Here is a 56,644-nt window from a genome sequence, read left to right as displayed (position 1 = left end):
CAAGAGCATCGAAGGGGTCGGCGAGCCGGCCCGAGGCGACCAGCCGGGCCGCGGCGGTCATCTCGGCCGATAGCGGCCGGTCGTGGTCGAGCACCGGCGCGATGGCGCGGATCGCGGCATGGGCCTCGGCGAGCAAGGGGCTGGTCTTCAGGGGTTGGCGCATGTCGACGCCCTGGGCTGCCATCAGCGCCTCGATGCCGATGATATGGCTAAGGTTCTCCGCCATCGGCGTCAGCCGGCGCGCGCCATGGGTCGCCATCGAGACATGGTCTTCCTGATTGGCCGAGGTCGGGATGGTGTCGGTGACCGCCGGCGTCGAGCGCTGGCGGTTTTCGGAAGCGAGTGCGGCGCTCGCCACTTCGGCGATCATGAAGCCGGAATTGAGCCCGGGCGCGGCGACCAGGAAGGCCGGCAGGCCCGACAGCACGGGATCGACCAGCATGGCGCAGCGGCGCTGCACCAGATTGCCGATCTCGCAGGCCGCCAGCGCCAGCATGTCGGCGGCGAAGGCCACCGGCTCGGCGTGGAAATTGCCGCCGGAAATCACCTCGCCGGTATCGTGCATGACCAGCGGGTTGTCGGTGACGCCGCTCGCCTCGTGGCGCAGCATGGCGGCGGCCGAGCGGATCACGTCGAGCGCCGCGCCCATCACCTGCGGCTGGCAGCGGATCGAATAGGGGTCCTGGACGCGCGGGTCATCGGCGAGATGTGAACGGCGAATCGCGCTGTCGGCCATCAGCGCGCGCAAGACATCGGCCACCGCGATTTGCCCGGGCTGGCCGCGCAGCGTCTGGATACGCGCATCAAACGGTGTGTCGGAGCCGGCAATGGCGTCGGTCGACAAGGCGCCGGTGACCAGGGCGGCGGCAAAACAACGCTCGATCGCGAACAGGCCGTGCAGCGCCAGCGCGGTCGAGACCTGGGTGCCATTGAGTAGCGCCAGGCCTTCCTTGGGGCCAAGGGTGACCGGCGTCAGCCCGGCCTTGGCCAGTGCCACGCCGCCGGACATGCGAATGCCGTCGAGGTTTGCTTCGCCTTCGCCGATCAGCACGGCGGCGAGATGGGCAAGTGGTGCGAGATCGCCGGACGCGCCAACCGAGCCCTGCGCCGGAATGACCGGCAGGACGCCCTTGGCCAGCATGGCGGCGAGCAGTGCGATGGTCGCCGGCTGCACGCCGGAGGCGCCATGGGCAAGGCTTGCGATCTTGAGCGCGATGGTCAGGCGCACCACCGGCTCGCCGAGCGGCTCGCCAATGCCGGCCTGGTGGGAGCGGACGATATTGACCTGCAATTCGGCGAGCTTGTCGGTCGGAATGCGCACGCTGGCGAGCTTGCCGAAGCCGGTATTGACGCCATAGACCGCGTCATTGCCGCGGGCTGCCGCCATCAGCAGCCGGTGGCCTTCGGCAATGGCCGGGCCGGTTGCCGGGTCAAGCGCCGGCGTCGCGCCGGCCGCGACCGCGCGCCACAGCGAAAGCGGGTTGTTCCCTGCACGAATATGGTCGGTCATCAGGCTCCTCGATGGCGGGCATGCAGCGGATTGAAGCCGATGCGATAGACGAGTTCGGCCGGTCTTTCGATCGACCAGATGGCAAGATCGGCGCGCTTTCCCGCTTCCAGCGTGCCGATGTCGGCCCGCCCGAGCGCCTTGGCGGCATTGCGGGTGAAGCCGGCCAGGCATTCCTCGACGGTCAGGCGGAACAGCGTCGCGCCCATGTTCATGGTGATCAGCGGCGAGGTCAGCGGCGAACTGCCGGGGTTCGAATCGGTGGCGAGCGCGATCGCCGTGCCGGATTTGCGGAACAGATCGACGGGCGGAACCTTGGTCTCGCGGATGAAATAGAAGGCGCCCGGCAGCAGCACTGCAACCGTGCCGGCGGCGGCCATGCGGGCCGCGCCATCCTCGTCGGTATATTCCAGATGGTCGGCGGAGAGCGCGCCATGCTCGGCGGCGAGCCGGGCGCCATGCAGATTGGACAGCTGGTCGGCGTGCAGCTTCACCGGCAGGCCATGTCGTTTCGCCGCGGCGAAAACCCTTGCCGTCTGTTCCGTCGAGAAAGCGATGCCTTCGCAGAAGGCGTCGACCGCGTCGGCCAGCCCGGCCGCGGCAATCGCCGGCAACATTTCGTGGCAGACCAGGTCGATGTAGCGGTCCTTGTCACCCTCGGCTTCGGCCGGCAGGGCATGGGCGCCGAGGAAGGTGGTGACCACCCCGACATCACGCAGCTTGCCGAGGCCGCGGGCGGCCACCAGCTGGCGCGTTTCGGTTTCCGTGTTCAGGCCATAACCCGACTTGATCTCGACCGTGGTAACGCCTTCGGCGATCAGGGCGTCGAGGCGCGGCAAGGTCTCGCGGGTCAGGTCGGCCGTCGTTGCCGCACGGGTGGCCTTGACGGTCGAAACGATGCCGCCGCCGGCGCGCGCGATTTCTTCATAACTGGCGCCCTCGAGGCGCAGTTCGAATTCGCGCGCGCGGTCGCCGCCATAAACCAGGTGCGTATGGCAATCGATCAGGCCAGGGGTGATCCAGCGCCCCTCGCAATCGGTTTCCTGCGCCGGTTCGACCGCCGGCATCTCGGCGCGGGCGCCGGCAAAGACGATCTTGCCGTCGCCGGTCGCGATGACGCCGTCCTCGACCAGGCCGAGCCCTGGTCCGGCCATGGTGGCAAGCCGCGCGTTCCGAAACAGATGATCAACGCGCATGATGGCCTCGCGGCACGTGGTATTCCATGGTCAGGGGTGCTAGCCGGTGTGAGAAATGGAGGCTAGGGGGAAAAACCCTAAGCAGGGAGACAGCGATGGACAAGCTCCATCTGGACAAGGCCCTGACGCCGGCGGGTTGGCGTGACGACCTCACCCTGACGATCGCCAGCGACGGGCGGATCTCGGCCATCGCACAGGGGCCAGCGCCCTCCGGGGTGGCGCGCCTGAAAGGCGCGACACTGCCGGGCTTGCCCAATCTGCATTCGCACGCCTTCCAGCGCGGCATGGCGGGCCTCACCGAGGTGGCCGGCACGGGCGACGATTCGTTCTGGACCTGGCGCGATTGGATGTACCGTTTTGTCGGTGCGCTCGACCCTGATGATGTCGAAGCGATCGCGGCGCTCGCCTATGTCGAGATGGTCGAGGCTGGCTACACCACGGTTGGCGAATTCCATTATCTGCACAATGACAAGGACGGCCGGGCTTACGCCGATCCGGCCGAGCTCAGCCGCCGCCATGTCGCGGCCGCCGGCGAGACCGGCATCGCCATCACCCTGCTGCCGGTGTTTTATGCCCATGCAGGGTTCGGCGGCACGCCGCCAAGCGAAGGCCAGCGCCGCTTCATCACCGGTCTCGACGGTTTCGCGAGGCTGGCCGAAGGCGCATCGGTTGCGGCGAAGGCTTATGCCCGCGGCCATTTCGGCATCGCGCCGCATTCGCTGCGCGCGGTGACTGAGGACGAGCTGACCCGGCTCATCGGTCTGTTTCCCGAGGGACCGGTCCACATCCATGTCTCGGAACAGGTCAAGGAGGTCGAGGATTGCCTGGCCTTCCATGGCCGGCGGCCGATCGAATTGCTTGGCGAGACCGTGGCGCTCAGCGAGCGCTGGTGCCTGATCCACGCCACCCATGCCGATGCCGGCGAACGGGCGGCCATGGCCAAGGCCGGTGTCGTGGTCGGCCTCTGCCCGATCACCGAGGCCAATCTCGGCGACGGGCTGTTCGACGGCGTCGATTTTGTCGGTCAGGGCGGCCGGTTCGGCATCGGCACCGATTCGAACGTGGCGATTTCGGCATTGGCCGAACTTGCCATGCTCGAATATGCCCAGCGGTTCGGCTCACGCCGGCGCAATGCACTGGCGCCACGCGGCGCCTCGACCGGCCGGACCCTGTTCGATGCCTGCCTCGCCGGTGGTGGCCAGGCCTTGGGGCTCGGACCCCAGGGCATTTCGGTCGGCGCACCGGCCGATCTGGTGGTTCTCGACACCGGCGGCATCGCCTTTGCCGCCCGCACGGGTGACGCCATTCTGGACAGCTGGGTGTTCGGGCCGAGCCGCGACGCCATCAGCGAGGTCTATGTTTCGGGGCGGCGCGTGGTCGATGGCGGCCGTCACGTCAAGCGGCCGGCGATCGAGGCGAGGGCGCGCAAGGTGCTGGAGCGGGTGATCGGGGCCTGACCCAGGGGATCAGGGCAGCAGGGCCTGCAGCCGGATCAGCGCGATGCGCTCGATCTCGGCAAGCGCGGTGGCAAGCTCGGTCTTCAGGTCATTGCCGAGCCGGATCTCGAAAGCCCGGCGGATCTCGTCCTTGCTGCGCCCCTTCACCGCCATGATGAAAGGAAAGGCGAATTTCGCCTTGTAGGCGTCGTTCAGCGTGGTGAACGTGCTGCGTTCGGCATCGGTCAGCCGGTCGAGCCCGGCAGATGCCTGTTCGCCCGACGATTCGGCGGTGAGCTTGCCGGCCGCGGCGAGCTTTCCGGCCAGATCCGGATGGGCCCGGATGAGGTCGAGTTTCCTGCCGTCGTCGGCCGCCCGCATCACCCTGGTCATCAATGCGTGCAGGCCTTCGGCGGTATCGGCCCCGGCCGGAAGGCCGGCGTCGAAGGCGGCCTCGGCGATCCAGGGCGAATGTTCCCAGACCCCGCCGAAACGCGTGACGAACAGCGCCCGGGACAAGGTCGTCGGCAGATCGCGCGGGGCGGCAGTCGGCATCGGGATCTCGTCGGGCAGCGCGCCGGTCCGGCATCTGTCGCCCGCCGGCTGCGGCCTGGCAAGGGCTCCGGCAAGAGTTCCGACAACAGTTGCGGCAGCAGTTCCGGCTTTCGGCGTCAGTCCATCTGTTCGTTCGGATAAACGCCCCACAGACGGCTCTGCTCGATCCAGCCGTCGAAGCCGTCGCCAGTGAAGCGGCACCAGGTGCGGTTGCAGGATCTGACCTGCCCCTGCACGCGCGGCTCGAGACGGGCGACGATCCGGTTGCCACCGGCGCGGTCCATCAGCGACACCAATTCGTTTTCATGGCCGCGCTGCTGCTGCACCATGCCGGTGCGCCGTCCCGACAGCATGGAATGGAACACCCAGGTTTCGGTGCCGTCGCGGTCGCGGATGCGCCGCCAGTTCTCGAATTCGGCGGTGACTTCCACCGGCAGGCCGGAGCGCTGATAGATCCAGACGACCTCATGGTCGCGGGTCGGACCCATGCGGGCATTGACCCGCTCGGATTTCAGGCTGACGAAGCGCGGCACCGGCAATCGGGTCTGCGAACCGAGCGAGCCGGTAATTTCGGTGGCCTCGACATGCGAAGGGCCGGCGAGAACGATCGAGACGATAGCGGCCAGGGCCGCGCCGACGATACGATGACGCATACGCAACTCACACAAGAGAACCGCTGCCGGACCCGTCCGAAAGACAGGTTCAGTGGACGAGACCGACCGCTTTGTCTGGCGCGGGCCTTCTGATAGAGAGAGCCCGACAGACCGCAGTCTGACCGAACAGGGTTAAGACTGGTTTGACGAAGCGGTCGGGACAGTCGAATCGAGGGTTCAAAGGATGGCGAACCGCAAGAAGCCGCTCGTCGTCGTGACGCGCAAGTTGCCGGATACGGTCGAGACGCGCATGCGCGAACTGTTCGAGACCCGGCTGAATGTCGACGACAAGCCGATGAGCCAGGACGATCTGGCCGCGGCGATGAAGGTCGCCGACGTGATCGTACCGACCGTGACCGACAGGATCGACGCGGCCTTGCTGGCCCAAGCCGGCCCGCAATTGCGGCTGATCGCCCAGTTCGGCAATGGCGTCGACAATATCGACGTGGCGACAGCGGTGCAGCGGGGCATTACCGTGACCAACACGCCGGGTGTCCTGACCGAGGATACCGCCGACATGACCATGGCGCTGATCCTGGCCGTGCCGCGCCGGCTGGCCGAAGGCTTCGAGGTGCTGGAGCATGGCGACTGGAGCGGCTGGTCGCCGACCTGGATGCTCGGCAAGCGCATTCACGGCAAGCGGCTCGGCATTATCGGCATGGGCCGGATCGGCCAGGCGCTGGCCAGGCGCGCCGCCGCCTTCGGCATGCAGATCCATTACCACAACCGCCGCCGGTTGCCGGAGCGGGTCGAGCGGGAACTCGACGCCACCTATTGGGAGAGCCTCGACCAGATGCTCGCCCGCATGGATATCGTGTCGGTGAATTGCCCGCACACGCCGGCGACCTATCATCTGCTGTCGGCGCGCCGCTTGAAGCTGCTCAAGAAGGACGCCTTCATCGTCAACACCGCGCGTGGCGAGATCATCGACGAAGTGGCGTTGACCCGGATGATCGAGGCGGGCGATCTCGCCGGTGCCGGTCTCGACGTGTTCGAGCACGAGCCGGCGGTCAATCCGCGGCTGCTGAAGCTCGCCAAGGCCGGCAAGGTCGTGCTGCTGCCGCATATGGGCTCGGCCACCATCGAAGGCCGCGTCGACATGGGCGAGAAGGTCATCGTCAACATCAAGGCCTTCATGGACGGCCACAAGCCGCCGGACCGCGTGCTGCCCAGCATGCTGTAGGTGCCGGGCCGGGAGCTCAGGCTCCCGTCCCGCTCAGCGGATTGTCCGGATCCCAGCGATATCTGATCGTCTCGAAGCGCATGTCGCGCATGTCGATCATCATGAGGCGGCCGGTGAGACCCTCGCCGAAACCGACGATCTCCCTGATCACCTCGAGCGCCATCATCGAGCCGACAATGCCGGTGAGCGCGCCGAGCACGCCGACCTCCGAACAGGTCGGCACGGTGCCGGGTGGCGGTGCATCGGGAAACAGGCAGCGATAGGTCGGATTGGGCGTGCCGTCCGAGCCCTTCTCGTGCGCTCTTATGGTGGTCAGGGTGGCGTCGAAAGTGCCGACCGCGGCCGTGATCAGCGGCTTGCCTTCGTGGAAACAGGCATCCGAGACGGCGTAACGGGTGGCGAAATTGTCCGAGCCATCGGCGACCAGGTCATAACCGCGCACCAGCTCGCGCGCGTTTGTGGCGGTCAGCCTGGTGATATGGGCAACCACCTCGACATGCGGATTGAGCCGGCGGATGGCGCCGGCCGCGCTTTCGGTCTTCAGGACGCCGAGATCGGCGGTCGCGTGGATCACCTGGCGCTGCAGGTTGGACAGCGACACCGCATCGTCATCGACAATGCCGAGCGTGCCGATGCCGGAGGCGGCGAGATAGAGCAGCAGAGGCGCGCCCAGGCCGCCGGCGCCGATGACCAGGACCCGCGCGCGGCCGAGCTTCTGCTGGCCGGGCCCGCCGACCTCGCGCAGCACGATATGGCGCGCATAACGCTCGAGTTCTTCCGGGGAGAGCATCAGTCCACCGACAGGCCGAGGGCCTGGCGCACCCGGATGCGAACCGCGTGGCCGTCACGGGTCGGCAGCACCCGTTCCTGTTCGGCCCGGTCGATCTTGACGACCGCGACGCAGGGGCCCTGGCCCGATGCCCCGACCCGGGCGGCGAGGCCTTCGACCGCGTCCATGTCGGTCACCACCCGGGCATCGGCGATGCCCGAGGCCTTGGCGATGCCGGCGAGATCGGCGACCGCCGTATGGCTCGCCTGGCCGCCGGTCTCGCCGTAAAGGCCGTTGTCGAGGACGATGACGGTCAGGTTTTTCGGCTGCTGCACGGCAATGGTGGCGAACGACCCCATGCCCATCAGCATTTCGCCGTCGCCGGTCACCGCGACAACAGGCGTGTCGGGCCTGGCCAGCGCGATGCCGAGCGCACAGACCGCCGCGCCGCCCATCGCGCCCCAGAGATAGACATTGCGGTCATGGTCGCCGGCCGCGGCGACATCATAGGTTGGTGAACCCAAGCCGGTGACGACGATCAGGTCGCCGCGGTCAGCCAAGAGGCGCGCCACCACGGCGCGACGGTCGAGACCGGTGGAATCGCTGTTCTCGCTCATTTCACGAAGACCTTGGCGCCGATCAGTTGTTGGGACAGCAGGACGGCAACCGCGCTGCCGCCCTCATAGGCCATGCGGATGCCGGCCGCGGCAGCCGGGCCAACCTCATGCGGCTCGGAGGCGCGCAGCACATGAATGCCCATCAGACGGAAGGCGTCGGGTGTTGCCGTGCCCATCGGCACCTGCCACGGATTGAACTCGCCCCATTCGCCGCGCATGGTCACGAAGGTCAGGAACGGCCCGCCCATGTTCTTGATCAGCGAGAACATGTTGACGCAATTGCCGACGCCCGACGATTGCATCAGGAGGCAGGCGCGGTCGCCGCCGAGCCAGGCGCCGGAGACCAGTGCGACGCCCTCCTCTTCGGTCGTCAGGGGAATGCCGATCATCGCCGTGTCGGCGTGAACCGCGCGGATCAGCTCGGCATGGCCGCCATCCGGGACATAAGCGACCTGGCGCACCCGCGCGGCCTTGAGCGCGGCGAAGATGTCGCCCGGCCAGCCGGCGGGCGAGACATGCATCGGTTGGGGGTGCAAGGCGTTCATGCGCTGGATAGGCTCCGCTCGGCGTCGAGGCGGATCACGATGGCGTCCGCATCGATCAGAAACAAGAGTTCCCTTGGGAGGACAGGCATGACGGTCGGATTTATCGGGCTTGGACGGATGGGGCGAGGCATGGCCTCCAACCTGCAGACCAAGGGTTTTTCGCTTGTCGTTCATGACGTGACCGAGGCGCCGGTGGCGGTGCTTGAAGGGCTCGGCGCCAGGCGCGGCACGCCAGCCGAGATCGCCGCGGCTTCCGACATCGTCGTCACCATGCTGCCGACCGGCAAGGAGGTCGGCGAGGTCGTGCTGGCGCCCGGCGGCGTGCTCGACCATGCCAAGCCCGGTACCATGATCATCGACATGTCGACGATCGATCCGGAAACCACCGACAGGCTGCATGCCGAGACCCGCCGGCGCGGCATGACCGCGGTCGACGCGCCGGTCGGCCGGCTCGCCTGGCATGCCGATCGCGGCGAAAGCCTGTTCATGGTCGGCGCCGACGCCGCCGATTATGTCCGCGCCTTGCCGCTGCTCCAGGCCATGGGCACGACCATCCATCACAGCGGCGGCCCGGGTGCCGGCACGCGCATGAAACTCGTCAACAATTACCTGGCGATCATCCTGTGCCAGCTCAATGCCGAGGCCCTGTCGCTGTCGCAGCGCTTCGGCCTGGATCTGGGCAAGACGCTCGACGTGCTCTACGGCACCACCGCCACCAACGGCCAGCTCAAGGTCAATTGGCCGAACAAGGTGCTGGCCGGCGATACCGAGGCCGGTTTCACCATCGATCTCGCGCATAAGGATCTGTCGCTGATCATTCAGGCCGCCAATTCGGCGCGGGTGCCGCTGCCGGTCGCCGCCGCGGCGCGCGAGGCTTTCTCGACGGCACGTGCCCGTGGTTATGGCCAGAATGATTTCTCGGCGATGGTCGACGTGCTCTGCGACATGGCCCAGATCGAACGCGCCCGACTGCCCAAGGGTTATACGCCGCCGGCGTAAGGCCGGGCGAGTGGCGAGTGGGGGAGGGGGAAGGGGTTGGTACTTCCGAATTCGTGGTCGTTTTTTCCGCGGACTGAAGTGAACCCGCGCATCAACCCTCTCCCGCGCCTTCGCGGGAGAGGGTGGGTCCGGAGGACCCGGGTGAGGGTGGTTGCGTCGATGCTGCCAGTGCATTTCGGGTCGAATTGATGGGCCGGCCCTCTTCAGGCCCTCACCCGGGTCCTGACGGACCCACCTTCTCCCGCAAGCGGGCGAGGGTTTACGGACACCGCGCGTTTCGCTTCATCCCCATTCGCTATTCGCCCCTTACCCCAACGTCGTCAGATCCTGGAACCAGTGCTGGGCCTGGGTATAACCGCCGACCCTCGGGCCGGTGACATGCGGATTGGTGTCGTGCACCACCCAGACCAGCAGGGCGTCGTCGACGATCCTTTCATGGACCCTGGCCATCAGCGCGTCCTGTTCGGCCACATTGGTCGACAAAAGGGCCGCGTCGATCAGCTTGTCGACCTCCGGGTTCTTGTAGTGCCCCCAGTTCACGCCGGTCGGCGAGACCTGGTTGGAGTGGAAGAAGCGGATGAAGGCGTAGAGCGGGTCGGAGGTGACATAGGCGACATTGTTGGCGGTGATGCCCTTCAGCGAGTCATGGGCCGCGCCCTGGCGCCAGGCGGTGTAGAGCGGCTCGAGCTCGACCACCTTGAAATCGATGTCGATGAAAGCCTCCTTGAACATCTGCTGGACCAGCTCGTTCATCGGCAGCGACAACATCTGGCCGGAGCCGGAGCTTGCGATGATGAACTGGGTCTTCAGCGGGCTGGCGGCCGAATAGCCGGCTTCGGTCATCAGCTTGCGTGCGGCGTCGACGTCATATCTCAGCGCGAAGGCCGGCTTGCCGAACCAGGGACTGGTCCGGTCGACCTGGCCATAGGCCGGCTTGGCGAGGCCGCCGAGCAGTTCGACCACGGAGGCGCGGTCGATCGCCAGATTGGCGGCCTTGCGGGTGCGGATGTCGGTCCAGGGCGAGCCGGGCAAGGTCGAGAGATGATAGTTCCAGACATGCGGCGTGACATTGTCGACCAGCTTGAAGCCGGCCTGCTTCAACCGCGGCATGACGTCGGGGGCCGGCGCCTCGATCATGTCGATCGAGCCTGACAGCAGCGCATTGGTGCGGGTGATGGTTTCGGGCAGGCAGGACAGGATGATCCGGTCGGCCTTGGCCAGCCGGCTCTTGTCCCAATAATCGGCATTGCGGACGAGTTCGCAGAGCTCGCGAGGGACGAGACGGGCAAGCTTGAACGGCCCGGTGCCTGACGGCGCGCTGGCAAAACGCTGCCAGTCGCGGCCGACCTTTTCATATTGCGCCGGGCTCGACACCAGGAACCACAACATCTGATAGGGGAAGAACGAATCGATGGTCTTGGTGGTCACCTCGACCGTCATGGCGTCGAGCTTGCGCCAACTGGCGACCGAAGGCAGCCGGGCACGCACCTGGGACGACTGGCGCTGGTCGAAATGCGGCGCCTGGTTGCTCAGGACCTTGTCGAAATTCCAAACCACGGCATCGGCGTCGAAAGCCGAACCATCATGGAATTTCACGCCCGGCCTCAGCTTGAACAGCCATTTCCTGGCATCCGCCGGGTCGATCGCCCATTCGGTCGCGAGCCCCGGCACGAGCTTGCCCGGCCGGTCCGCGACATTCATTTCCCAGGCCACCAGGGGATCGTAGAGCGTATAGCCGGTGAACTGGTAACCGCCGGCGCCGCGGTCCGGCTGGCCGGTGGTCTGCGGGATGTCGGCCATCGAGATGCCGTAACGAATCACCCGTTCCTGGGCCTGCGCCGGAAAGACCACTCCGCCCGCCAGGGCCGCGGCGGCGCTGCTCTTCAGAAAATCACGACGGTCGAGACCGGAGAACGGCATGGTCCTATCCTCGATATCCTGGGGTTCGGACAAGGCTAGCCCGCATGTTCCGGCTGTCGAGACGAAGATAGTGGCGGGAAATGACCGTTGGTTGGGCACGATCACCCCGGAATCGCAGGCCGGGGAACGGACATGGCATGCCACATGCCTAGGCCGGAGGCATGGGACTTTGGTCGGTGCGGCGGCAGCGGTCACTCCAAGGCTTGCCCTTGGGCGTCCGAGGCTGCACGACTGAGCCATGCCGTCGAACCCGCATGTCCTGACGATTCCCGCCTCCAGGCCGCATCTGGCGACCTTGGCGCGGGCTGTCCTCGACGGCCGTGTCATCGCCGGCTGGCCGGACCGGTCCGACCCGCTGTCGCTTGCCGCCGGCACCATCCTCTTGCCCAACCGGCGCGCTTGCCGGGCCATGCACGACGCCTTCCTGGCGGTCGCCTCGGACCAGGCCATGCTGCTGCCGCGCATCGCACCGATCGGTGACATCGACGAAGACGAATGGGATTTCGCCGACCCGGATCCGCTCGATACGCTCGGCATCGACGCCATCGGGCCGGCCATGGCCTCGCTCGACCGGCGGCTGACGCTTGCCGGCCTGGTGCGCGCCTGGGCGGCCAGCGTCGACCGGGCGGTGATGAAGCTGTCGGCCGCCGATCCGCTGATCGTCTCGACTTCGACCGGAGATGCCCTGGCGCTCGCCGCCGATCTGATGCGGCTGATGGACCAGGTCGAGACCGAGCGCGTGCCCTGGTCCAATCTCGACCGGATCGTCGAGACCGGCCTCGACACGTTCTGGACCATGACGCGGAGCTTTCTCGGCATTGCGACGGAAGCCTGGCCGGCTCATCTCGCCGCCAACGGGTTGGAGGAGCCGGCGGTTCGCCGCGACCGGCTGATCGCCGCCGAGACGATCCGGCTGGCGGCCTCCCCCGGGCCGATCATTGCGGCCGGCTCGACCGGCTCGATCCTGGCGACCCGCGACCTCCTGAAAGCGATCGCCCACCATCCCAAGGGCGCGCTGATCCTGCCCGGGCTCGACCGGGGTCTCGATGCCGCCTCCTGGGAGGCCATTGGCGGGACCAATGGCCCGGCCTCGCAAGTCCCGACGTCCCACGGCCATCCGCAATTCGGCCTGAAGCGGCTGATCGAACATGTCGGCGTGACGCGCGACGCGGTCGGGGATCTCGCCGGAGCGGACGGCCATGGCCGCGAGACGCTGCTCTCCGAAGCAATGCGCCCGGCCGCGACCACCGAACTCTGGGGCGCCGGCATCCATGCACCGACCGAGGCCATGCTCGACGGACTGACCGTGGTCGAAGCGGCGAACGAGCGCGACGAGGCGCTCGGCGTGGCGCTGGTGCTGCGTGAGATCGCCGAAGATCCCAAGGCCACCGCCGCCCTGGTCACGCCGGACCGGGCGCTGGCGCGCCGGGTGCTCGCCGAACTGTCGCGCTGGAACGTCACCGTCGACGATTCCGGTGGCCGGCCGCTCGCCGGAACGCCGGTGGCGGCGGTCGCCCGCCTGGTCGCCGCGCTGGTCTTCGACGATCCGGCCCCGGCGACATTGCTGGCCTTGATCGCGCATCCCGCGCTGGACCACGGGCTCGATCCGGGTCGCCGCGACCAGGCCATCGCCGCGATCGAGCTGACCACGCTGCGCGGCTTGCGTCCGTCGGGCGGGCTCGACGGCTATCTCGCCAAGCTCGACAAGGTCATGCCGTCGGCTTCGCCGCGGCCCGCCGATGCAGCGAGCCGGGTGAGCGCCGAGGCGCTCGCCGACGGGCGCGCTCTGCTCGGCCGGATTGTCGCGGCTCTGGCGCCGCTGATGGCGCTGAACCAGGCCAGCGAGACGCCACTGGCCGCCTTTGCCGCCAGCCATGGGGCGGTTTTGGATGCGCTCCACCTCGACGCCGAGGCGCAAGGCGGCGAGGAGATCGCCTCGGTGCTGGCCAAGGCGAGCGGCGCGACGGCGGCGTCTTTCGCTTTGCCGCCGGGCGATTATTGCAGCGTCTTCGACGCCTTGATCGCCACCGAGACGGTTCGTGTTCCGGCGCGGCCCGGCGCGCGCATCCGCGTCCTCGGCCTGCCCGAAGCCCGTCTGCTCGATGCCGGCACTGTGGTGCTGGCCGGGCTGGTCGAGGGCTCCTGGCCGGGTGAGGCCAAGCTCGATCCCTGGCTGAACCGGGCCATGCGCACGGCCTTCGGCATCGATCCGCCGGAGCGGCGCATTGGCCTTGCCGCCCACGACTTCTGCCAGCTTCTGGGCAATCGCCGCGTCGTGCTGACGCGCGCGGCCAAGAGCGGCGGGGTGCCGACGGTCAGGTCGCGCTGGCTGCAGCGGCTCGCCGCGGTGCTTGGCGACGACGTCTGGCAGTCGCTCGTCGCCAAGGGCGAAACGGTGCTCGCCCTGGCGCAGCGGCTCGACCGGCCCGCCGTGATCCGGCCCGTCGCCCGGCCGGCGCCGGCGCCACCGCTGGAGCTCAGGCCGGCGCGCTTGCCGGTGACGGCAATCGAAACCTGGCTGCGTGATCCCTATGCCATCTATGCCCAGCACGTGCTGAAGCTCAGCGCGCTCGACAATCTCGACGAGGTTCCGGGCGCCGCCGAGCGCGGCACGGTGATCCATGGCGTGCTGGCGGCCTTTACCCAGGAGGTGCAGGCCAAGGGCTTCGCCGCCGATCCGGTCGGCCGCCTCGTGGCGCTCGGGCGCGACCATTTCGCACCCTATTGGGACGATCCCTCGGTCAGGGCCATCTGGTGGCCGCGCTTCCTCCGCATCGCGCAATGGTTCGCGGCCGAGGACCAGTCGCGCCGCGCCGACCTCATCGACGTCCATGCCGAGATCAAGGGCCGGCTGGAATGGGAAACGCCGGCCGGCCGGCGCTTCGTGCTCACCACGTCGGCCGATCGCATCGACATCCGCAAGGACGGCATGGCGGAGATCGTCGATTACAAGACCGGCCAGCCGCCGAGCGCCAACCAGGTTCAATCCGGGCTGGCACCACAATTGGCGCTGGAAGCCGCGGTGCTGAAAGCCGGCGGCTTTTTTGGCGTGCCGGCCGATACGCCGATCGGCGCGCTGGTCTATGCCAAGCTCGGCGGGCGCGATCCCGCCGGCGAATTCCTGCCCGTCCGCATGGCCGACAAGAGCGCCGACGAGCTGGTGGTCGAGACCATCACCCGCCTGCGCGAACTGGTCGCAGCCTTTGAAAATCCGGCCCAGGGCTATCTGTCCTGGGCGATCCCGCAATTCGTCGGCGGGCGTTCCAACGACTATGCCCATCTCGCCCGGGTCAAGGAATGGTCGGCCGCCGGCGGTGGGGGAGACGGCGAATGAGCCGCGCGATCGTCGCTCCGCCCGACGCTGCCATCGCACAGCGCAAGGCCTCCGATCCGCTGATCTCGGTCTGGGTCGCGGCCAATGCCGGCTCGGGCAAGACCTATGTGCTGGCGCGCCGCGTGGTGCGGCTGATGCTGGAAGGCACGCCGCCCGGCGCAATCCTCTGTCTGACCTTCACCAAGGCGGCGGCCGCGACCATGGCGAACCGGGTCTTCGCCATGCTTGGCGAATGGACCGGGCTCGACGACCAGAGGCTCGGCGCGGCGCTCCTGGATCTCGACGGTATCAGGCCGAGCGCCAGGCGGATCATCCGGGCGCGGCGGCTGTTCGCCGAAGCCCTGGAGACGCCCGGCGGCCTCAAGGTTCAGACCATTCACGCCTTTTGCGAGCGCGTGCTGCACCAGTTCCCGTTCGAGGCCAATGTCGCCTCGCAGTTCACCGTGATGGACGACCGCGGCAAGGCCGAAACGGTGGAGCGGGCCAAGCTCGCCGTGCTCCTGAAGGCAGCGGCCGATCCGCAGGGCCGCCTCGGCCGGGCGCTGGCGTCCTTGTCGGTGGCGGCCGCCGACCAGACGGTCACCGAGCTCCTGTCCGAAGCGGTCAATGCGCGTGACGCGGTGCTCGGCCAGATCAAGACCGAAGCGGATTTCGGTCGCGCCATGGCAGCGCTCGGCGAGACGCTCGGGGTGTCGCCGGCCGATAGCGAGGCGAGCCTTGCCGCCGAGGCGCTCGGTGCGGCGCTCGTGCCGCCGTCGGAATGGCTGTCGGTCGCGGCGACGCTCGAGCAGCTCTCGACGAAAGCCACGGAACGGGACATTGCGGCGCGGCTGCGCCAGGCGGCGAAAGATCCGGCCCTGTTCATCGAGCACTACCGGGCGATCTTCTTCACCAAGGAAGGGGACCTCAGAAAGACCATCCTCACCAAGGCCGTCCGCGACGCGGAGCCGGCGCTCGCCGGCCGCTTCGATCGGGAACAGGAGCGCCTCGGTCTGCTGTTGCGCCGGCAAAAGGCCGCTGCACTGCGCGATCGCACCGCCGCCTTGCTGACGCTCGCGGAGGCCGTCCTGACCCGGGTCGAAGCTGAGAAAGCGGCGCGCGGCGCGCTCGATTTCGACGATCTGGTCGGCAAGACCCGCGCCCTGTTCGCCCGCGTCGATGCCCGCTGGATCCTCTACAAGCTCGACCAGGGCATCGACCATATCCTGGTCGACGAAGCCCAGGACACCAGCCCCGGGCAATGGGAACTGGTCAGCGCGCTGGTCGCCGAATTCACCGATGGGGAAGGCGCGCGCGACACGGCGCGAACCCTGTTCGTCGTTGGCGACGAGAAGCAGTCGATCTATTCGTTCCAGGGCGCCGACCCCGCCTGGTTCACCGACATGCGGCTGAAATTCGCTCGGGCGTTCGGACAGGCCGGCAAACCGTTCGAGCAAGTCCGGCTGAACTTCTCGTTCCGCTCGACGCCGGTCGTGCTCGGCGCGGTCGATCGGGTGTTCGACGACCCGGCCACGCGCCGCGGCCTCTCGGCCGACCAGGGGTCGCTGGCGCCGCACGAAGCCGCGCGGCGCGCGGCGCCGGGCATCGTCGAGCTCTGGCCGCCGATCGAAAAGCAGGAGGCCGAGGATCGTTCGCCCTGGACCGCACCGCTCGATGCCATGGAAATCTCCGATCCGGTGGCGCGGCTTGCCGGCCGGATCGCCGGTCACATCCGCATCTGGCTCGACCGGCGCGACCGCCTGCCGGACAAGGACAAGCCGATCGCGCCCGGCGACATCCTGATCCTGGTGCGGCGGCGCGGCGCCCTGTTCGACCAGGTGATCCGAGCCCTGAAGAACCAGAACGTGCCGGTGGCCGGCGCCGATCGTCTGATCCTCGGCGAACATATCGCGGTCATGGACCTGATGGCGCTGGCCGACTGCCTGCTGACGCCGGATGACGACCTGTCGCTCGCCACCGTGCTGAAGAGCCCGCTGGTCGGCCTCGGCGAGGACGAACTCATGGCGCTGGCAGCCAGACGTCCCGGGTCGCTCTGGGCGGCGGTTCAGGCGACCGGCCTTGCCTTTGCGCAGCAGATCCGGCGCTGGCGCGACGAGGCGCTGGTTCTGACGCCAGCCAGCTTTTTCGCCCAGGTGCTGGCGCGCGACGGCGGCCGGGCACGCATCCTGGCCCGCCTCGGCTTCGAGGCGGCGGATGCCATCGATGAGTTCCTGTCCCTGGCGCTGGCCTTCGAGGCGAGCGACATCCCGACACTGCGCGGTTTCCTGACCTATATGCGGGCGAGTGCCACGGAGGTGAAACGCGACATGGATCTCGGCCGCAACGAGGTGCGCGTCATGACCGTGCATGGCGCCAAGGGCCTGGAGGCGGATATCGTCATCCTGGCCGATACGATGAGCAAGCCGGGCGGCCAGTTCGACCCGAAACTGTTCAAGATCGCACCTGGCGCCGGACCGGAAGGCGCGGTGCCACATCTGGTCTGGTCGCCGTCGAAAAAGGCCGATGTCGAGGTCGTGGCCGCGGCGCGGGACCATCACCGCGACCGCCAGGCGCAGGAATATCGCCGGCTGCTCTATGTCGCCATGACGCGCGCGGCCGACAAGCTGATCATCTGCGGCGCGAAGCCCGTCCGGGGGTCGACCGATGCCTGGTACGACATGATCGCCCAGGCGCTGCACGAAAAAGCGGTCGAGCAACCGGCCGATGATGGGGACGGCACGGTCAAGCGCTGGCTCTTGGGCCAAGCCGACCTGGCGGCTGCCGCCGCGCCGGCCGTGGAAACCCTCGCTGCCGAGGTCGAACCGGCCTGGCTCCGGCGCCCCGCGCCGGCGGTCGCGATCCCGCCTCGGCCGGTGACGCCGTCCGGGATGCATGTCGATTCCGGCAAGGGCCGGCGCCTGCCGTTCTCGCCCGATGCCGTGGCGGCCCGCGAAGCCGCGCTGAAGCGCGGCACGCTGACCCATCGCCTGCTGCAATCCTTGCCCGATGTCGCGCGCGACAAGCGCGAGGAGGCGACCTGGCGGTTCCTGGCACGCCAGACGTCGATCGACGAGGAGGGGCGGCAGGCGATCGCGGCAAGCGTTGCGGCGATCCTCGCGGACCCGCGCTTCGGGCCGCTGTTCACCGCGGCGAGCCGCGCCGAAGTGCCGATCGCCGGAACCCTGAATGGCCGGCCAGTGTCCGGACAGATCGACCGGCTGGTGATCGAGACCGGCCGGATCGTCATCGCGGATTTCAAGACCAACGACCCGGCGCCGCGCCAGCTGGCGGAGGTGCCGGAGAGCTATGTGACGCAGCTCGCGCTCTATCGCGCGCTGCTGGCGCGGATCCATGACGACCGCCCGATCGAGGCCTGGCTGGTCTGGACCGCCGTGCCCGACATCATGGTCGTGCCGGACGACGCCCTTGCCGCGGCGCTGGCGCGCGAAGGCCTTACGCCCTGATCAGAGCGAGGAGAGCGGCGGCAGGCTGTCATCCTTGCCGGTCAATGCCGCCGCGTGCAGGCCGCGGACGCGCGCCTCGAGGTAATGGGCGATCGCCTTGCGGTCGGCGCTCGGATCGAACGGCACGGGATTACCGAAGATGACGTCGACATCGACGGCGCCGTCCTTGAGCAGGGCCCAGGCATGGGGGATCATGGCGATGTCGCCGGACCAGGAAATGCGCGGGCGATGCTGGCGGCCGGCCGGCAGGCCGTTGATGCGCCGATAGGCCAGCGCGATCGGCTGGATCCAGACGCTCTCGCCGGTGGCCCGCGCCAGGCTCTCGGCCGCGCCGATGAGGGCGCCGCGGAATTTCAGGATGCGATTGCCGTCCGACGAGGTGCCTTCGGCGAACAGCACGACCGGCTCGCCCTCGCGCATCCGCTCGATCATTTCATCGGCGGTCTTGGGCGTCGCGTGGCGCCGGTCGCGATCGACAAAGATCGAACGCTGGAGCTTGGCGAGATAACCGAAGACCGGCCAGGTGGCGACCTCGGACTTGGCGACGAAGGAAACCGGCGCCAGCGAGCCGAGCACCATGATGTCGACCCAGGTCACGTGGTTCGGCACATAAAGCACCGGGCGATGGGTGGTCGGCTCGCCGCGCACGGTCACCTTGGTGCCGAGCGCCACCAGAACGACCCGGTGGAACAGCATCGGCACGGTATGGCGCAGCGGCAGTTTCAAGGCATGGGCGACCATCTGGACCGGCAGCAGGACGACCGCCGTGGCGATCAGCACGGCCAGCCAGAAGATGGCGCGAACGGTGTCGAACGGGCTCGAGCCTTCCCGGCCGAACTGATCCACCGGCGGCTGGACGGAGGGCAGGTCAGTGCTCGTCATCGAGCGGCACGCAATAGAGCTCGAGGCGATGATCGACCAGCTTGTAGCCGAGCTTGCGGGCGATTTCGGTCTGCAGGCGCTCGATCTCCTCGGACTGGAATTCGACCACCCGTCCGGTGCGCAGATCGATCAGGTGATCATGGTGCGCCTCCGGAATGGTTTCATAACGGGCCCGACCGTCGCCGAAGACGTGACGGGTGATGATGCCCGAATCCTCGAACAGCTTGACCGTCCGATAGACCGTCGACAGCGAGATATTGGTATCGATGGCATTGGCGCGCCGGTGCAGTTCCTCGACGTCGGGATGATCCTCGGCGGAAGAGATGACCCGCGCGATGACCCGCCGCTGATCGGTCATCCGCATGCCCTTGGCAATGCAGGCTTCCTCGATCGAACTGAACGATGTGTCTGACTTCGCCGATGCCACGGAGACCCTCCTTCCACGATGGCCCGAAGCTATAGCGTCACCCGTCTGGTCCGTCACCCCCGCGACGCCACCGGCCGGGCCACGGCCGGGCCGTCGCCGCTCAGGCCGTCGTCCTCGTCGTCATATTCGCTCTGCATGGCCAGCGCCCGGCGGCGGTCGGCCAGCGCGGCGTTGAGCCGGTCGAGGGCCAGCGTCAAGGTGGCGAACCGCCCTTCATCAAAGCCCGGGTCCTTCGACTTCTCGATCGATTCGACAAAGATGTCGTCGGCGCGCTGGGCGATCCGGTCGAGTTCGTCGGGATCGTCGGTGGCGCGGATATCGCGCAACAGGTGCAGGACCTCCGGCAGCCGTCCCGGGTCGACCTCGCGCCGGCCCATGCCGAAATAGCCGGCCAGTGCCGCAATCGCCGAGCCGCCGAGCGAGAGCGCGAAGATCGCGAGGTAGAGATAGTCGCTGTAGAGTTCGAGGAAGGTCTTCTGCTCGCCGGTGAGATAGGCGAGCGCGCCCGGGTGGACCTGCACCGAGGAGCCCTTTTCGGTCTCCGGCACCTCGATGCGAAAGGCCACCGGATGCTGGGTCGCCAGGGCCGGGCGCAGCGTGAACAGCTGCTGGGTGAATTCCGACACCACCGTGTCGGCCAAAGTGCGCCGCGCCACCAGATAGTGCACGACGCCAAGGGTCGGGAAGCTCTCCGGCGGCCGCGGTGGATTGGAGCCGAAGGAGCCGGCGACCACATCGATCGATTCGAGGAAGAAGACCCGGTCGGCCATGGCTTCGGCTTCGCGGATCGGCACCAACGTGATGCGCCCTTCCGGCGCCTCGCGGATCAGCCCGGCCATGGCGTCGGCGACCGGCTTGGCCGAGGCCGGGCCAATGGTCACCAGGGCCTGGATCTTCAGCTTCTTGAAGGCGTCGCCGGCTTCCCACGGCTGGATGTCGAGGAGCCGGACGCTGGAGGGCTGGATGCCGTGCTCGCGCAGGATGGTCTCGACCAGGCGGACGTTGAAACCGGTGCCGCGGCCGACGACGCCGACCGCCTTGCCGGGCAGGTCGGTCCAGCGCTCGATGCCGGAGCTGGCGGGTGCGGCGAGCACTACCGGATTGCGCTGCCAAATCGCCACGGCGAGCGCCGAGGGCGGGAAGGCGATGTCGGCGCGCACGACGGCGAGGTCCGCATCGCCGCGATCGATCTTGGCGGCGCTGTCGCTCGGCGAATCCGAGGTGATCAGTTTCAGGCGGACGCTCAAGCGCTCGCGCAACAGCGACAGCCTCAGGGCATCGACAAGCTTGGCTGCCTCGGAGCCGGCCGGGCCAATGGCAAAGGTCAACGTCGTCGGCCGATTGACCCAAAAGGTCGCAAGCGCGGCGCAGCCGACGATGGCGCTGAGAACACCGAAAATAACGAGGCGCGTTCGGGTCATACCGGTCTCACGTTCGGCGCCCATGATGGCCGTTTTGCGATGCAACGACCATCCCTCGCATTGCGGACCGCCAACGGGCCGGCCCGGCCGCAACAATCGGCCACCCGTGTCCGGGTCAGCCGACCGGGCGGGAGACCACGCGGCAGCGCGGGCGGCGGGCCTCGACCAGCACGCCGTAATTTTCGATCGGCGGGTCGCAAACCCGGCATTCCCGCCGCTGCACGACCCGGCCGCCGCGCAGGCGGCGCTCGACGGTCCGGCAATCCGAGCCCTGGTCGGATGGCGGCGGCTGCCTGGTGATCGGCGGCGAAGGCCGGCGTCCCTGCACGGGCTGCGGCTGGAAGCGTGGCTGGACCTGCTCGCCGCGCTGTTGCTGCTGCAGGCTTCTTTGCCACCTCTGCTGATCCTGGATCTGCTGGCGCTGGATCTGCTGCTGCTGCAACTGCTGGGCGTCGCGGTCGCGCTGTTGCTGTTGAAGCTGTTGCTGCTGTTGCAGGATTTGCTGCTGAGGGTCGCCGCTGCCCAGCGGCAGGCCGAGCGGACCGCCGGGCGTGGCCGGGTCGCCGGGGATGCGGACCTGCGCCATGGCGTGCCGGGTCAACCCCAGGCCGGGCAATCCCAAACCGGACAGTCCCAAGCCGAGCCCGGCCAGAAGGAAACAATGCACGACTGTTCGGCGCAACGGCATCATGATCCTGTCCTTACCTCGACATCTGTTGCGAGCCGAACCGGCTCGCAACAGCAATATTTGGTGCGGCTTTCAGGATTCGGCGGGTTGGCTCAATCAATCGTGACGACAACCCGGCCGCGAATGCGTCCCTCGATGATCGCCTGACCAGCCTCGATGACGCTCTCGAGCGGGATGGTCGAGGTGATGGTGGCGAGCTTCTCCCGATCGAGATCGCGCGCCAGCCTGGACCAGGCCTCGAGCCTCAGCGTTTTCGGCGCCATCACCGAATCGACGCCGAGCAGCGACACGCCGCGCAGGATGAAGGGTGCCACGGTGGTCGGCAGGTCCATGCCCTGGGCGAGGCCGCAGGCCGCGACCGCGCCGCCGTAACGGGTCATGGCGAGCACATTGGCGAGGGTGTGCGAGCCGACCGAATCGACACCGCCGGCCCAGCGTTCCTTGGCGAGCGGCTTGGCCGGGCCCGACAATTCGGCACGATCGATGATCTCGGCCGCGCCGAGCGCGGTGAGATAGCTGGCCTCCTGCGGCCGGCCGGTGGAGGCGATGACGTGGTAGCCGAGCTTGGCGAGCAGCGCGGTGGCGACCGAGCCGACGCCACCGGCGGCGCCGGTTACCACCACCGGCCCCCGGTCCGGCCGGATGCCGTGGCGTTCCAGCGCCATGACGCAGAGCATGGCGGTGTAACCGGCAGTGCCGACCGCCATGGCTTCGGCAGACGACAACCCGGCGGGCAGCGGCACCAGCCAGTCACCCTTGACCCGGGTCTTTTCGGCGAAGGCGCCGAGATGGGTCTCGCCGGTGCCCCAGCCATTGAGGATGACGGCGTCGCCGGGCTTGAAATCGGCATGGCTCGAGGTCTCGACCACGCCGGCGAAGTCGATGCCGGGGATCATCGGGAAGCGCCGGATCACCGGCGCCTTGCCGGTCAGCGCCAGGCCGTCCTTGTAGTTGAGCGTCGAATGCGAGACGCGGACGGTGACATCGCCGTCCATCAGGTCGTTTTCGTCGAAGGTCGACAGCGCGGCCGTCGTGCCGGTCTCGCCCTTGGTCACCACCACCGCCTTGAACGTGCCCATCGCAAACGTCTCCTCATTCCATCGGCGCCAAAGTCGTCTGCCGGCGCCGCGAGGGCAAGGGCTTTCAACCCCTGTCGATGGGATGAGCATGGCGGCGATTCGGGCATGGCTGGACGCGGCGTGCTGCCATGCGGCGGCCGTGCGGTTGCGTGTCGCCGCGCGGTGACCGACGATATCGGCCAATGTCATGGCGTTTGTCGGAGACCGAACATGGCCAAGGTGACAGGCATTGGCGGGCTGTTCTTTCGCGCCCGCGACCCCAAGGCATTGGCTGCCTGGTACGAGACCCATCTCGGGATCGACGATATCGCCAGGAGCGTCTGGAGCCAGACTGCCGGCCCGACGGTGTTTTCGCCCTTCGCCGAGGACACCGCCTATTTCGGCCGGGCGGCGCAACAGTGGATGGTCAATTTCCGGGTCGACGATCTCGACCGGATGATGGCCGACCTGAAGGCCGCCGGCATCGCGACCGAGACCCGCGCGGAATGGGACTCCGAGGTTGGCCGTTTCTGCCGCATCCATGATCCGGAAGGCAATCCGATCGAGCTGTGGCAGCCCGCCGCGTCGATGCCCGATCCGGCGCGCTGAGCGGTTTCGACAACCCTCAGGCCGTGTAGCGGGCATTGCTTCCGGCGCCGACGTCGACCGCGCCGCCGGTCAGGTAACGGGCTTCGTCGGAAGCCAGAAACAGCACGGCGCCGGCGACGTCGTCCGGGCTGACCCAAGGCACCGGCAGGGCGTGTGTCCGGAGCATCAGCTCGATCATGTCGGCATTCGTCGGCAGCCGGCCGAGCTCCGGCAAGGCCGACCGATATTGGCCATTGGGACTGCGGAACATCGGGGTATCGACCGCGGTCGGACAGACGGCATTGATCCGGACATTGGATCTGCCGAGTTCGAGAGCGGCCGATTTGACCAGGCCGATCAGCCCCCATTTGCTGGCGCAATAGGCGCTGACATCGGCAAAACCGGCGCGTCCGCCGACCGAGGCGATCGCCACGATCCGTCCGTCCTGCCGCTCGATCATGGGCGGCAGCACGGCCCGAATGGTATTGGCCGCGCCGGTCAGGTTGATGTCGATGACATCGCCCCACTGGCGATCGGTCATCGCCGCGAGCGATCCCCACATGCCGATGCCGGCATTGACGACGGCGACATCGAGCCTGCCGAGATCGCGCAGGGTTCGGGCAACCGCTTCACGCAGGCCCGGCAGGTCGCGGACGTCGGCGCGGATGGACAAGCAATGCCGGCCGGTTGCCGCCACCAGGCGCGCCGTTTCTTCGAGATCGGCCGGGGTTGCCGCCGGATATTGCGTGACGCTTGCAATCGGTGCGGCAATGTCGAGGGCAACGATATCGGCGCCTTCGCGGGCGAGCAGGACGGCGCTGGCGCGGCCGATGCCGCGCGCCGCGCCAGTGACCAGGGCGACCTTTCCCTGCATTCGGTTTCGCGTCGGGTTCGATGAAGCCGTGGCCGGCCCGCCGGATTCAGCCGCAACCGGCGCGCCGGCCAGCGGGGCGACCGCGAAACCTGCGGCAATCGGTGCGGCGAGCAGCGTCGCGCGCCTGCTGAGCCGTGGGTCGTTCTGTCGGCTGTCGGGCATGGCGGGCTCCCAGGCAGGATAAGGGTCAGGCGCGATGTCTGGGTCGCGCTGCCGGAGACCATGCGTCAGGTTCCTAATGCTAAAAAACCGGCTATATCCTTCCAGGCTATTCGGGAAATCCTCATAATGCGGTTGGACCAGCTCAGCGGCCTGATTGCCTTTCTCAAGGTGGCGGAGACGAAGAGTTTCACCCGCGCGGCGGCTGAACTCGGCGTATCGCCGCCGTCCCTGAGCGAGGCGGTGCGCGGGCTGGAGGCGCGCCTGGGTGTCCGGCTGCTCAATCGCACCACCCGCAGCGTCGGCCTGACCGAAGCGGGCGCGGCCTATCTCGATCGGGTCGGGCCGGCGGCGGAAGAAATTCTGACGGCCGGCGCCGCGCTGAAGGAAACCCGGGATCATCCGGCCGGACTGCTGCGCATCAGCGTGCCCTGGATCGCCGGCCCGCTCCTGATGGAACCCTTGATGACGCCGTTCCTCAAGGCCTATCCGGACGTGAAGCTCGACCTTGTCTTCGATGACGGCTTCGTCGACCTGGCGGCCGAAGGCTTCGATGCCGGCATACGCATCGGCGAATTGCTGGAACAGGACATGATCGCGGTGCGCGTCAGCGCTGCGCTTCGCACCGCCGTCGTGGCGAGCCCTGATTACCTGGCCCGCCACGGAACGCCGGCACGGCCGGCCGATCTGGATGGCCATGCCTGCATCGCCTACCGGCTCGCCTCGAACCGCGCGATCGCGCCCTGGGATTTCGTCGTGGACGGGCGTGACATTGCCTATAGGCCCGATCCGCGGCTGTCGGCCAACACCATGCCGCTGATGGTGGATGCTGCCGCCAGGGGCCTTGGCCTGGCCTTCGTCGTCGAGCGGCTGGCGGCCGCCCGGATCGGCGACGCCACGCTGGTCAAGGTTCTGGAGGCCTATTGCCCAGCCTATGATCCCCTTCACATCTATTATCCGAGCCGCCGGCTGACGCCGCCGAAGCTCAGGGCTTTCGTCGACTTCGCGCGATCCCGCCGATAGTGGGTCCAAGGACGGCACAGGCATCGCCGGCCTGCCGTGGCTTGGCAGCCCATGACCACGGCCCGCGTCGGGGCCATCCGTATTCGACCGGAACACAGCAAAGGCGCGGGGTCGATTAGCGTTCGGTCGAGGGATCCGCGCGCCAATGACCGAGAAGAGCGAAGCAACTTTGCCCGATGCAACCGAGCCGCCGCATTTCCACGGCCATCGGGAGCGGCTGCGCAAGCGCTTCCGCGAGGCCGGCGCCGACGCTTTGGCCGACTACGAACTGATCGAGCTCGTGCTGTTCCGCGCCATTCCCAGGCGCGATGTCAAACCGCTTGCCAAGGCCTTGCTGAAGCGCTTCGGGTCGTTTGCCGAAGTCGCCGCCGCGCCCGAGCTCCGGCTCGCCGAGATCGATGGCATGACCGCCGTGGCGATCACCGAGCTGAAGGTGATCCAGGCGGCGGCCGTGCGTTTCGGCAGGAGCCGGATCGAGCGCCGCCCGGTGCTGTCGTCCTGGTCCAGCGTCATCGACTATTGCCGCTCGGCCATGGCCTTTGCCGAACGCGAGCAATTTCGCGTGCTCTATCTCGACAAGAAGAACGCGCTGATCGCCGACGAGGTACAGGGCGAGGGCACGATCGACCACACGCCGGTCTATCCGCGCGAGGTGCTGAAACGGGCCCTCGAGCTCTCGGCGACCGCGCTGATCCTGGTCCACAACCACCCGTCCGGCGATCCGACGCCGTCGCGCGCCGATATCCTGATGACCCAGCAGATCATCGAGATCGCCAAGCCCCTGGGCGTAGCGGTGCATGACCACATCATCGTCGGCCGCGACGGCCATGTCAGCTTCAAGGGGCTGCAGCTGATCTGAGCGTGGCCAGCGCGGGACCGTGGCGGCCCGCCGTTCAAGGCTCGACCGGCCGGTCCGGCGGATTGCGGCCTTGCGTGATCAGCCGGGCGCTGCGCTGGTTGCGCGCGTGGATCCACAGCCAGTTGACCGCGACCGTCAGCCGGGTGCGCAGGCCGATCAGGAAATAGATATGGGCGATGCCCCAGATCCACCAGGCGAGCGCGCCGCGCAGCTTGATGCGGCCGAAATCGATCACCGCCAGCCGCTTGCCGATCTGCGCCAGGCTGCCGGCATGTTTGTAACGGAAGGCCGCGGGCGCGGCCTCGCCGCGCAGGCGCGCCTTGATGACCTCGGCGACGTAGCGGCCTTGCTGTTTCGCCGCCGGCGCGATGCCGGGGACCGGCTTTCCGTCGGGAGCCGAGATCGTCACCGTGTCGCCAATGGCGAAGATATCGGGACGGCCGGGCACGGTGAGATCCGGGGCAACCATCAATCGCCCGGCCCGGTCGGCTGGAGCGCCGAGCCATTCCGCCACCGGCGAGGCCTTGACGCCGGCCGCCCAGATGATCGTCCTGGCGGCCAGCTGCCGGTCGCCATAAGTGACGCCGTCGGCGGTGCATTCGGAGACCGGCTGGCCAAGGACGACCTCGACGCCGAGCCGTTCGAGCGAGCGCTGCGCATAGGCCGAAAGGTCCTCGGCATAACCCGCCAGCACGCGCGGGCCCGCCTCGATCAGGAAGACACGCGCCTTGTGGGTATCGATGTTGCGGAAGTCCGGCGGCAAGGTGTCGCGGGCGAGTTCAGCGATGGTGCCGGCGAGCTCGACGCCGGTCGGGCCGGCGCCGACGATCACGAAGGTCAGGAGCGCGGCCTGCTGCTCGGGGTCGGTTTCGCGTTCGGCGCGCTCGAAGGCGAGCAGGATGCGGCGGCGGACCGTGGTGGCATCCTCGAGCGTCTTCAGCCCGGGTGCGAAAGGCTCCCATTCGTCATGGCCGAAATAGGCGTGCCGGGCGCCGGTGGCCAGAATCAGCGTGTCGTAGGACAGCCCACCGCCGTCATCGAGCAGCAGCCGGTGCGCATCGGCGTCGACGCCGATCGCGGTGGCCAGCAAGGTCGTGACATCGGGACGCCGGCGCAGAATGCTGCGGATCGGCCAGGCGACCTCGGAGGTCGCCAGCGAAGCTGTGGCGACCTGATAGAGCAATGGCTGGAAAAGATGATGGTTGCGCCGGTCGACGAGGGTGATGGCGACGGGCAGGCCGGACAGCCGCTGGACCGCCTCCAGCCCGCCGAAGCCGCCGCCGACGATTACGACACGGTGCCTTTCCGGCGCGCGGGCGGATGCCGCCGCGTCTGCGGCCTGCGGTTGAACGGCAATCGGTGACGTCATGACGGCGATCCTCCAGCGCATCCGATACCCCGGTTCTCATCGTCGCGCGAAACACGGGTCGCGGCGCTCATGTTCGTCGCTTGCCGAACAAAGCTCGGATGATGTCGACCGGGATAGGGCCAGGCGATATCTAGTCAATATCTCCGATCGTTCAAGTCGGAGTTGCATGAAATCGCGACATCATGCAATCGCAACATCCGGTCGCATAAAAGAAAAGGCCGCGACCCTTGCCGGTCGCGGCCCTCCCGTTCGCCAGGACTGAGGGGATCAGACTGGGCGCATTGCCGGGGTCTCGGGCACCTGCGCCCTGGCCACGACGCCGCGGCGCCAGGGCTTCAGCACGGCGATGGCGAGGAAGGACGCGAGAATGTTCGCCCCCGCCGCGATCAGGAAGACGCCGTCCCAGCTGTTCGAGGTCTGTTGCATGTAGTTGGCGAGCGGCACGAGCAGCGCAGCTGTGCCTTTTGCCGTGTAGAGCAGGCCGGCATTGGTGGCCGCGAATTTGGCGCCGAACGTGTCCGTGCAGGTCGACGGGAACAGCGAGTAGATCTCGCCCCAGGCGAAGAACACGAAGCCCGACAGGAGCACGAACCAGATCGGATCGTGACCCCAGAGATAGAGCATGTAGATGCCGACGCCTTCCATGGCGAAGGCGATGAACATGGTGTTCTCGCGGCCGATATTGTCGGAGACCCAGCCGAAGAACGGGCGCGTCAGGCCGTTCAGCACGCGGTCGATGGTGGCCGCGAAGGTGATCGCCGTCATGGTCACGCCCATCAGCGTCACCGGGATGTTGTCGATCTTGAAGTCGGCGGCGATCGGCTTGAGGTTGGCGGTGATCATCAGGCCGCCGGCGCCGACGATGACGAACATGAAATACATCAGCCAGAAGATCGGCTCGCGCAGCACCTCGGTCGGTTTGTAGTTGCGTCGGGTCTGGATGATGTTGGCGTTGGCGACAACGGTCGGAACCTGGCCGGCGAGCGGCGCGAACAGGAAGAAGGCCATGATGACGACGATGACGCCCTGGCCGATGCCGAAATTGATGAAGGCGGCCTGGAAGCCGGAACCCTCGATCATTGCCTGAATCGGCGCAACCGTGAGCGCCGAGCCGGCGCCGAAGCCGGCCGCGGTGATGCCGGCGGCCAGGCCGCGCTTGTCCGGGAACCACTTCAGGGCGTTGCCGACGCAGGTGCCGTAGACGGCGCCGGCGCCGATGCCGGCAATGACCTGGCCAAGATAGAAGCCGCTGAGCGTCTCGGCATAACCGTTGATGACCCAGCCGATGCCGCAGAGCACGCCACCAAAGATGATGACGATGCGCGGGCCGTATTTGTCGACGAACCAGCCTTCGATCGGCACCAGCCAGGTCTCGAACAACACGAACAGGGTGAACGCCCACTGGATCGCGGCGCGGTCCCAGCCGAATTTCTTCTGGATGTCCGGAACGAAGAAGGTCCAGCCATATTGCAGGTTGGCGATCATCACCATGCAGACGACGCCAATGGCGAGCTGCGTCCAACGGTAGCTATCGCTGACGCGTGGAGCTGCCGCTCCTCCTTGCGCAATATCGTTCATTTCCTACCCCTGATTGTGTTGTCATGGCGACTTGCCGTCACTCACTTGGGGGGAGTTTGGTATATGTTATGCCAGTGCGCAAGACAAAATGGTGCCGAAAAATGCGGCGCCAGCCCTGGCCGTCTCAAACAAAAAGGGAGAGCTTGCGCCCTCCCTCGGTGAATTCGAACAGCCAGCCGAAGGCTGAATCAGAGGCCGAACGGCCCGGTCGCGCCGTTGCGCGCATTGATGACGGCAACATGATCGAGGAAGGCACCGATCGGCGCCCAGAGGCGCTGGGCCAGGCTCGGGCGGCGGCGGTACTGCATGAGAAGTCGGGTCGTCATGTCGGTCTCCAGTCCGATGGGTGATCTCTATCTGGCATGCCAGACACCAGATCGCCATGCGCCATATTGCAACGCAGCTCACAAAATATTGCAACGCACAAGATCAGCGGGCTGCGAAGCCGATTTGCAATGCCATTGACAGGCCGACGACTGGCATGCCACATATCTGGCATACGACGTGCCAAATGTCGCCCAGACCTCTGCGAGGCGCTGTGAAGGTCCAATCGAGCCGAACGTCGACGGAATTCATCCGGACCTCGCTGGCGAGCCGCGGCGACGCGGCCCTGACCATTGAGATGGTCAAGCCGGAGCAGACCTTCAAGCAGCGGGTCTATGCCGATCTGAAGCGCGCGATCACCGAAATGGATCTCTACAGCAGCCCGGAAACCATCTGGCTGGACGAACGCCAGTTGTCCGAGCAGCTCGGGGTCAGCCGCACGCCGGTGCGCGAAGCCCTGACCATGCTGGAGAACGAAGGTTTCGTCCGGCCGATCCCCCGCCGCGGCATCATCGTCATCAAGAAGTCCCTGCGCGAGATCGTCGAGATGATCGAAGCCTGGGCGGCGCTCGAGGGCATGGCGGCGCGGCGCGCCGCCGCCCTGGCGCCGGCCAGGGAGATCGCGAACCTAAGGCTGATCTTCAAGGAGTTCGGCGCGGAACATCAGCCCGCCGATCACCTGGAGGAATATTCCGCCGCCAATATCAGCTTCCATCAGGCGATCATCCAGCTCGGCGGATCGCAGCTGCTCGAGGACCTGACGGCCAACCTGCTGCTGCATGTGCGCGGCATTCGCCGGATCACCATCGGGCGGGCCGAGCGGATCAGCGCATCGATCAAGGATCACGTGGCGATCATCGATGCGATCGAGAGCCGCGATGCCGACCGGGCCGAGCAGCTGTCGCGTCAACATACCCTGGGGCTTGCGGCTTATGTCGAAAGGCACGGCGGGGAATTCTTCGCTTGATCTTTCTCAGGGGCAAGGAAACGGCGCCGTCCCATCCAAGATGGGCGGTGAAGACAAAAACGGGAGGAAAACGCACATGAGCACGGCAACATTAGAGGTCGCGAGCGATGCCTCGGACCAGGCCGACACGGCGCAGGAGCTGACCGACGGCTTTCACCTCCTGATCGACGCGCTGAAGCTCAACGATATCCGCACGATCTATGGCGTGCCGGGCATCCCGATCACCGATCTCGGCCGCATGGCGCAGGCGGCCGGCATCCGCGTCATCTCGTTCCGGCACGAACAGCACGCCGGCAATGCGGCGGCGATTGCCGGCTACCTGACGAAGAAGCCCGGCATCTGCCTGACCGTCTCGGCGCCGGGCTTTCTCAACGGCCTGACGGCGCTGGCCAACGCCACCACCAACTGTTTCCCGATGATCCTGATCAGCGGCTCGTCCGAGCGCGAGATCGTCGACCTGCAGCAGGGCGACTACGAAGAGATGGACCAGCTCGCCATCGCCAAGCCGCTCTGCAAGGCGGCGTTCCGCGTGCTGCACGCGGCCGATATCGGCATCGGCTTGGCCCGCGCGATCCGCGCAGCGGTCTCCGGCCGCCCGGGCGGCGTCTATCTCGACCTGCCGGCCAAGCTGTTCTCCCAGGTCATGAACGCCGAAGCCGGACAAAAGTCGCTGGTCAAGGTCATCGACGCGGCGCCGGCCCAGATCCCCGCGCCTGCCGCGGTCAAACGTGCGCTCGATGTGCTGAAGAGCGCCAAGCGCCCGCTGATCATTCTCGGCAAGGGCGCGGCCTATGCCCAGGCCGATGACGCCGTTCGCGCGCTGGTCGAAAAGAGCGGCGTTCCGTTCCTGCCGATGAGCATGGCCAAGGGGCTTCTGCCCGATACGCACCCGCAATGCGCGGGCGCGGCGCGCTCGACCGTGCTGAAAGATGCCGACGTGGTGATGCTGATCGGCGCCCGCCTGAACTGGCTGCTGTCCCATGGCAAGGGCAAGACCTGGGGCGAGCCCGGATCGAAAAAGTTCATCCAGATCGACATCGAGCCGAAAGAGATGGACAGCAATGTCGAGATCGTCGCGCCGCTGGTCGGCGATATCGGCTCCTGCGTCCAGGCGCTGCTCGACGGCATCGATGGCCAATGGCCGGCACCGCCGGCCGACTGGATCGGCGCCGTCCAATCGAAGCGTGAAGAAAATATCGCCAAGATGGCGCCGCGGCTGATGAAGAACTCGGCGCCAATGGATTTCCACGGCGCGCTGGGTGCGCTCAGGACCATCGTCAAGGAGCGGCCGGACGCCATCCTGGTCAACGAGGGCGCCAATACGCTCGATCTCGCCCGTGGCATCATCGACATGTATCAGCCGCGCAAGCGCCTGGATGTCGGCACCTGGGGCGTCATGGGCATCGGCATGGGCTTCGCCATCGCGGCGGCCATCGAAACCGGCAAGCCGGTGCTGGCGGTCGAAGGCGACAGCGCCTTCGGCTTCTCCGGCATGGAGGTCGAGACGATCTGCCGGTACAACCTGCCGGTTTGCATCGTCATCTTCAACAATAACGGCATCTATCGCGGCACCGACGTCAATCCGACGGGGGGCCCGGACGTGGCGACGACCGTGTTCGTCAAGGACTCGCGCTACGACAAGATGATGGAGGCCTTCGGCGGCGTCGGTGTCCATGCGACGACGCCGGACGAGCTGAGCCGCGCGGTGAACGCGGCGATGGATTCCGGCCGACCGACCCTGATCAACGCCGCGATCGACCCGGGCGCCGGCACCGAGAGCGGCCGCATCGGCAATCTCAATCCACAAAGCGTGGTCCGCAAGAAGTGACGGGCTCGTTCGAGCCGCTTCCTCGACCAACGAGGCGGCGCCGCGGCGCCGCCTTTTTGAAAACCGCAGCGGGCCGAAGCCGCCCCTGGCACCAACAGACATCCTGAACGGGAGGATTCCATGAGCAAGGCCCTCGAAGGCGTCAAAATCCTAGACTTCACCCATGTCCAGTCCGGGCCGACCTGCACCCAGTTGCTGGCCTGGTTCGGCGCCGACGTGATCAAGGTCGAGCGTCCCGGCGCCGGTGACATCACGCGCGGCCAGTTGCGCGACGTGCCGGACGCCGACAGCCTCTATTTCACCATGCTGAACCACAACAAGCGGTCGATCACGCTCGACACCAAGAACCCCAAGGGCATGGAAGTGCTGTGGGAGATGGTGAAGATCTGCGACGTGCTGGTGGAGAATTTCGCGCCCGGCGTGCTCGACCGCATGGGGCTGACCTGGAAGAAGCTCCATGAGGTCAATCCGCGCCTCATCGTCGCTTCCGTCAAGGGTTTCGGCCCGGGCCCCTACGAGGATTGCAAGGTCTACGAGAATGTCGCGCAATGCGCCGGCGGCTCGGCCTCGACCACCGGCTTCCGGGAAGGACCGCCGCTGGTCACCGGCGCGCAGATCGGCGATTCCGGCACCGGCCTGCATCTGGCGCTGGGCATCGTCACGGCGCTCTATCACCGCACCCATTCGGGCCTCGGCCAGAAGGTCGATTGCGCCATGCAGGACGGCGTTCTCAATCTCTGCCGGGTCAAATTGCGCGACCAGCAGCGCCTGGCGCATGGTCCGCTGAGCGAGTTCAGCCAATTCGGCGAAGGCGTGCCGTTCGGCGAGGCCGTGCCGCGCGCCGGCAACGATTCCGGCGGTGGCCAGCCCGGCCGCATCCTCAAGTGCAAGGGCTGGGAGACCGATCCCAACGCCTATATCTATTTCATCACCCAGGCGCCGGTCTGGGAGGCGATCTGCGATGTCATCGGCGAGCAGGGCTGGAAGACCGATCCCGGCTACGCCACGCCGCCGGCCCGCCTGCCGCGCCTGAACGAGATCTTCGGGCGGATCGAGCAATGGACCATGACCATGACCAAGTTCGAGGCCATGGACCTGCTCAACCAATATGACATTCCCTGCGGCCCGATCCTGTCGATGAAGGAGATCGCCGAAGAGAAATCGCTGCGCGAGACCGGCACGGTGGTCGAGGTCGATCATCCCAAGCGCGGCAAGTACCTGTCGGTCGGCAACCCGATCAAACTGTCCAACAGCCCGACCGACGTGAAACGGTCGCCGCTTTTGGGCGAGCATACCGAAGAGGTTCTGCGCGACGTGCTGAAATTCGACGAGAACCGCATCGCGGCGATCACCGAGTCGGGGGCCACCGGCGCCCGGCCGCGGGTCGCCGCGGAGTAGCCCCGCCCTCTAGCCTGGCAGTGCCCACCCTCCTTGGCTCCTCGAGAGCGACTAGGGGCGGAACCTTTCAGGGGTTCCGCCCTTTTTTTGGTGGAGCCGGCCGTTGCACTGGCCGCAAAAACGCACAAGACGACGCCGGCGAAGCCAGGGCTCCACCGGCGTTTCTGTTGTTGGGCTGCAACCGACTTATTCGGCAGCCGTGCTCATATGATCGTGCTCGGCCCGGGCGCGCACCGCGCAGAACTTGAATTCGGGGATCTTGCCCATCGGGTCGAGCGCCGGATTGGTCAAGAGGTTGGCCGCGGCCTCGGCGTAGCAGAACGGCATGAACACCATGTTCTCAGGCACGTCGCGATCGGAGCGCACCTTCACGGCAATGGCGCCGCGCCGCGTCTCCAGCCGGACCAGGCCGCCGGGTGCGATGCCGAGGCGGCCGAGATCCCTTGGAGACATCAAGGCGACCGCCTCGGGTTCGAGGTCGTCGAGCACGCCGGCGCGGCGGGTCATCGAGCCGGTGTGCCAATGTTCCAGCACCCGGCCGGTCGACAGCACCATCGGATAGTCGTCGTCGGGCAATTCGTCGGGCGGCACGATATGCGCCGGCACGATCCGGGCGCGGCCGCTTTCGGTCGGAAACCCCTTAGCGAAGATGATCTCGTTGCCCGGCTGGTCCGGCCCGTCGACCGGATAAGTCACCGCGCCTTCGCGCTCCAGGCGTTCCCAGGTGATGTTCCTGAACGAGGGCATGACCAGCGCCATTTCGGCGAAGACATCGGCGGGCCCGCCATAACTCCAGGCACAGCCCATGCGCCTGGCGATTTCCTGGATGATCCACCAATCCTGTTTCGCCTCGCCGGGCGGACGTACGACCTGGCGGGCGATCTGCACCCGGCGGTCGGTATTGGTGAAGGTGCCGACCTTTTCGGCGAAGGCCGAGGCCGGCAGCACCACGTCGGCATGGAAGGCGGTCTCGGTCAGGAACAGGTCCTGCACGACCAGGTGGTCGAGTTTGGCCAGCGCGCCGCGGGCATGGTTGAGGTCGGGGTCCGACATGGCCGGATTCTCGCCCTCGATATACATGCCGGTGATGTCGCCGGCATGGATCGCATTCATGATCTCGACGACGGTGAGACCCTTCTTCGGATCGAGCGACTGGCCCCAGAGCGTCTCGAAGATCGCCCGGACCTCGTCCTTCTCGACCGATTGGTAGTCCGGATAGACCATCGGAATGAGGCCGGCATCGGAGGCGCCCTGGACATTGTTCTGGCCGCGCAGGGGGTGCAGACCGGTGCCCGGCCGGCCGATCTGGCCGGTGACCATGGCGAGCGCGATCAGGCAGCGGGCATTGTCGGTGCCATGGACGTGCTGGCTGATGCCCATGCCCCAGAAGATGATCGAAGCGCGCGAGCGGGCATAGGCGCGCGCGACCTCCTTCAAGGTCTCGGCCGGAATGCCGCAGACCGCCGCCATCTCTTCCGGCGGAAAGGCCTGGATGCTCGCCTTCAGCCGGTCGTAACCTTCGGTATAGCCGGCAATGTATTGCTCGTCGGTCAGGCCCTCGGTGATGATCGTGTGCAGCAGCGCATTGAGCATGGCGACGTCGCTGCCGGGCTTGAAGGCCAGATGTTTCCAGGCATGGCGCGACAGGGTCTGGTGGCGCGGATCCATGATGACGAGTTTCGCGCCCGTCTTGACGGCGTTCTTCATGAAGGTCGCGGCGACCGGATGATTGATCGTCGGATTGGCGCCGATGACGAGGATCAGCTCGGCGTCGAGAGCCGCCGCGAAGGGGGCGGTGACGGCGCCGGAATTGACGCCTTCCATCAAGGCCGCCACCGACGAGGCGTGGCACAGCCTGGTGCAATGGTCGACATTGTTCGAACCGAAACCGGTGCGCACCAGCTTCTGGAACAGATAGGCCTCTTCGTTCGAACCCTTGGCCGAACCGAAACCGGCCAGCGCCTTGCGGCCCTTCTCGTCGCGGATCCGGGCAAGGCCGCTGGCGGCAATGTCGAGCGCCTCGTCCCACGAGGCCTCGCGGAAATGGGTCCAGGGATTGGCCGGGTCGACCTGGTCGCGGGCGTCCTTGGGCATGTTGGCGAGCCGCACCAGCGGCTTGGTCAGCCGGTGTGGGTGATGGATGTAATCGAAACCGAAGCGGCCCTTGACGCACAGCCGGTTGTGGTTGGCCGGGCCGTCACGGCCCTCGGCATAGATGATCTTCTCGTCCTTGACGTTGTAGCTCACCTGGCAGCCGACGCCGCAATAGGGGCAAAGCGAATCGACTTTCCTGTCGGCCCAGACCGTGCGGGTCTGGCGGTCGTCGAGAAAGGCCGCGGGCATCAGCGCGCCGGTCGGGCAGGCCTGGACGCATTCGCCGCAGGCCACACAGCTCGAACTGCCCATCGGGTCGTCGAAGTCGAAGACGATCTTGGCGCCGGCGCCACGATAAGCCATGCCGATGACGTCGTTGACCTGGACTTCGCGGCAAGCCCTGACGCACAGGCCGCATTGGATGCAGGCGTCGAGATTGACGCTCATCGCGGTGTGGCTGACGTCGGAGGGCCAGCGCCGGGCGGCCGGGAAACGGCTTTCGGTGACGCCGGTCCTGTCGGCCCAGGCCCAGAACTTCGAGGTCGGATCATGCGAGGTCGCGCGCGCCGGCTGGTCGGCGACCAAGAGTTCCATCACCATCTTGCGCGCCTTGTCGGCCCGTTCGGTGTCGCTATGCACCTTCATGCCGACCGTCGGTTTGCGCATGCAGGAGGCGGCCAGCACGCGCTCGCCTTCGATCTCGACCATGCAGGCGCGGCAATTGCCGTCGGCGCGGTAGTCCGGCTCGGGCTGATAGCAGAGATGCGGAATGGCGGTGCCGAGCCGCTGGGCGACCTGCCAGATGGTTTCGCCGGAGCGTGCCTCGACGCGCTCGCCATTCAGTTCGAAGGTGATCGTCTGGCTCATTCCGCAGCGTCCTTCGTCATGAATTCTTCCGGGAAGTAACGCATCACGCAGGTCAACGGATTGGCTGCCGCCTGGCCGAGGCCGCAGATCGAGGCGTCGCGCATCGCCTGCGACAGCTCGCCGAGCAGGTCCTGGTCCCACACCGGACGCTGCATCAGCGTGACGGCCTTCTGCGTGCCGACCCGGCAGGGCGTGCACTGGCCGCAGCTCTCGTCCTCGAAGAAGCGCATCAGGTTCAGCGCCGCGCCACGCATGTCGTCGCGGTCGGAGAGCACCACGACGGCGGCCGAGCCGATGAAGCAGCCATGTTTTTCGAGCGTGCCGAAATCGAGCGGGATGTCGTCCATCGCGGCGGGCAGGATGCCACCGGATGCGCCACCGGGCAGATATGCGTGAAAGCGGTGGCCGTCCTGCATGCCGCCGCAGAATTCCTCGATCAGCTCGCGAATGGTGACGCCGGCCGGCGCCAGCTTGACGCCGGGTTCCCTGACGCGGCCGGAGACCGAATAGCTGCGCAGACCGACGCGGCCATTGCGGCCGTGCGCATTCCACCAGCCATTGCCCTTCTCGACGATGTCGCGGATCCAGTAGAGCGTCTCGACATTGTTGATCAGGGTCGGCAGGCCGAACAGGCCAACCTGGAACGGGTAGGGCGGTTTGTGGCGGGGCAGGCCGCGCTTGCCTTCCAGGCTTTCGAGCAGCGAGGATTCCTCACCGCAGATATAGGCGCCGGCGCCCCGGCGCATGTGGATGACCGGGCCGCCCGGCGGCAGCCTGGCGAGTTCGCGGGTCAGGATTTCGCGCGCCAGCGGATATTCGTCGCGCAGATAGATATAGACGTCGCTTGCTTCCACCACATGGGCGCCGATCAACGTGCCTTCCAGGAAGCGGTGCGGATCGGTGTTGAGATAATAGCGGTCCTTGAAGGTGCCGGGCTCGCCCTCGTCGCCATTGACCGCCATCAAACGCGGCCCGGGCTCGCCACGCACGGCGCGCCATTTGCGCCCGGTCGGGAAACCGGCGCCGCCGAGACCGCGAAGGCCGGAATCGTCGAGCAGGGCGAGGATCGATTCGATGCTGCGCCGACCGGCGCGCAGGTCGTTCAGCAGCGCATAGCCGCCGCCGGCGACATAGGCGGCATAATCGACATAGTCGGTCCTGTGCACATGGGTGTCGCCGGCGGCGATCGCGGCGGTGACCGTCTCCGGCGTCGCGCGGTGAACGAAATGGTGGCCGACCTCGGCCACCGGCGCATGATCGCACAGGCCAAGGCAGGGCGCCCGCACCACGCGGACGCCGGCGGGGACGGTCTTTTCAAGGGTGTCGAGCAAGTCCTGCGCGCAATGCATCGCGCAGGTCAGGCTGTCGCAGACCCGGACGGTGAGCGGCGGGATCGACGGCTCACCCTCCTTCACGATGTCGAAATGGGCGTAAAAGGTCGCGGTTTCGAAGACCTCGGCGAAGGCGAGTTTCATCTGGTCGGCCAGCGCCGCCAGGTGGGCGACCGAAATCTGATGATAGCGATCCTGGATCAGGTGGAGGTGTTCGATCAAGAGATCGCGCCGGCGTGAACGGTCGCCCAGCAGCGCGTCGATCTCCTCGAGCGCGCGGGGATCGACCTGCCGGCCTTTCGGCGTCGATTTCGCACGCTTCCGGCCAAGACCCGGATGCTCGAAGAGCTGGACGTTGTGGTCGTGCTGCTGGCTCATCCGCCGAACATCCTCCCCGTTCGGAACCTGAAGTTCCGTTGGTCCCGCGCCGTTATGTCGGCGCTTGTGACGGACACGACGGTAGCCGAAAGAATCCGCCCTGCCAACTGCTGGTATCCATAATGCCAGGAGTTGGCGGTACGGCCCCTCATCCTTCACGCCCCGCGCGCGCCAAAGCGCCGTCGGCGTGGCCAGCGGCGGCCTGCGCTAAAATTCGCCGTGGCCAATCTCCCCCTCTTGACAGCAATGATGATTGGCATGCCAAATACCAAACGCCAAGATTACCCCAGCAGATGTGCGGGACAACCGCACGGCGCGACTGCGGATTTGGCGGAAAAAATTTCCACGGGAGGAAATCCATCATGGTGAACCAAGCTGCCGTACGGATCGATCAGCGCGACGCCGCGGTCGACAAAGCAATCGTCCGCAAGGTCCTGGATGGCGTCAAGGCGGACGGCCGCACCGGCCTGACCGCCCCCGAGGCGAAGATCGTCTGCGACGCCTATGACATCCCGCTGCCCAAGGAAGGCCTGGCCAAATCGGCCGACGAGGCGGTCAAGCTCGCTGCCAGCATGGGTTACCCCGTCGTCATGAAGATCGTTTCGGCCGACATCCTGCACAAGACCGATGCCGGCGGCGTCATCGTCGGGGTCAGGAGCGATGCCGAGGCCCGTGTCGCTCATGACACGATCCTGGCCAATGCCCGGACATACAAGGCTGACGCCAAGGTCGAAGGCGTCCAGGTACAGCAGATGTTGCCGTCGGGCGCGACCGAGACGTTGGTCGGCGCCATTACCGATCCGTCCTTCGGCAAGCTGGTCGCCTTCGGCCTCGGCGGCATCCTCGTCGAAGTGCTGAAAGATCTGACCTTCCGCCTGGCGCCGGTGAGCACCGCCCAGGCGCTCGACATGATCGGTTCGATCAAGGCCAAGGAAGTGCTCGACGGCGTGCGCGGGGCCGATCCGGTCAGCCGCGAGGCGCTGGCCGCCATCCTGGTGCAGGTCTCGGCGCTGCTCGACGATTTCCCCGAGATCGAGGAGCTCGACCTCAATCCGGTCTTCGCCACCAAATCCGGCGCGACCGCGGTCGATGCCCGCATCGTCTGCAATTTCGAACCGCGCGTGCAGCGCTTCCGGCCCGACCAGGCGGCGATCGTCGCATCGATGAACCGGATCTTCCACCCGGTCGCCGTGGCGGTGATCGGCGCGTCGAACGAGGCCGGCAAGATCGGCAATTCGGTGATGAAGAACCTGATCAATGGCGGCTACAAGGGCACCATCGTGCCGGTGCATCCGAAGGCCGATACGATCGAGGGCGTCAAAGCCTACAAGTCGGTGCTCGACTATCCCGGCGTGGTCGATGTCGCGGTCTTCGCCGTGCCGGCGCATCTGTGCGTCGCCGCCATGGAAGAGGTCGGCCGCAAACAGATCCCGGGCGCGGTGATGATCCCCTCGGGTTTCGCCGAAACCAACAATCAGGCGCTGCAGGACGAGCTGCTGGCGACCGCGCACAAGAACAATGTGCGCATCATGGGGCCCAATATCTACGGCTTCTATTATACGCCGGAGAACCTCTGCGCGACCTTCTGCACGGCCTTCGACGTCAAGGGCAAGGCGGCGCTCTCGTCGCAATCCGGCGGGGTCGGCATGTCGATCATCGGCTTTGCCCGCTCGACCAAGATGGGCGTGTCGTCGATCGTCGGCCTCGGCAACAAGTCGGATATCGACGAGGACGATCTCCTGACCTTCTTCGAGCAGGATCCGAACACCCAGCTCATCGCCATGCATTGCGAAGATCTGAAGGACGGGCGCGCCTTTTCCGAAGTCGCCTCGCGGGTCTCGAAAAAGAAGCCGGTGATCATGCTGAAGGCCGGCCGCACGGCCTATGGCGCCAAGGCGGCGGCCTCGCACACCGGCGCGCTCGCCGGCAATGACAAGATCTATGACGACATCCTGAAGGCCTCCGGCGTCATCCGGGCGCCGTCGCTGCGCGGCATGCTGGAATATGCCCGCGGCGTGCAGGTGCTGCCGGCGCCGAAGGGCGAGAACGTTCTGATCATCACCGGCGCCGGCGGATCGGGCGTGCTCTTGTCGGATGCCTGTTTCGACAATGGCCTGACCTTGATGAAGATGCCGGACGACCTGGATGCGGCGTTCCGCAAGTTCATTCCGCCCTTTGGCGCCGCTGGCAATCCGGTCGACATCACCGGCGGCGAGCCGCCGCTGACCTACCAAAACACCGTGCGCCTCGGCCTGACCGACGATCGCATCCATGCCCTGATCCTCGGTTACTGGCACACCATCGTGACGCCGCCGCTGGTCTTCGCCGACAAGATGATCGAGGTGGTCAACGAGGCCCGCGCCAAGGGTATCGACAAGCCGATCGTCGCGTCGCTGGTTGGCGATACCGAGGTCGAGCTCGCCTGCGAGAAGCTCTACGACCACGGCATCGTGGCCTATCCCTACACGACGGAAACGCCCGTCGAGGTGCTCGGCGCCAAATACAAGTGGGCCCGCGCGGCCGGCTTGATCAAGGCCTGAGGCCGAAACCCTTCCACGCGTTCGCATGGCATGACCAGCACTCCCTCCCCCGGTCGGGGAGGGAGCACGGTCGTGGCTTGCCCGCGGGCCGGAAACCATCAAGATCCGAAGACCCATGGCTGGCGCCTCGACAGGCTGAGCCGCTCTCCTGAAACCCGAGAGATCGTCATGAACATTCACGAATACCAGGCCAAGGGACTGCTCCGCGAATTCGGAGTGCCGGTCCCAGACGGTTATCCCGTGCTCAAGGCCGAAGATGCCGAGGCAGTCGCCCGCCAGCTGCGCGGGCCGGTCTGGGTGGTCAAGTCGCAGATCCATGCCGGCGGCCGCGGCAAGGGCAAGTTCAAGGAAAAGGCGGCCGGCGACAAAGGCGGCGTCAGGCTCGCGAGCTCGGTCGAGGAGGCTTCCGCCTTCGTCCGCGAAATGCTCGGCCAGACGCTGGTCACGGCGCAGACCGGCCCGGCCGGCAAGCAGGTCAACCGTGTCTATATCGAGGATGGCTCGGCGATCGCCAGCGAGTTCTATCTGTCGATGCTGGTCGACCGCGACACCTCGCGGGTCGCCTTCGTCGTGTCGACCGAAGGCGGCATGAACATCGAGGAAGTGGCGCATGACAATCCGGAGAAGATCAGGACCTTCTCGGTCGATCCGGCCACCGGCATCATGCCGCTGCACGGCCGCACGGTGGCCGAAACGCTGGGCCTGACCGGCGATCTCGCCAGACAGGCCGAAGATCTCGCGGCGAAGCTCTACCGGGCCTTCGTCGAGGAGGACATGGCGATGCTGGAGATCAATCCGCTTGTTGTCACCAAGGACGGCAAGTTGCGCTGTCTCGACGCCAAGGTGTCGTTCGACGACAACGCGCTGTTCCGCCACCCGGACCTGTTCAAGCTCCGCGACGAGACGGAAGAGGACGCCAAGGAGATCGAGGCGTCGAAATATGACCTCGCCTATATCGCGCTCGACGGCACGATCGGCTGCATGGTCAACGGCGCCGGTCTGGCCATGGCCACCCTCGACATCATCAAGCTCTATGGCGAGGAGCCGGCGAACTTCCTGGATGTCGGCGGCGGCGCCAGCGAGGAGAAGGTCACCGCGGCGTTCAAGATCATCACCGCCGATCCGCAGGTGAAGGGCATCCTGGTCAATATCTTCGGCGGCATCATGAAATGCGACGTCATCGCGCGCGGCGTCATCGCCGCGGTGAAGACGGTTGGCCTGGAAGTGCCGCTGGTGGTGCGGCTCGAAGGCACCAATGTCGAGGAAGGCAAGCAGATCATCCGGTCCTCCGGCCTCAACGTCATCCCGGCCGACGACCTTGATGACGCCGCCCAGAAGATCGTCGCCGCCGTGCGCGGGGCTTAAGGAAACAGATCATGGCCATTCTCATCGACAAGAACACCAAGGTCATCTGCCAGGGCTTTACCGGCAAGAACGGCACGTTCCATTCCGAGCAGGCGATCGCCTATGGCACCCGGATGGTCGGTGGCGTGGCGCCCGGCAAGGGCGGCCAGACCCATCTCGACCTGCCGGTGTTCAATACGGTCGTGGAGGCGCGCGATCGGACCGGGGCGCAGGCGAGCGTCGTCTATGTGCCGCCGCCGGGCGCCGCGGATGCCATCTGCGAGGCGATCCAGGCGGAAATTCCGCTGATCGTCTGCATTACCGAGGGCATTCCGGTGCAGGACATGATCAAGGTGAAACGTTCGCTGGAAGGCTCGAAATCGCGCCTGATCGGTCCAAACTGTCCCGGCATCGTGACCGCCGGCCAGTCCAAGATCGGCATCATGCCCGCCAATATCTTCAAGAGCGGCTCGGTCGGCATCGTCTCGCGTTCGGGTACGCTGACCTATGAAGCGGTGTTCCAGACCACGCGCGAGGGGCTTGGCCAGACCACTGCGGTCGGCATCGGCGGCGATCCGGTCAAGGGCACCGAATTCATCGACATGCTGGAAATGTTCCTGGCCGATCCGAAGACCGAAACGATCGTGATGATCGGCGAGATCGGCGGCGCGGCCGAGGAAGATGCCGCCCAGTTCATCCGGGATGAGGCCAGGCGCGGCCGCAAGAAGCCGATGGTCGGCTTCATCGCCGGCCGCACCGCGCCTCCCGGCCGTCGCATGGGCCATGCCGGTGCGATCATCTCGGGCGGCAAGGGCGGCGCCGAGGACAAGATCGCCGCCATGGAGGCCGCCGGCATCCGTGTCTCGCCGTCACCGGCGAGGCTCGGCAAGACGCTGGTGGAGCTGCTGAAAGGCGATCCGCCGGCGCGCGAGGAGCGCGGCGCCGAGATCGAGTGGTCGTTCTAGAGCCAGGCGTTGCGGGCTCCCGGCATCGCCCCTGCCAATCCTACGGCGTCTCGGACCCTCAGGTTCGAGGCGCTTTCGGCCGTGTGACCAATCGACCGGCGGTCGGCCTCCACCCCTGCAAAGCCCGCGGGCTGCATCGGTTGCGCGGCATGCGTGTGCCGCCGAGGTCGGCGCTGGCAAAATCATGCCGGAAAACCGCAATTTGGACGAAAGCAGGATGAAACGGGGATTTCAACGGAGCCCAGGCATCTGGTACACCATCGGCAAGAACCCGCCGCCGCCTCGCGCGGTCCGGCCCGACGATGCAGGAGTATGACCGTTGAAAGCCCCGTTGCGCGCGTCCCTGCCGGACAGCTCTGCGCCGAACCTCGTGCTCGAGCGTTTCGCGCCCGAGGAAACCTTCAAGACCAAGGTCTATGCCGCGTTGAAGAACGCGATCATCAACATGGATATCTACGGCTCGCGCGAGCCGACCTGGATCGACGAGCGCCAGCTGTCCGAGCGGCTCGGCGTCAGCCGCACGCCGGTGCGCGAGGCGGTGGCGATGCTCGAGCAGGAAGGCTTCGTGAAGTCGCTGCCGCGGCGCGGCATCGTGGTGCTGAAAAAGACCAAGAACGAAGTCGTCGAGATGATCCAGGCCTGGGCGGCGCTGGAGAGCATGGCCGCGCGGCTGGTGGTCGTGCGGGCGAGCGATGCCGAGATCGGCAAGCTGCGCACGCTGTTCAAGAACTTCAACGAGGCGCACAAGCCGGCCGAACATGTCAGCGAATATTCCTCGGCCAATATCGTGTTCCACCAGACACTGATCGGCCTCAGCGGCTCGCAATTGCTGATCGACATGACCAACAACCTGCTGCTCCACGTGCGCGGCATCCGTCAGATGACCATTGGCCGCGACGACCGGGCGAGCCGCTCGATCGTCGATCACCTGAAGATCATCGAGGCGCTGGAGCGCCGCGATATCGAGCTCGCCGAACGATTGTCGCGCGATCACACGCTCGGCCTCGCGGCCTATGTCGACGAACACGCCGATATCTTCGACTGAGGCGAGGCTCCTTCAGCTGAAGCCGGCCAACGAGCCCTGCATTTGGGGCAGCCATAAGCAACGTCAGTGCAATTCACGACATCCCCTCATCCCCGCGACAAAAGCTTCGCTTTTGCGCTGAAGGTGCTCGCGCCCTTGCGCGAGCCTCGAAGGACGGCCGCCCGATGAGCAAGGCGCCACCAGCTATTGCACGAAGCCGTTGGTCAGCGTGCCGATGCCGTCGATCGTCACCTCGATCGTGTTGGTCGGCTCCTTGATCGTGCCGACGCCGAGCGAGGTGCCGCAGCAGATGAGATCGCCCGGCACCAGCGTCATGTCGTGTGAAATGCGGCTGACCAGGTCGTGCGGCTGGAAGATCATGTCGGTGACCGAATAGTTCTGGCGCTCCTGGCCATTGAACACCGTGCGCACCGTCAGCCCGCCGGGCTCGATGCCGGTCGCCACCACCGGGCCGAACGGGCCGAAGCCATCGAAACTCTTGGCGCGCACCCATTGCGAGAAGGTCGGGTCGGCGGCGATCAGGTCGAGCGCCGTGATGTCGTTGACGCAGGTATAGCCGAAGATGAAATCACCGGCCTCGTCCGGGCTCACCTCGTGGCAGGTCTTGCCGATGATGATGCCGAGCTCGCCCTCATAGACGACCCGCCCGGAATAGGACGACGGCCGGGGGATCGTCGCGCCCGGCGCGGCGATCGAGGACGGCGCCTTCATCAGGTAGAGCGGTTCGGACGGCACCGGCACCGCCAGCTTGCCGGCGAGCGCGTGAAAATTGTTCCAGAGCGCGATGATCTTCGAGGGCGTCGCCGGGGCCAGCAGCTCGACGCTGGCCAAGGCCACGGTCTCGCCGGTCGGCGCCGCGCCGGCAAACATGCAGCCGGCGTGGACGGCGATGGCGTCGCCCGCGATCGTGCCGAAACCTTCGGCGCCGTTTCGCGCGAAACGGACCCACCGGGCCGTCGGATCGCCGCCGTGGTCGGCCGCCGGCCGGATTGATGCGCTGGACATGGTCTCTCCCTTGGGTCCGGCGGCGGCGGCCGAGATCGGCGATCTCAGACCGTCACCACCCTCAGATTGTTGGTGCTGCCGGACTGGCCGAACGGCACGCCGGCGACGACGACGAGGGTCTCGCCGGGCTTGACGTAGTCCGCGGCAAGCGCCTGGGCGACGGCCTGGTCGACCATCTGGCTATAGTCGGAGACCTCGTCGGAGCGGATGCTGTAGGTGCCCCAGAGCAGCGCCAGCCGGCGCGCCGTCTGCTCGTGCGGCGTCAGGCCGAGGATCGGCACCGGCGAGCGCTGGCGCGCGATGCGGTAGGCGGTGGTGCCGTTCTGGGTGAAGGCGACGACGGCGGAGGCGCCAATCGCATCGGCGACTTCCGCCGCGGCTGCCGCGACCGCATGTTGCGGCATGGCCTCGATCGCGGGTTTGAGGGCTTCGATGATCGGCCGGTAGGACCGGTGCTGTTCGGTGCGCCTGATGATGCGGTCCATGGTTTCGACCGCGTGAACCGGAAACTGGCCGGAGGCGCTTTCCGCCGACAGCATGACCGCATCGGCACCGTCATAGATGGCGGTCGCGACGTCGGAGGCTTCCGCCCGCGTCGGGGTTGGCGTCTGGATCATCGATTCGAGCATCTGGGTGGCAATGATCACCGGCTTGGCGGCCAGGCGGCAGAGCCGCACCAGGTCCTTCTGCGCACCCGGCACGTCCTCGGCGGGGATCTCGACGCCGAGATCGCCGCGCGCGACCATCACCGCGTCGGCCAGCGTGATGATGTCGTCGATGGCCGTCAGCGCCGAGGGCTTCTCGATCTTGGCCATGACGCCGGCGCGGCCGCCGACCAGCTGGTGCGCCTCGATCAGGTCGGAGGGGCGCTGGACGAACGAGAAGGCGACCCAGTCGACGCCGAGATCGAGGCCGAAGGCGAGATCCTCGCGGTCCTTCTCGGTGATCGGCGAGAGCTGCAGCACGGTGTCGGGCAGATTGACGCCCTTGCGGTCGCTGACCACACCGCCGACGGCGACACGGGCCTCGATCGCATCATTGGTCAGGCCGGTGACCACCAGGCGCACCTTGCCGTCGTCGACCAGCAGGTTGTGGCCGGGCATGACGGCTTCGAAGATTTCCGGATGCGGCAGCGGCAGATGGCCGGCATCGCTCGCGGTCTTGTCGAGGACGAGACGGATGGTCGAGCCGGTGGCGAGCGCCACCTTGCCGTCCTTGACCGCGCCGAGACGGATCTTCGGGCCCTGCAGGTCCTGCAGGATGGCGATCGGATAGTCGGCCTCGCGCTCGAGCGAGCGGATGATGTCGCGCCGGGCGCGGTGATCATCCTTGCTGCCATGGCTGAAATTCAGCCGGAAGACATCGACGCCGGCCTCGAACAGGCGGCGGATGGTGTCGGCGTCCGAACTTGCGGGCCCAAGGGTCGCAACGATTTTCGCGCGTCGATGTCTTTTCACGATGTCCTCACAATGGCTCGGCAGGTCGGCGGTGCTGGTCGGAATACCGCCGATTCGCGCGCATCATGAGGCGGCCAGTCGGCGCTCGTCCACCAGAGCGGTTTCGGCCGGGAAGGTCGGATAGAGGCCCTTCACCCGTCCCAGCTGCTGCACCAGCCCTAGCACCGCATCGATATAGGGCGTGTGAACCTTGACCAGCCGGCCCATTTCCTGGACGGCGGTCAAAAGCGCGTCGATCTCGAGCGGCCGGCCCTTGTCCAGATCCTGCAGCATCGAGGTGCGGTGGGCGCCGACACCGGCGGCGCCATTGATCCGGCGATCGACATCGACCCGGAAGGTGACGCCAAGGGTTTCGGCGATTTCCTGGGCCTCGAGCATCATGTTGCGCGACAAAGCCCGCGTGCCGGGATCGGTCGCGACGATGTCGAGGGTCGCCTGGGTCAGCGCCGAGATCGGATTGAAGCAGAGATTGCCCCACAGCTTGATCCAGATGTCGTCGCGGATATCGGGATAGAGGCGCGGCTTCAGGCCGCCGGCGGCAAGCGCCTCGGCGAAGCGGGCAAGCCGGTCGCTGGCGACCCGGTTGGGTTCGCCGAGGCCGAACTGGTCGCCATAGATATGTTTGATGACGCCCGGCTCGATGATCTCGGTCGCCGGATAGACCGTGCAGCCGATGGCGCGTTGCGGGCCAATGGCCCGCCATTGGCGGTCGCCCGGATCGACGCTCGCCAGGCGGAGATCGGCATAGGGTCCGTCGAGGCCGTGGAAATACCACCAGGGCACGCCGTTCTGGGCGGTGACCACGATGGTCTCCGGCCCGAGCAAGGGCTTGATGTCCTCGGCCGCCTCCCAGGCCTGGTGCGCCTTGAGCGCGACGATCACCACGTCCTGAGGCCCAAGGTCGCGCGACGCGCTGCTGGCGGGCATGCGCTCGGTGAGCTTTTCGTCCTTGAGCACGAGCTTCAGCCCATTGGCCTTGATGGCCTCCAGATGAGCGCCGCGAGCAACCAGCGAGACGTCGGCGCCGCCGCGCTTCAGCATCACGCCCATATAACCGCCGATCGCGCCGGCGCCGTAGATACAGATCTTCATGGTCATTCCCCCTTGGCTGTCGTCGCGCCGACCTGGTGGTTCGCCATCAGTTCCAGCGCGCGCACCATGGCCGAGTGGTCCCAGTTCTTGCCGCCATGGGCGACGCAGGCGTTGAACAGTTCCTGCGCGGTTGCCGTGTTCGGCAGCGACAGGCCGAGCGCGCGGGCGCCGTCGAGGGCGAGGTTCAGATCCTTCTGATGCAGTCCGATGCGGAAACCGGGCTCGAAGCTGCGCTTGACCATGCGGTCGCCATGGACCTCGAGGATCCGCGACGCGGCGAAGCCGCCCATTAGCGCCTGGCGGACCTTGGCCGGATCGGCGCCCGCCTTGGAGGCGAACAGCAGGGCCTCGCCGACCGCCTCGATGGTCAGGGCGACGATGATCTGATTGGCCACCTTGGTGGTTTGCCCGTCGCCATTGCCACCGACCAGCGTGATGTTCCGGCCCATCAGTTCGAGCAGCCCCTTGACCCGGGCAAACGCCGCCTCCGGGCCGCCGACCATGATGGTGAGGCTTGCCGCCTTGGCGCCGACCTCGCCGCCGGAGACCGGCGCGTCGAGATAAAGGCCGCCGGCAGCCTCGATGCGTCGGGCGAAGTCCTTGGTCGCCATTGGCGAGATCGAACTCATGTCGACGACGATTTTGGCCGCGCCCAGGCCGGCCGCGACCCCGTCGGGCGAAAACAGCACGTCCTCGACCTGCGGGGTATCGGGCAGCATCAGGAAAATGACGTCGCTCGCCTCGGCGACGGCTTTCGGCGTCGCGTGGACGACGACGCCCTTCTCCACGAGATCCGGCGCCACCGGCTTGTGGTGGCGCGAGACATGCAGACGATGATCGCCGGCGATCAGATGTTCCGCCATCGGACGGCCCATGATGCCCAGTCCGATGAAGCCGATTTCAGTCATGGCGTGACCTTTCTTCCGTTCAACATCGCGCAGCCGCCTTCGCCGTCACGCGGTCAGTTTTTGGCGGGGCAGCCAGGTCAGGCCCGCCAGGGTGTCGCGGGCTGGCCGGTATTCGCAGCCGACCCAGCCGGCGTAACCGATGGCGTCCAGGTGCCGGTACAGGAAGGGAAAGTTGATCTCGCCCGTGCCGGGTTCGTTGCGTCCGGGATTGTCGGCAAGCTGGATATGGCCGATCCGGTCGAGATGGGTCTCGATGGTCCGGGCCAGATCGCCCTCCATGATCTGCATGTGGTAGATGTCGTACTGGATGAACAGGTTCGACGAACCGACGTCGTCGATCAGGCGCAGCGCCTGGTCCGTCCGGTTCAGGAAGAAGCCCGGGATGTCGCGGGTATTGATCGGCTCGATCAGCAGCGCGATGCCCGCCTGTTCGAGTTCGTCGGCCGCCAGCCGCAGGTTGCTCACCAGGGTTTCATACAGGCGCGCGTGATCGACGCCTTCCGGCGCCACGCCGACGAGGCAGTTGACCTGGCTGCAGCCGAGCGCGGTGGCATAGTCGATCGCCCGGTAGACGCCGCTGCGAAACTCGCCGGCGCGGTCGGGCAGGATGGCGATGCCGCGCTCGCCGGCGTCCCAATGGCCGGCCGGCAGGTTGTGCAGAACCTGCGCCAGGTTCCAGCGCTTCAGGCGGGCGGCGAGCTCGAGCTTGTCGAAATCATAAGGGAACAGATATTCGACGCCATTGAAGCCGGCCTCGGCCGCGGCCTGGAACCGGTCGAGAAACGCCTGCTCGTTGAACAGCATCGTCAGGTTGGCGGCAAAACGCGGCATGGGCTTGTCCCGTCATTGCTGGGTGACGTCAGGCGCGGCGGCAGCCGCCGCGCCGCGGCTCGCTGTCATTCCGCCGGCTGGAGCTCGCGTTCCGGCACGGGCAGATCGAGCACCTCTTCGAACTCGACGACATTGTCGATCTCGGTGCCCATGGCGATATTGGTGACGCGCTCCAGGATGAACTCCATGACGACCGGCACCTGGTGCTCTTTCAGCCAGGCCTTGGCCTGGGCGAAGGCGGCCTTGAACTCGTTCGGACTGCGCACCCGGATCGCCTTGCAGCCAAGCCCTTCGGCCACCGCGACATGGTCGACGCCGTAGCCGGCGAGATCGGGGGCGTTGATGTTGTCGAAGGCGAGCTGGACTTGGAAATCCATGTCGAAGCCGCGCTGGGCCTGGCGGATCAGGCCGAGATAGGAGTTGTTCACGACGATGTGGATATAGGGCAGCTTGAACTGGGCCCCGACCGCCAGTTCCTCGATCAGGAACTGGAAGTCATAGTCGCCGGACAGCGCGACGATCTCGCGGTCGGGATCGGCGGCGCGGACCCCGAGCGCCGCCGGCAGCGTCCAGCCGAGCGGGCCGGCCTGGCCGCAATTGATCCAGTGGCGCGGGTTGTGGACGTTGAGGAACTGGGCGCCGGCGATCTGCGACAGGCCAATGGTCGAGATGTAGCAGACGTCGCGGCCGAAGGCCTCGTTCATCTCCTGGTAAACCCGCTGGGGCTTCAGCGGCACGTTGTCGAAATGGCTCTTGCGCAGCATGGTCTGGCGGCGGGCGAGGCATTCGCGCGACCAATTGTTGCGGTTCTTCAACTGCCCCTTGCCGCCGCGCTCGCGCGCCGCATCGACGAACAGCTCGAGCGCCGCCTTGGCATCGGAGACGATGCCGTAATCCGGGTTGAAGACACGGCCGATCTGGGTCGGCTCGATGTCGACATGCACGAAACGGCGCCCCTTGGTGTAGGTCTCGATCGAGCCGGTATGGCGATTGGCCCAGCGGTTGCCGATGCCGAGCACGAAGTCGGAGGCGAGCATCGTGGCATTGCCGTAACGGTGGCTGGTCTGCAGGCCGACCATGCCGGCCATCAGCGGATGATCGTCGGGAATCGCGCCCCAGCCCATCAGGGTCGGGACGACCGGCACGCCGGTCAGCTCGGCGAATTCGACCAGCAGTTCGGCGGCATCGGCATTGATGATGCCGCCGCCGGCGACGATCAACGGCCGCTCGGCCGCGTCCAGCATGGCCATCGCCTTGTCGATCTGGCGGCGCGAGGCGGCCGGCTTGTAGACCGGCAGCGGTTCATAGGTCTCGTCGTCGAATTCGATCTCGGCGAGCTGGACGTCCAGCGGCAGGTCGATGAGCACCGGACCCGGACGGCCCGAGCGCATGACGTGGAAGGCCTGCTGGAAGACGCGCGGCACCAGGCCGGGCTCGCGCACGGTCACCGCCCATTTGGTCACCGGCTTGGCGATCGCCTCGATGTCGACGGCCTGGAAATCCTCCTTGTAGAGCCGTGCCCGTGGGGCCTGGCCGGTGATGCAGAGGATCGGGATGGAATCGGCGATGGCCGAATAGAGCCCGGTGATCATGTCGGTGCCCGCCGGCCCCGACGTGCCGATGCAGACGCCGATATTGCCCGCCTTGGCGCGGGTGTAACCCTCGGCCATGTGGGAGGCGCCTTCGACATGGCGCGCCAGGATGTGGTGGATCGTCTGGCGGCTCCTGAGCGCGGCATATAGCGGGTTGATCGCCGCGCCCGGCACGCCGAAGGCTTGTGTGACCCCTTCGCGTTCCAGAACCCTGATCGCGGCCTCGATGGCCTTCATTTTCGGCATGGCGCATTCTCCCGACGAGATGCTATTGATTGGCATACCAGATCCCACAAGTCGGAGCCGGTCAATTTATTTCAGAAAGTTTTTTCGCCTTCACCGATGCAGAAAAATAGCCTTATAAAACAGCGCGTTATATTTCTTTCAGAATTCCGTATTGGTTCCTTCTGAAAAATTATTTCATTTTCCATTCGCCTGATCACCGCGCCTGTGTTCTGCTCGGCCGGCTGACGATTGCAGGAGCGCGGCAATGGCATTGGTCGAACCTCGCAAGGGCCGTGGGCGTCCGCGCTCGTTGAAGGCCGCGCTGGCGCCGGGATCGGTGCAGGCGCTGGACCGGGGGCTTGCGCTACTCGGCCTGCTTGCCGAGGAGGATGGGCTGACCCTGACCGAGCTCAGCCGCCGCTCCGGCGTCTCGGCCTCCACGGTGCACCGGGTGCTGCTGACGCTGGAAAGCCGCGGCTTCGTGCTGCACGACATGGATCGCGGCCATTGGCTTGTCGGCGTCGAGGCGTTCAAGATCGGCTCGGCCTTCCTGCGCAACCGGCGCATTGCCAGCATGGGCCGGACGACCATGCGGGCGCTGATGGAAGCGACCGGAGAAACCGTCAATCTCGGCATCGAGGACAATGGCGAGGTGGTGTTCATCTCGCAGGTGGAAAGCCATGACACGCTGCGCGCCTTTTTCCGCGCCGGCAGCCGTGGCGCCATGCATTCGTCCGGCGTCGGCAAGGCGCTGCTGGCCGAGTTTCCGGAACACCGGGTCCGGCAGATCTGCGGTGCAAGGCGCCTGCAACGCTTCACCGAGCAGACCCGCACCGATCTCGGGCTGCTGCTGCGCGAACTCGACGAGGCGCGGCGGCGCGGCTGGGCGCTCGACGACGAGGAGCGCACCGTCGGCATGCGCTGCGTGGCCGCGCCGATCTTCAACGAACATGCCGAGGTGATCGCCGGGGTTTCGATATCGGGACCGGCGGTGCGCGTGACGCTGCGCAAGCTCGATGAGTTCGGCCCGATGGTGCGCCGGGCCGCCGACGAGATCACCGCCTCGATCGGCGGGCGGCGTCCCGGGCCCTAGCGCCGCTCGGCAAGCGCCTGCCGGATGGTTTCGCCGACCAGATGCGGGCTCGGCGCGATCCTGACGCCGGCCGCTGCCAGCGCCTTGATCTTGGCCGCGGCATCGCCGGTGCCGCGCAAGGTCAAAGTGCCGGCATGGCCCATCCGGCGCGCCGGCGGAGCCTCCCGGCCGACGATCAGCGCGACGATGGGCTTCGACGGCCGGAGCCCCGCGATGTAATCGGCGACCTCTTCTTCCTCGGTGCCGCCGATCTCGCCGATCAAGACGACGCCTTCGGTATCGGCATCGTCGAGCAGCCGTTCGAGGCATTCGCGCATGCCGATGCCATGGATCGGGTCGCCGCCGATCCCGACCGTGGTCGACTGGCCGAGGCCGGCGGTGGTGATCTGGGCCACCACCTCGCTGGTCAGCGATGCCGAGCGCGAGACGATGCCGATACCGCCGGGGCGCTCGCTGCCGGTCGCCATCACGCCGAGCTTGCCGATGCCCGGCACCAGGATGCCTTGCGAGTTGGCGCCGACCAGGATGGTGCGCCCGCCTTTCAGCGCGTCGCGCACCCGAACCATGTCGAGCACCGGCACCCGCTCGGTGACGACCACGACCAGCGGCATCTCGGCCTCGATCGCCTCGATCATGGCGGCGGCTGCGGTGGGTGGCGGCACGAACAGGATGCTGGCATTGGCGCCGGTCTCGCGACGGGCATCGGCAACCCGGTCATAGACCGGCAGGTTGAGATGCGAGCGGCCGCCCTTGCCGGGCGTCACGCCGCCGACGACCTTGGTGCCATATTCCATCATGCGCGCCACGTGGTGGGTGCCGGCCCAGCCGGTCATGCCCTGGCAGATGGCGCGGGTATCGCGGTCCAGAAAGACGGCCATGGCTCAGGCTCCCTTGGCAGCAAGCGAGACCGCTTGCGATGCGGCGGTCCACATGTCGGGGCAATCGATGATCGCGCAGCCGAAATTCTCGAAGCGCGAGCGGGCGAATTCGGCGTTGTTGCCGGCGAGCCGCACCACCAGCGGCAGGGAACGGCGGCCGGTGCGCCTGATCGCGATGCCGAGCCCCTCGGCAATGGTGTCGCAGGCTTGCATGCCGCCACCATGGACATTGATCAGGATCGCCCGGGTCGCCGGATTGTCGAGCAGCAGCCGGAAACCATGGGCGACGTCCAGGCTGGTCGCGGTGGTCCGGATATCCATGAAATTGGCCGGCCTGCCCTTGGCTGCGACGACCATGTCGAGGGTGGCAAGGCCAAGCCCCGCGCCATTCGCGACCATGCCGATGTCGCCGTCGAGCTGGACATAGTTGAGCTGATGGCGCTGCGCCTGCAGCTCGATGGCGCTGGTCTCGTCCTCGTCGCGCAAGGCGGCCAGGTCGGCGTGGCGGAACAGGGCATTGTCGTCGAACACCATCTTGACGTCGAGCGCCACGAGCGCGCCGCCCGCGGTGACCGCCAGCGGATTGATTTCGATCAGGCTGGCATCGAGCTCGACAAAGGCGCGCCGGAGGCCGTCGACCAGGGCGCAGGCTTGGGCATGCAGCGCCCCGTCGAGCCCGAGCGCCGTGACGAAGGCGGCGATCTCGTCGGTGCGCCGCTCCTGGCCGGTGCCGAGCTTGAGCCGGCTCAAGGGCAGGTCGCCACTTGCCGCGCGCTCCTCGATGTCCTCGCCGCCCTTGGCGCTGCCGATCAGCATGAGCTCGCCGGAGGCGGAATCGACCAGCAAGGCAAGGTGCAGTTCGCGCATCGCGACGACCGCGGCCTCGACCAGGATGCGTCTGACCTTCTGGCCGGCCGGTCCGGTCTGCGCCGTCACCAGGGTCTCGCCGATGAGCCGGCTTGCCGCCACTTCCGCTTCGACCGGGCTACCGACGCGCTGGACGCCACCGGCCCGCTTGCGGCCGCCGGCGTGGATCTGGGCTTTCACGATGACATGCTGCACGCCGAGCCGCCGGGCGATGTCGCCGGCCTCGCGTGCGGTGATGGCGACGGCGCCGTCCGGCGCCTGAAGGCCGTAGGGCGTCAGGAGATGTTTCGCCTGGAACTCATGGATCTTCATGGCTCGATCCTCCCGTATCGTCGCATTCTTCTTCGCTGGCATACGTTATGCCAGAAACGAACAATAGACAACCGCCCGCCGGCCCGTCCGCCACTTTCTCCCGGTCCTCGGCCTCCCGGCTATCGGCGGCGAGTGCGCCGATTGACCGGATCAGGCCGTGGCGGTGACGATCCAGGCCGCGCCGAAAACGGCCACGCCATCGGCGGTGGCGCATCCGGCCAAGGCCTTGCGAATGGCGGCGGTCGCGCGTTCGCGCAGATCATCGGTCTGCTCGGCGAGCAGGCGCGGCAGGGGGCCGACCCGAAGCGCCTGGTCCACGGCGTCGTCGACCGCCGCCTGGCGGGTCTCGCCGAGGCCCAGCAGCACCGGCGCATCGAACGGCGCGAAGGCGACATTGGCAAAGCCTGCCTGACGCAATATGCCGTCCACGCGACGCCGGTCGCCAAAGGCGAACGGGCCCGGAGCAAAGGGCTCGGCAGGCGGCAATGGCGGCAGGATGTCCAGGACTGCGCCGAGCGGCACCTTGAACCAGTCGTTCTCGCCCATGCTGCGCCAGCAGACGAAAGCCAGCCGCCCGCCGGCCCGGAGCGTCTCCCGGAGGTGGCTGAACGCTGCCACCGGATCGTCGAAGAACATGACGCCGAAACGGGAGAACAACAGGTCGAAGGCCGCCGGCTTGAACGGATGCGCGCTGGCATCGGCCAGCTTGAAATCGATCGCAAGCTCGAGCGCCTTCGCCCGTTCGCGGGCACGCCCGATCAGCGGTTCGGAAATGTCGACCGCGACCATCGTGCCGCCGGGCAGCACCTGCCGCGCGAGATCGAGCGTGGTGGCGCCGGCGCCGCAGCCGATATCGAGCACCGCCTCGCCGGGCCGGGCCCGAGCCGCCGTCAGGGCGGCGGCGCCATAGGTGCTGAGGCTCCGGTCGAGCCATTCCTGATTGGCCAGCCATCGCGCACCGGTCGCGCCGTTCCAATCGCTGATCTGCTGTTCGTTGGCGGCACTCATTCGTGTGCTCCAGGCGCGGGCGTGACGGGCACTATACCGCGGTGTCTTGGGCCCTGTTATGACCGGTCGCGGGCTTCGGCCTGCTCGACCCAGGTCGCTGCCGGGCAACTCGCGCAAGGCTGCCCGAATCCGCTCTGCGCCTGTATGACTGGCCGATCGGGGGAGGTCGCCGGCCATGGCCGTGTTCATTGCGCTGCTGCGCGCCATCAATGTCGGCGGGCCCGACAAGATGCCAATGAAGGAGCTGAGGGCTGCCCTGGACCAGGCCGGGCTGAGGCAGGTCTCGACCTATATCGCCAGCGGCAACATCGTTTTTGCCACCGACCAATCGGCGGCGGAGGTGAAGGGCCTGGTCGCCGGTGTGCTGCGCGACCGGTTCGGCCTGACCAGGAACCACACGCTCATCCGCACGCCGGCCGAACTGGCCGCCGTCATCGCCGGCAATCCCTTCACCGATGCCGCGGTGGAGCGTCCCAATCTGATGCTGGTCAGCTTTCTCGACGGTCTGCCGCCGGAGGGCGCGGCGGCGAGGCTGGCGGCCTATGACGGGCCGGAGCGGCTGCATCTCGACGGCGAGCACCTCTATATCGACTACCGCGAGGGGGTCGGCCGCTCGAAGCTGACACCGGCCGTGCTCGACAAGGCGTTGAAGGTCCCGGCGACCGCGCGCAACTGGAACACCACCAAGACGCTGCTGACCATGGCGCGCGGCCTCGAACCATCGGGTGACCAGCGATGACGGTGTTGATCGGGCTCATTCGTGCCATCGGCCCGGCGACCCACGCCAAGATGTCGATGCAGGACCTGCGCGAGGGCTGCCAGGCGGCCGGACTGGCAAGGGTCGCGACCTATATCCAGACCGGCAATCTCATCATCGAGACCCGCAAGTCGCCGGCGACCGTGCAGGCGATCGTCGAACGGGTGCTCCGGCGCTTCGATCTGGCGAACCTGGTGGTCCTGCGCAGGCCGGACGACCTTGCGGCGATCGTTGCGGCCAATCCCTTTCCGGAGGCCGCTGAGGCGCGCCCGAGTGAATTGTGCGTGTGTTTCCTGGCCGCGACGCCGCGCCCCGAGAGCGTCACGGCGCTTGCCCAGCATCAAGGCCCGGAACGGTTGGCTTTTTGCGGCGACGATCTCTGTGTCGACTATCCCACCGGCGCAACCGGCTCGAAACTGCTGCCGGGGGTGATCGAGCGCCGGCTCGGGACGCTG

At 66.9% G+C, this 56,644-nt stretch carries 45 protein-coding genes and 1 pseudogene (2 of these 46 only partly in view); 18 read left to right on the top strand and 28 right to left on the bottom strand.

The features are described 5' to 3' along the window. Positions 1-1,510, bottom strand: the 5' portion of a protein-coding gene (gene hutH / locus E8M01_RS11995; RefSeq protein WP_136960333.1) for a histidine ammonia-lyase. It extends 29 nt beyond the left edge of the window; the window shows 1,510 of its 1,539 coding nt (coding positions 1-1,510); it begins with the start codon at positions 1,508-1,510; the stop codon falls past the left edge of the window. Then, positions 1,510-2,703 (bottom strand): imidazolonepropionase, encoded by a 1,194-nt coding sequence (gene hutI, locus E8M01_RS35320; protein WP_136960332.1) that lies wholly within the window; start codon positions 2,701-2,703, stop codon positions 1,510-1,512. The genes hutH and hutI overlap by 1 nt, the downstream gene beginning before the upstream one ends. A gap of 95 nt (positions 2,704-2,798) precedes the next feature. Here hutI and E8M01_RS11985 point away from each other — a divergent pair, with 95 nt between their 5' ends. Then, positions 2,799-4,160 carry a formimidoylglutamate deiminase gene (locus E8M01_RS11985; protein WP_136960331.1) on the top strand — a complete coding sequence of 454 codons (1,362 nt, stop codon included), beginning with the start codon at positions 2,799-2,801 and terminating at the stop codon, positions 4,158-4,160. A gap of 9 nt (positions 4,161-4,169) precedes the next feature. On the opposite strand, the pseudogene uraD reads toward E8M01_RS11985, so the two are convergent. Next, a pseudogene (gene uraD, locus E8M01_RS11980) lies at positions 4,170-4,652 on the bottom strand (2-oxo-4-hydroxy-4-carboxy-5-ureidoimidazoline decarboxylase); the annotation flags it as partial. A gap of 158 nt (positions 4,653-4,810) precedes the next feature. Further along, a complete protein-coding gene (locus tag E8M01_RS11975) occupies positions 4,811-5,347 on the bottom strand; it encodes an SH3 domain-containing protein (protein ID WP_136960329.1) in 537 nt (178 codons plus the stop codon). Positions 5,348-5,531: 184 nt separating this feature from the next. On the opposite strand from E8M01_RS11975, the gene E8M01_RS11970 reads away from it, so the two are divergent. Next, the gene (locus tag E8M01_RS11970; RefSeq protein WP_136960328.1) at positions 5,532-6,530 is read left to right on the top strand and encodes a 2-hydroxyacid dehydrogenase; all 999 of its coding nucleotides are present in this window, start codon (positions 5,532-5,534) and stop codon (positions 6,528-6,530) included. 16 nt (positions 6,531-6,546) lie between these two features. On the opposite strand, the gene E8M01_RS11965 is transcribed toward E8M01_RS11970, so the two are convergent. The 3 genes from E8M01_RS11965 to E8M01_RS11955 are packed head-to-tail and all read right to left on the bottom strand — an operon-like array spanning position 6,547 to position 8,461. Further along, the gene (locus E8M01_RS11965; RefSeq protein ID WP_136960327.1) at positions 6,547-7,320 is read right to left on the bottom strand and encodes a HesA/MoeB/ThiF family protein; all 774 of its coding nucleotides are present in this window, start codon (positions 7,318-7,320) and stop codon (positions 6,547-6,549) included. Further along, entirely contained in the window at positions 7,320-7,916 is a 597-nt protein-coding gene (locus tag E8M01_RS11960; RefSeq protein WP_136960326.1) for a thiamine pyrophosphate-dependent enzyme, read from the bottom strand. The genes E8M01_RS11965 and E8M01_RS11960 overlap by 1 nt, the downstream gene beginning before the upstream one ends. Then, positions 7,913-8,461: a phosphonopyruvate decarboxylase gene (locus E8M01_RS11955; protein WP_215908880.1), complete on the bottom strand. Its 549-nt coding sequence runs from the start codon at positions 8,459-8,461 to the stop codon at positions 7,913-7,915. Before E8M01_RS11955 ends, E8M01_RS11960 begins: the two co-directional genes overlap by 4 nt. Between E8M01_RS11955 and E8M01_RS11950 the strand changes: the two genes are divergently transcribed. After that, entirely contained in the window at positions 8,342-9,460 is a 1,119-nt protein-coding gene (locus tag E8M01_RS11950; protein ID WP_425467719.1) for an NAD(P)-dependent oxidoreductase, read from the top strand. The genes E8M01_RS11955 and E8M01_RS11950 overlap by 120 nt on opposite strands. A gap of 306 nt (positions 9,461-9,766) precedes the next feature. On the opposite strand, the gene E8M01_RS11945 is transcribed toward E8M01_RS11950, so the two are convergent. Further along, entirely contained in the window at positions 9,767-11,380 is a 1,614-nt protein-coding gene (locus tag E8M01_RS11945) for an ABC transporter substrate-binding protein (protein WP_136960324.1), read from the bottom strand. 238 nt (positions 11,381-11,618) lie between these two features. Here E8M01_RS11945 and addB point away from each other — a divergent pair, with 238 nt between their 5' ends. Together addB and addA are read left to right on the top strand one after the other, a co-directional pair. Continuing rightward, positions 11,619-14,714 carry a double-strand break repair protein AddB gene (gene addB, locus E8M01_RS11940; RefSeq protein ID WP_136960323.1) on the top strand — a complete coding sequence of 1,032 codons (3,096 nt, stop codon included), beginning with the start codon at positions 11,619-11,621 and terminating at the stop codon, positions 14,712-14,714. After that, entirely contained in the window at positions 14,711-18,157 is a 3,447-nt protein-coding gene (addA, locus tag E8M01_RS11935; RefSeq protein ID WP_136960322.1) for a double-strand break repair helicase AddA, read from the top strand. The genes addB and addA overlap by 4 nt, the downstream gene beginning before the upstream one ends. On the opposite strand, the gene olsA is transcribed toward addA, so the two are convergent. The 5 genes from olsA to acuI form a co-directional block, all read right to left on the bottom strand. Next, positions 18,158-19,039, bottom strand: a complete 882-nt coding sequence (gene olsA, locus E8M01_RS11930) for a lyso-ornithine lipid O-acyltransferase (protein WP_136960321.1) — start codon at positions 19,037-19,039, stop codon at positions 18,158-18,160. Then, a complete protein-coding gene (locus E8M01_RS11925) occupies positions 19,026-19,403 on the bottom strand; it encodes a Fur family transcriptional regulator (RefSeq protein WP_136964581.1) in 378 nt (125 codons plus the stop codon). Before E8M01_RS11925 ends, olsA begins: the two co-directional genes overlap by 14 nt. 116 nt (positions 19,404-19,519) lie before the next feature. Continuing rightward, positions 19,520-20,887, bottom strand: coding sequence for a TAXI family TRAP transporter solute-binding subunit (locus tag E8M01_RS11920; protein ID WP_170181873.1), 1,368 nt, complete (start codon positions 20,885-20,887; stop codon positions 19,520-19,522). A 115-nt stretch (positions 20,888-21,002) separates the two neighbouring features. Then, positions 21,003-21,578: a hypothetical protein gene (locus E8M01_RS11915; protein ID WP_136960319.1), complete on the bottom strand. Its 576-nt coding sequence runs from the start codon at positions 21,576-21,578 to the stop codon at positions 21,003-21,005. Positions 21,579-21,667: 89 nt separating this feature from the next. Then, positions 21,668-22,654, bottom strand: a complete 987-nt coding sequence (gene acuI, locus E8M01_RS11910) for an acrylyl-CoA reductase (NADPH) (RefSeq protein WP_136960318.1) — start codon at positions 22,652-22,654, stop codon at positions 21,668-21,670. Positions 22,655-22,864: 210 nt separating this feature from the next. Here acuI and E8M01_RS11905 point away from each other — a divergent pair, with 210 nt between their 5' ends. Then, entirely contained in the window at positions 22,865-23,242 is a 378-nt protein-coding gene (locus tag E8M01_RS11905; protein ID WP_136960317.1) for a VOC family protein, read from the top strand. A gap of 16 nt (positions 23,243-23,258) precedes the next feature. On the opposite strand, the gene E8M01_RS11900 is transcribed toward E8M01_RS11905, so the two are convergent. Continuing rightward, on the bottom strand, positions 23,259-24,257 hold the full coding sequence (locus E8M01_RS11900) for a mycofactocin-coupled SDR family oxidoreductase (protein WP_136960316.1): 999 nt from the start codon (positions 24,255-24,257) through the stop codon (positions 23,259-23,261). 126 nt (positions 24,258-24,383) lie between these two features. Between E8M01_RS11900 and E8M01_RS11895 the strand changes: the two genes are divergently transcribed. Both E8M01_RS11895 and radC read left to right on the top strand, forming a co-directional pair. Further along, positions 24,384-25,277, top strand: a complete 894-nt coding sequence (locus E8M01_RS11895) for a LysR family transcriptional regulator (RefSeq protein ID WP_136960315.1) — start codon at positions 24,384-24,386, stop codon at positions 25,275-25,277. 145 nt (positions 25,278-25,422) lie between these two features. Continuing rightward, positions 25,423-26,136, top strand: coding sequence for a RadC family protein (radC, locus tag E8M01_RS11890; protein ID WP_136960314.1), 714 nt, complete (start codon positions 25,423-25,425; stop codon positions 26,134-26,136). Between the two features lie 34 nt (positions 26,137-26,170). Here the strand turns inward: radC and E8M01_RS11885 are convergent, their stop codons facing one another. The 3 genes from E8M01_RS11885 to E8M01_RS35040 form a co-directional block, all read right to left on the bottom strand. Continuing rightward, a complete protein-coding gene (locus tag E8M01_RS11885; RefSeq protein WP_136960313.1) occupies positions 26,171-27,505 on the bottom strand; it encodes an NAD(P)/FAD-dependent oxidoreductase in 1,335 nt (444 codons plus the stop codon). Positions 27,506-27,772: 267 nt separating this feature from the next. Next, on the bottom strand, positions 27,773-29,083 hold the full coding sequence (gene oxlT / locus E8M01_RS11880) for an oxalate/formate MFS antiporter (protein WP_136960312.1): 1,311 nt from the start codon (positions 29,081-29,083) through the stop codon (positions 27,773-27,775). Positions 29,084-29,271: 188 nt separating this feature from the next. Then, complete coding sequence (locus tag E8M01_RS35040; RefSeq protein WP_170181872.1) at positions 29,272-29,409, bottom strand: hypothetical protein; 138 nt, start codon at positions 29,407-29,409, stop codon at positions 29,272-29,274. Positions 29,410-29,705: 296 nt separating this feature from the next. Between E8M01_RS35040 and E8M01_RS11875 the strand changes: the two genes are divergently transcribed. The 3 genes from E8M01_RS11875 to frc all read left to right on the top strand — a co-directional run bounded on the left by E8M01_RS11875 (position 29,706) and on the right by frc (position 33,600). After that, positions 29,706-30,374, top strand: a complete 669-nt coding sequence (locus E8M01_RS11875) for a GntR family transcriptional regulator (protein WP_136964580.1) — start codon at positions 29,706-29,708, stop codon at positions 30,372-30,374. Positions 30,375-30,450: 76 nt separating this feature from the next. Next, a complete protein-coding gene (oxc, locus tag E8M01_RS11870; protein WP_136960311.1) occupies positions 30,451-32,202 on the top strand; it encodes an oxalyl-CoA decarboxylase in 1,752 nt (583 codons plus the stop codon). 120 nt (positions 32,203-32,322) lie between these two features. Beyond that, entirely contained in the window at positions 32,323-33,600 is a 1,278-nt protein-coding gene (gene frc / locus E8M01_RS11865) for a formyl-CoA transferase (protein ID WP_136960310.1), read from the top strand. A 186-nt stretch (positions 33,601-33,786) separates the two neighbouring features. Here the strand turns inward: frc and fdhF are convergent, their stop codons facing one another. Continuing rightward, a complete protein-coding gene (gene fdhF / locus E8M01_RS11860; RefSeq protein WP_136960309.1) occupies positions 33,787-36,561 on the bottom strand; it encodes a formate dehydrogenase subunit alpha in 2,775 nt (924 codons plus the stop codon). Next, entirely contained in the window at positions 36,558-38,270 is a 1,713-nt protein-coding gene (locus E8M01_RS11855) for an NADH-ubiquinone oxidoreductase-F iron-sulfur binding region domain-containing protein (protein ID WP_136960308.1), read from the bottom strand. Before E8M01_RS11855 ends, fdhF begins: the two co-directional genes overlap by 4 nt. Positions 38,271-38,632: 362 nt before the next feature. Here E8M01_RS11855 and E8M01_RS11850 point away from each other — a divergent pair, with 362 nt between their 5' ends. From E8M01_RS11850 to E8M01_RS11835, 4 genes are all read left to right on the top strand, one after another. Then, entirely contained in the window at positions 38,633-40,810 is a 2,178-nt protein-coding gene (locus E8M01_RS11850; RefSeq protein ID WP_136960307.1) for an acetate--CoA ligase family protein, read from the top strand. A gap of 168 nt (positions 40,811-40,978) precedes the next feature. Beyond that, positions 40,979-42,175 carry an ADP-forming succinate--CoA ligase subunit beta gene (gene sucC / locus E8M01_RS11845; RefSeq protein WP_136960306.1) on the top strand — a complete coding sequence of 399 codons (1,197 nt, stop codon included), beginning with the start codon at positions 40,979-40,981 and terminating at the stop codon, positions 42,173-42,175. Between the two features lie 11 nt (positions 42,176-42,186). Beyond that, positions 42,187-43,119, top strand: a complete 933-nt coding sequence (gene sucD / locus E8M01_RS11840; protein WP_136960305.1) for a succinate--CoA ligase subunit alpha — start codon at positions 42,187-42,189, stop codon at positions 43,117-43,119. Between the two features lie 319 nt (positions 43,120-43,438). Next, positions 43,439-44,164, top strand: coding sequence for a GntR family transcriptional regulator (locus tag E8M01_RS11835; RefSeq protein ID WP_136960304.1), 726 nt, complete (start codon positions 43,439-43,441; stop codon positions 44,162-44,164). Positions 44,165-44,347: 183 nt separating this feature from the next. Here the strand turns inward: E8M01_RS11835 and E8M01_RS11830 are convergent, their stop codons facing one another. The 6 genes from E8M01_RS11830 to gcl form a co-directional block, all read right to left on the bottom strand. Next, positions 44,348-45,169: a fumarylacetoacetate hydrolase family protein gene (locus tag E8M01_RS11830; protein WP_136960303.1), complete on the bottom strand. Its 822-nt coding sequence runs from the start codon at positions 45,167-45,169 to the stop codon at positions 44,348-44,350. A gap of 44 nt (positions 45,170-45,213) precedes the next feature. Beyond that, complete coding sequence (gene pyk / locus E8M01_RS11825) at positions 45,214-46,626, bottom strand: pyruvate kinase (RefSeq protein ID WP_136960302.1); 1,413 nt, start codon at positions 46,624-46,626, stop codon at positions 45,214-45,216. A 63-nt stretch (positions 46,627-46,689) separates the two neighbouring features. Further along, on the bottom strand, positions 46,690-47,718 hold the full coding sequence (locus E8M01_RS11820; protein WP_136960301.1) for a 2-dehydropantoate 2-reductase: 1,029 nt from the start codon (positions 47,716-47,718) through the stop codon (positions 46,690-46,692). A gap of 2 nt (positions 47,719-47,720) precedes the next feature. Continuing rightward, positions 47,721-48,626 (bottom strand): 2-hydroxy-3-oxopropionate reductase, encoded by a 906-nt coding sequence (locus tag E8M01_RS11815; RefSeq protein ID WP_136960300.1) that lies wholly within the window; start codon positions 48,624-48,626, stop codon positions 47,721-47,723. 45 nt (positions 48,627-48,671) lie between these two features. Then, a complete protein-coding gene (gene hyi, locus E8M01_RS11810) occupies positions 48,672-49,457 on the bottom strand; it encodes a hydroxypyruvate isomerase (protein WP_136960299.1) in 786 nt (261 codons plus the stop codon). Between the two features lie 65 nt (positions 49,458-49,522). Further along, the gene (gene gcl / locus E8M01_RS11805; protein WP_136960298.1) at positions 49,523-51,295 is read right to left on the bottom strand and encodes a glyoxylate carboligase; all 1,773 of its coding nucleotides are present in this window, start codon (positions 51,293-51,295) and stop codon (positions 49,523-49,525) included. Between the two features lie 244 nt (positions 51,296-51,539). Here gcl and bhcR point away from each other — a divergent pair, with 244 nt between their 5' ends. Continuing rightward, positions 51,540-52,367, top strand: a complete 828-nt coding sequence (gene bhcR, locus E8M01_RS11800) for an HTH-type transcriptional regulator BhcR (RefSeq protein ID WP_136960297.1) — start codon at positions 51,540-51,542, stop codon at positions 52,365-52,367. On the opposite strand, the gene sucD (E8M01_RS11795) is transcribed toward bhcR, so the two are convergent. The 3 genes from sucD (E8M01_RS11795) to E8M01_RS11785 all read right to left on the bottom strand — a co-directional run bounded on the left by sucD (E8M01_RS11795) (position 52,364) and on the right by E8M01_RS11785 (position 55,432). Beyond that, positions 52,364-53,245, bottom strand: a complete 882-nt coding sequence (sucD, locus tag E8M01_RS11795) for a succinate--CoA ligase subunit alpha (RefSeq protein WP_136960296.1) — start codon at positions 53,243-53,245, stop codon at positions 52,364-52,366. The two genes, bhcR and sucD (E8M01_RS11795), sit on opposite strands and share 4 nt — an antisense overlap. Before the next feature lie 3 nt (positions 53,246-53,248). After that, positions 53,249-54,424, bottom strand: a complete 1,176-nt coding sequence (gene sucC / locus E8M01_RS11790; protein ID WP_136960295.1) for an ADP-forming succinate--CoA ligase subunit beta — start codon at positions 54,422-54,424, stop codon at positions 53,249-53,251. Between the two features lie 150 nt (positions 54,425-54,574). Next, positions 54,575-55,432 (bottom strand): class I SAM-dependent methyltransferase, encoded by an 858-nt coding sequence (locus E8M01_RS11785; RefSeq protein ID WP_136960294.1) that lies wholly within the window; start codon positions 55,430-55,432, stop codon positions 54,575-54,577. A gap of 175 nt (positions 55,433-55,607) precedes the next feature. On the opposite strand from E8M01_RS11785, the gene E8M01_RS11780 reads away from it, so the two are divergent. Continuing rightward, complete coding sequence (locus E8M01_RS11780) at positions 55,608-56,171, top strand: DUF1697 domain-containing protein (RefSeq protein WP_136960293.1); 564 nt, start codon at positions 55,608-55,610, stop codon at positions 56,169-56,171. Next, positions 56,168-56,644, top strand: partial view of a DUF1697 domain-containing protein gene (locus tag E8M01_RS11775; RefSeq protein WP_136960292.1) — the 5' portion only. The gene runs 60 nt beyond the window's last position; the window shows 477 of its 537 coding nt (coding positions 1-477); it begins with the start codon at positions 56,168-56,170; its stop codon lies beyond the right edge, outside the window. Before E8M01_RS11780 ends, E8M01_RS11775 begins: the two co-directional genes overlap by 4 nt.

Source organism: Phreatobacter stygius (genome assembly GCF_005144885.1).
GTDB lineage: Bacteria > Pseudomonadota > Alphaproteobacteria > Rhizobiales > Phreatobacteraceae > Phreatobacter > Phreatobacter stygius.
Note: the sequence above shows the minus strand (reverse complement) of the source record. Positions and strands in the feature narration are given on the sequence as shown.

What these genes read in the sequence shown, in the direction of transcription:
- E8M01_RS11925 (WP_136964581.1), bottom strand. Translation starts at nt 19,403, where the DNA reads ATGCGGATGACCGATCAGCGGCGGGTCATCGCGCGGGTCATCTCTTCC.
- frc (WP_136960310.1), top strand. Translation starts at nt 32,323, where the DNA reads ATGAGCAAGGCCCTCGAAGGCGTCAAAATCCTAGACTTCACCCATGTC.
- E8M01_RS11815 (WP_136960300.1), bottom strand. Translation starts at nt 48,626, where the DNA reads ATGACTGAAATCGGCTTCATCGGACTGGGCATCATGGGCCGTCCGATG.
- hutI (WP_136960332.1), bottom strand. Translation starts at nt 2,703, where the DNA reads ATGCGCGTTGATCATCTGTTTCGGAACGCGCGGCTTGCCACCATGGCC.
- bhcR (WP_136960297.1), top strand. Translation starts at nt 51,540, where the DNA reads ATGGCATTGGTCGAACCTCGCAAGGGCCGTGGGCGTCCGCGCTCGTTG.
- E8M01_RS11975 (WP_136960329.1), bottom strand. Translation starts at nt 5,347, where the DNA reads ATGCGTCATCGTATCGTCGGCGCGGCCCTGGCCGCTATCGTCTCGATC.
- E8M01_RS11885 (WP_136960313.1), bottom strand. Translation starts at nt 27,505, where the DNA reads ATGACGTCACCGATTGCCGTTCAACCGCAGGCCGCAGACGCGGCGGCA.
- E8M01_RS11900 (WP_136960316.1), bottom strand. Translation starts at nt 24,257, where the DNA reads ATGCCCGACAGCCGACAGAACGACCCACGGCTCAGCAGGCGCGCGACG.
- radC (WP_136960314.1), top strand. Translation starts at nt 25,423, where the DNA reads ATGACCGAGAAGAGCGAAGCAACTTTGCCCGATGCAACCGAGCCGCCG.
- olsA (WP_136960321.1), bottom strand. Translation starts at nt 19,039, where the DNA reads ATGACGAGCACTGACCTGCCCTCCGTCCAGCCGCCGGTGGATCAGTTC.
- E8M01_RS35040 (WP_170181872.1), bottom strand. Translation starts at nt 29,409, where the DNA reads ATGACGACCCGACTTCTCATGCAGTACCGCCGCCGCCCGAGCCTGGCC.
- oxc (WP_136960311.1), top strand. Translation starts at nt 30,451, where the DNA reads ATGAGCACGGCAACATTAGAGGTCGCGAGCGATGCCTCGGACCAGGCC.
- E8M01_RS11855 (WP_136960308.1), bottom strand. Translation starts at nt 38,270, where the DNA reads ATGAGCCAGCAGCACGACCACAACGTCCAGCTCTTCGAGCATCCGGGT.
- sucC (WP_136960306.1), top strand. Translation starts at nt 40,979, where the DNA reads ATGAACATTCACGAATACCAGGCCAAGGGACTGCTCCGCGAATTCGGA.
- E8M01_RS11985 (WP_136960331.1), top strand. Translation starts at nt 2,799, where the DNA reads ATGGACAAGCTCCATCTGGACAAGGCCCTGACGCCGGCGGGTTGGCGT.
- fdhF (WP_136960309.1), bottom strand. Translation starts at nt 36,561, where the DNA reads ATGAGCCAGACGATCACCTTCGAACTGAATGGCGAGCGCGTCGAGGCA.
- E8M01_RS11965 (WP_136960327.1), bottom strand. Translation starts at nt 7,320, where the DNA reads ATGCTCTCCCCGGAAGAACTCGAGCGTTATGCGCGCCATATCGTGCTG.
- E8M01_RS11785 (WP_136960294.1), bottom strand. Translation starts at nt 55,432, where the DNA reads ATGAGTGCCGCCAACGAACAGCAGATCAGCGATTGGAACGGCGCGACC.
- acuI (WP_136960318.1), bottom strand. Translation starts at nt 22,654, where the DNA reads ATGGGCACGTTCAAGGCGGTGGTGGTGACCAAGGGCGAGACCGGCACG.
- sucD (WP_136960305.1), top strand. Translation starts at nt 42,187, where the DNA reads ATGGCCATTCTCATCGACAAGAACACCAAGGTCATCTGCCAGGGCTTT.
- E8M01_RS11875 (WP_136964580.1), top strand. Translation starts at nt 29,706, where the DNA reads ATGGTCAAGCCGGAGCAGACCTTCAAGCAGCGGGTCTATGCCGATCTG.
- addB (WP_136960323.1), top strand. Translation starts at nt 11,619, where the DNA reads ATGCCGTCGAACCCGCATGTCCTGACGATTCCCGCCTCCAGGCCGCAT.
- sucC (WP_136960295.1), bottom strand. Translation starts at nt 54,424, where the DNA reads ATGAAGATCCATGAGTTCCAGGCGAAACATCTCCTGACGCCCTACGGC.
- E8M01_RS11905 (WP_136960317.1), top strand. Translation starts at nt 22,865, where the DNA reads ATGGCCAAGGTGACAGGCATTGGCGGGCTGTTCTTTCGCGCCCGCGAC.
- E8M01_RS11830 (WP_136960303.1), bottom strand. Translation starts at nt 45,169, where the DNA reads ATGTCCAGCGCATCAATCCGGCCGGCGGCCGACCACGGCGGCGATCCG.
- E8M01_RS11780 (WP_136960293.1), top strand. Translation starts at nt 55,608, where the DNA reads ATGGCCGTGTTCATTGCGCTGCTGCGCGCCATCAATGTCGGCGGGCCC.
- E8M01_RS11970 (WP_136960328.1), top strand. Translation starts at nt 5,532, where the DNA reads ATGGCGAACCGCAAGAAGCCGCTCGTCGTCGTGACGCGCAAGTTGCCG.
- E8M01_RS11950 (WP_425467719.1), top strand. Translation starts at nt 8,342, where the DNA reads ATGGCCGCCATCCGGGACATAAGCGACCTGGCGCACCCGCGCGGCCTT.
- E8M01_RS11955 (WP_215908880.1), bottom strand. Translation starts at nt 8,461, where the DNA reads ATGAACGCCTTGCACCCCCAACCGATGCATGTCTCGCCCGCCGGCTGG.
- oxlT (WP_136960312.1), bottom strand. Translation starts at nt 29,083, where the DNA reads ATGAACGATATTGCGCAAGGAGGAGCGGCAGCTCCACGCGTCAGCGAT.
- E8M01_RS11820 (WP_136960301.1), bottom strand. Translation starts at nt 47,718, where the DNA reads ATGAAGATCTGTATCTACGGCGCCGGCGCGATCGGCGGTTATATGGGC.
- E8M01_RS11960 (WP_136960326.1), bottom strand. Translation starts at nt 7,916, where the DNA reads ATGAGCGAGAACAGCGATTCCACCGGTCTCGACCGTCGCGCCGTGGTG.
- hyi (WP_136960299.1), bottom strand. Translation starts at nt 49,457, where the DNA reads ATGCCGCGTTTTGCCGCCAACCTGACGATGCTGTTCAACGAGCAGGCG.
- E8M01_RS11895 (WP_136960315.1), top strand. Translation starts at nt 24,384, where the DNA reads ATGCGGTTGGACCAGCTCAGCGGCCTGATTGCCTTTCTCAAGGTGGCG.
- gcl (WP_136960298.1), bottom strand. Translation starts at nt 51,295, where the DNA reads ATGCCGAAAATGAAGGCCATCGAGGCCGCGATCAGGGTTCTGGAACGC.
- E8M01_RS11920 (WP_170181873.1), bottom strand. Translation starts at nt 20,887, where the DNA reads ATGACCCGAACGCGCCTCGTTATTTTCGGTGTTCTCAGCGCCATCGTC.
- E8M01_RS11915 (WP_136960319.1), bottom strand. Translation starts at nt 21,578, where the DNA reads ATGATGCCGTTGCGCCGAACAGTCGTGCATTGTTTCCTTCTGGCCGGG.
- E8M01_RS11850 (WP_136960307.1), top strand. Translation starts at nt 38,633, where the DNA reads ATGGTGAACCAAGCTGCCGTACGGATCGATCAGCGCGACGCCGCGGTC.
- sucD (WP_136960296.1), bottom strand. Translation starts at nt 53,245, where the DNA reads ATGGCCGTCTTTCTGGACCGCGATACCCGCGCCATCTGCCAGGGCATG.
- E8M01_RS11945 (WP_136960324.1), bottom strand. Translation starts at nt 11,380, where the DNA reads ATGCCGTTCTCCGGTCTCGACCGTCGTGATTTTCTGAAGAGCAGCGCC.
- addA (WP_136960322.1), top strand. Translation starts at nt 14,711, where the DNA reads ATGAGCCGCGCGATCGTCGCTCCGCCCGACGCTGCCATCGCACAGCGC.